The sequence below is a fragment of the Streptomyces sp. NPDC051207 genome (assembly GCF_040682395.1).
Classification (GTDB): Bacteria; Actinomycetota; Actinomycetes; order Streptomycetales; family Streptomycetaceae; genus Streptomyces.
In genome coordinates this window covers 57,672-115,342 of sequence record NZ_JBFBAX010000022.1, presented here as the reverse complement: position 1 = coordinate 115,342, position 57,671 = coordinate 57,672, and the positions used below count along the sequence as shown (strand labels likewise).

The 57,671-nt window shown below is 72.1% G+C and carries 38 protein-coding genes (2 of these 38 cut by a window edge); 19 read left to right on the top strand and 19 right to left on the bottom strand.

The genetic code is table 11. The features are described from left to right. Nucleotides 1–1,700: the 3' portion of an ATP-dependent Clp protease ATP-binding subunit gene (locus tag AB0M97_RS21660; protein ID WP_365962557.1), read on the top strand. It extends 835 nt beyond the left edge of the window; the window shows 1,700 of its 2,535 coding nt (coding positions 836–2,535); its start codon lies beyond the left edge, outside the window; the stop codon is at nt 1,698–1,700. A gap of 30 nt (nt 1,701–1,730) precedes the next feature. On the opposite strand, the gene ggt is transcribed toward AB0M97_RS21660, so the two are convergent. Further along, nucleotides 1,731–3,527, bottom strand: coding sequence for a gamma-glutamyltransferase (gene ggt / locus AB0M97_RS21655; protein ID WP_365962556.1), 1,797 nt, complete (start codon nt 3,525–3,527; stop codon nt 1,731–1,733). 128 nt (nt 3,528–3,655) lie between these two features. Between ggt and AB0M97_RS21650 the strand changes: the two genes are divergently transcribed. After that, nucleotides 3,656–4,411, top strand: coding sequence for a hypothetical protein (locus AB0M97_RS21650; RefSeq protein ID WP_365962555.1), 756 nt, complete (start codon nt 3,656–3,658; stop codon nt 4,409–4,411). Between the two features lie 569 nt (nt 4,412–4,980). Here AB0M97_RS21650 and AB0M97_RS21645 read toward each other — a convergent pair. Continuing rightward, complete coding sequence (locus AB0M97_RS21645) at nt 4,981–5,724, bottom strand: amino acid ABC transporter ATP-binding protein (RefSeq protein ID WP_365962554.1); 744 nt, start codon at nt 5,722–5,724, stop codon at nt 4,981–4,983. Between the two features lie 139 nt (nt 5,725–5,863). Then, the gene (locus AB0M97_RS21640) at nt 5,864–6,268 is read right to left on the bottom strand and encodes a DUF6278 family protein (protein WP_365962553.1); all 405 of its coding nucleotides are present in this window, start codon (nt 6,266–6,268) and stop codon (nt 5,864–5,866) included. Nucleotides 6,269–6,484: 216 nt separating this feature from the next. Here AB0M97_RS21640 and AB0M97_RS21635 point away from each other — a divergent pair, with 216 nt between their 5' ends. Then, complete coding sequence (locus AB0M97_RS21635) at nt 6,485–8,251, top strand: SGNH/GDSL hydrolase family protein (RefSeq protein WP_365962551.1); 1,767 nt, start codon at nt 6,485–6,487, stop codon at nt 8,249–8,251. 28 nt (nt 8,252–8,279) lie between these two features. Here the strand turns inward: AB0M97_RS21635 and AB0M97_RS21630 are convergent, their stop codons facing one another. From AB0M97_RS21630 to AB0M97_RS21610, 5 genes are all read right to left on the bottom strand, one after another. After that, nucleotides 8,280–9,068, bottom strand: coding sequence for an exodeoxyribonuclease III (locus AB0M97_RS21630; protein WP_365962550.1), 789 nt, complete (start codon nt 9,066–9,068; stop codon nt 8,280–8,282). Nucleotides 9,069–9,143: 75 nt separating this feature from the next. Continuing rightward, nucleotides 9,144–9,779 (bottom strand): MBL fold metallo-hydrolase, encoded by a 636-nt coding sequence (locus AB0M97_RS21625; RefSeq protein ID WP_365962549.1) that lies wholly within the window; start codon nt 9,777–9,779, stop codon nt 9,144–9,146. A 33-nt stretch (nt 9,780–9,812) separates the two neighbouring features. After that, nucleotides 9,813–11,108, bottom strand: a complete 1,296-nt coding sequence (pcaC, locus tag AB0M97_RS21620) for a 4-carboxymuconolactone decarboxylase (RefSeq protein ID WP_365962548.1) — start codon at nt 11,106–11,108, stop codon at nt 9,813–9,815. Between the two features lie 341 nt (nt 11,109–11,449). Next, nucleotides 11,450–11,710: a hypothetical protein gene (locus tag AB0M97_RS21615; protein WP_365962546.1), complete on the bottom strand. Its 261-nt coding sequence runs from the start codon at nt 11,708–11,710 to the stop codon at nt 11,450–11,452. A gap of 481 nt (nt 11,711–12,191) precedes the next feature. Next, nucleotides 12,192–12,404, bottom strand: coding sequence for a hypothetical protein (locus AB0M97_RS21610; protein ID WP_365962576.1), 213 nt, complete (start codon nt 12,402–12,404; stop codon nt 12,192–12,194). Between the two features lie 324 nt (nt 12,405–12,728). Here AB0M97_RS21610 and AB0M97_RS21605 point away from each other — a divergent pair, with 324 nt between their 5' ends. Beyond that, the gene (locus tag AB0M97_RS21605; RefSeq protein ID WP_365962575.1) at nt 12,729–13,661 is read left to right on the top strand and encodes a helicase-related protein; all 933 of its coding nucleotides are present in this window, start codon (nt 12,729–12,731) and stop codon (nt 13,659–13,661) included. 170 nt (nt 13,662–13,831) lie between these two features. After that, the gene (locus AB0M97_RS21600) at nt 13,832–14,398 is read left to right on the top strand and encodes an HIRAN domain-containing protein (RefSeq protein ID WP_365962545.1); all 567 of its coding nucleotides are present in this window, start codon (nt 13,832–13,834) and stop codon (nt 14,396–14,398) included. A gap of 1,123 nt (nt 14,399–15,521) precedes the next feature. On the opposite strand, the gene AB0M97_RS21595 is transcribed toward AB0M97_RS21600, so the two are convergent. The 4 genes from AB0M97_RS21595 to AB0M97_RS21580 form a co-directional block, all read right to left on the bottom strand. Then, complete coding sequence (locus tag AB0M97_RS21595; RefSeq protein ID WP_365962544.1) at nt 15,522–16,865, bottom strand: MFS transporter; 1,344 nt, start codon at nt 16,863–16,865, stop codon at nt 15,522–15,524. Nucleotides 16,866–17,011: 146 nt separating this feature from the next. Beyond that, nucleotides 17,012–17,815: an enoyl-CoA-hydratase DpgD gene (gene dpgD / locus AB0M97_RS21590; protein ID WP_365962542.1), complete on the bottom strand. Its 804-nt coding sequence runs from the start codon at nt 17,813–17,815 to the stop codon at nt 17,012–17,014. Nucleotides 17,816–18,064: 249 nt separating this feature from the next. Continuing rightward, on the bottom strand, nt 18,065–21,970 hold the full coding sequence (locus AB0M97_RS21585; RefSeq protein ID WP_365962541.1) for a beta-ketoacyl synthase N-terminal-like domain-containing protein: 3,906 nt from the start codon (nt 21,968–21,970) through the stop codon (nt 18,065–18,067). 1 nt (nt 21,971) lies between these two features. After that, on the bottom strand, nt 21,972–28,475 hold the full coding sequence (locus tag AB0M97_RS21580; RefSeq protein ID WP_365962540.1) for a beta-ketoacyl synthase N-terminal-like domain-containing protein: 6,504 nt from the start codon (nt 28,473–28,475) through the stop codon (nt 21,972–21,974). A 221-nt stretch (nt 28,476–28,696) separates the two neighbouring features. Between AB0M97_RS21580 and AB0M97_RS21575 the strand changes: the two genes are divergently transcribed. From AB0M97_RS21575 to AB0M97_RS21525, 11 genes are all read left to right on the top strand, one after another. Then, nucleotides 28,697–30,022: an NAD(P)/FAD-dependent oxidoreductase gene (locus tag AB0M97_RS21575; RefSeq protein WP_365962539.1), complete on the top strand. Its 1,326-nt coding sequence runs from the start codon at nt 28,697–28,699 to the stop codon at nt 30,020–30,022. Between the two features lie 36 nt (nt 30,023–30,058). Next, nucleotides 30,059–31,744, top strand: coding sequence for a tryptophan 7-halogenase (locus AB0M97_RS21570; RefSeq protein WP_365962538.1), 1,686 nt, complete (start codon nt 30,059–30,061; stop codon nt 31,742–31,744). Nucleotides 31,745–31,905: 161 nt separating this feature from the next. Beyond that, nucleotides 31,906–32,433, top strand: a complete 528-nt coding sequence (locus tag AB0M97_RS21565) for a flavin reductase family protein (protein WP_365962537.1) — start codon at nt 31,906–31,908, stop codon at nt 32,431–32,433. A gap of 27 nt (nt 32,434–32,460) precedes the next feature. After that, the gene (locus AB0M97_RS21560) at nt 32,461–33,120 is read left to right on the top strand and encodes an isochorismatase family protein (RefSeq protein WP_365962536.1); all 660 of its coding nucleotides are present in this window, start codon (nt 32,461–32,463) and stop codon (nt 33,118–33,120) included. A gap of 81 nt (nt 33,121–33,201) precedes the next feature. Beyond that, entirely contained in the window at nt 33,202–34,713 is a 1,512-nt protein-coding gene (locus AB0M97_RS21555) for an MFS transporter (RefSeq protein WP_365962535.1), read from the top strand. Nucleotides 34,714–34,922: 209 nt separating this feature from the next. Continuing rightward, nucleotides 34,923–37,709 carry an AAA family ATPase gene (locus tag AB0M97_RS21550; RefSeq protein WP_365962534.1) on the top strand — a complete coding sequence of 929 codons (2,787 nt, stop codon included), beginning with the start codon at nt 34,923–34,925 and terminating at the stop codon, nt 37,707–37,709. A 128-nt stretch (nt 37,710–37,837) separates the two neighbouring features. Continuing rightward, nucleotides 37,838–38,923, top strand: coding sequence for a 3,5-dihydroxyphenylacetyl-CoA synthase DpgA (gene dpgA, locus AB0M97_RS21545; protein WP_365962533.1), 1,086 nt, complete (start codon nt 37,838–37,840; stop codon nt 38,921–38,923). Between the two features lie 90 nt (nt 38,924–39,013). Beyond that, a complete protein-coding gene (dpgB, locus tag AB0M97_RS21540; protein ID WP_365962532.1) occupies nt 39,014–39,718 on the top strand; it encodes an enoyl-CoA-hydratase DpgB in 705 nt (234 codons plus the stop codon). A 26-nt stretch (nt 39,719–39,744) separates the two neighbouring features. Continuing rightward, the gene (dpgC, locus tag AB0M97_RS21535) at nt 39,745–41,112 is read left to right on the top strand and encodes a (3,5-dihydroxyphenyl)acetyl-CoA 1,2-dioxygenase DpgC (protein ID WP_365962531.1); all 1,368 of its coding nucleotides are present in this window, start codon (nt 39,745–39,747) and stop codon (nt 41,110–41,112) included. After that, entirely contained in the window at nt 41,109–42,845 is a 1,737-nt protein-coding gene (locus AB0M97_RS21530; RefSeq protein WP_365962530.1) for a thiamine pyrophosphate-binding protein, read from the top strand. The genes dpgC and AB0M97_RS21530 overlap by 4 nt, the downstream gene beginning before the upstream one ends. Before the next feature lie 49 nt (nt 42,846–42,894). Further along, nucleotides 42,895–44,349, top strand: a complete 1,455-nt coding sequence (locus AB0M97_RS21525) for an aldehyde dehydrogenase family protein (RefSeq protein WP_365962529.1) — start codon at nt 42,895–42,897, stop codon at nt 44,347–44,349. Nucleotides 44,350–44,410: 61 nt separating this feature from the next. Here AB0M97_RS21525 and AB0M97_RS21520 read toward each other — a convergent pair whose 3' ends face one another. The 4 genes from AB0M97_RS21520 to AB0M97_RS21505 form a co-directional block, all read right to left on the bottom strand. After that, entirely contained in the window at nt 44,411–45,652 is a 1,242-nt protein-coding gene (locus AB0M97_RS21520) for an AMP-binding protein (RefSeq protein WP_365962528.1), read from the bottom strand. A 36-nt stretch (nt 45,653–45,688) separates the two neighbouring features. Continuing rightward, nucleotides 45,689–46,951, bottom strand: coding sequence for a cation:proton antiporter (locus AB0M97_RS21515; protein ID WP_365962527.1), 1,263 nt, complete (start codon nt 46,949–46,951; stop codon nt 45,689–45,691). A 191-nt stretch (nt 46,952–47,142) separates the two neighbouring features. Beyond that, on the bottom strand, nt 47,143–49,089 hold the full coding sequence (locus AB0M97_RS21510; RefSeq protein WP_365962526.1) for a BTAD domain-containing putative transcriptional regulator: 1,947 nt from the start codon (nt 49,087–49,089) through the stop codon (nt 47,143–47,145). 57 nt (nt 49,090–49,146) lie between these two features. Then, entirely contained in the window at nt 49,147–50,514 is a 1,368-nt protein-coding gene (locus tag AB0M97_RS21505; RefSeq protein WP_365962525.1) for a salicylate synthase, read from the bottom strand. A 777-nt stretch (nt 50,515–51,291) separates the two neighbouring features. Here AB0M97_RS21505 and AB0M97_RS21500 point away from each other — a divergent pair. The 3 genes from AB0M97_RS21500 (at nt 51,292) to AB0M97_RS21490 (ending at nt 53,951) form a co-directional block, all read left to right on the top strand. Then, a complete protein-coding gene (locus tag AB0M97_RS21500) occupies nt 51,292–51,981 on the top strand; it encodes a TetR/AcrR family transcriptional regulator (protein WP_365962524.1) in 690 nt (229 codons plus the stop codon). Further along, nucleotides 51,978–53,153, top strand: coding sequence for a saccharopine dehydrogenase NADP-binding domain-containing protein (locus tag AB0M97_RS21495; RefSeq protein ID WP_365962523.1), 1,176 nt, complete (start codon nt 51,978–51,980; stop codon nt 53,151–53,153). Before AB0M97_RS21500 ends, AB0M97_RS21495 begins: the two co-directional genes overlap by 4 nt. A 111-nt stretch (nt 53,154–53,264) precedes the next feature. Continuing rightward, nucleotides 53,265–53,951, top strand: coding sequence for a TetR/AcrR family transcriptional regulator (locus tag AB0M97_RS21490; RefSeq protein ID WP_365962522.1), 687 nt, complete (start codon nt 53,265–53,267; stop codon nt 53,949–53,951). Between the two features lie 61 nt (nt 53,952–54,012). On the opposite strand, the gene AB0M97_RS21485 is transcribed toward AB0M97_RS21490, so the two are convergent. The 3 genes from AB0M97_RS21485 to AB0M97_RS21475 all read right to left on the bottom strand — a co-directional run. Then, nucleotides 54,013–55,611, bottom strand: coding sequence for an AMP-binding protein (locus AB0M97_RS21485; protein WP_365962521.1), 1,599 nt, complete (start codon nt 55,609–55,611; stop codon nt 54,013–54,015). A 62-nt stretch (nt 55,612–55,673) separates the two neighbouring features. Then, a complete protein-coding gene (locus AB0M97_RS21480) occupies nt 55,674–56,474 on the bottom strand; it encodes an alpha/beta fold hydrolase (RefSeq protein WP_365962520.1) in 801 nt (266 codons plus the stop codon). Next, nucleotides 56,471–57,671, bottom strand: partial view of an amino acid adenylation domain-containing protein gene (locus AB0M97_RS21475; RefSeq protein ID WP_365962519.1) — the 3' end only. The gene runs 3,323 nt beyond the window's last position; the window shows 1,201 of its 4,524 coding nt (coding positions 3,324–4,524); its start codon lies off the right edge, out of view; the stop codon is at nt 56,471–56,473. The genes AB0M97_RS21480 and AB0M97_RS21475 overlap by 4 nt, the downstream gene beginning before the upstream one ends.

Here is a 57,671-nt window from a genome sequence, read left to right as displayed (position 1 = left end):
GCACCCGCTACCGGGGCGACTTCGAGGAACGGCTGAACACCATCGTCGGCGAGATCAGCGAGCACTCCGACCGTTTGATCATCTTCATCGACGAGCTGCACACCGTCGTCGGCGCGGGCGGCGGCGGGGAGGGCGGCGGCTCGATGGACGCCGGCAACATCCTCAAGCCCGCCCTGGCCCGCGGCGAGCTGCACATCGTGGGGGCCACGACGCTGGAGGAGTACCGGCGCATCGAGAAGGACGCGGCGCTGGCCCGCCGCTTCCAGCCGATCCTGGTGCCCGAGCCGACCACGGCCGACGCGCTGGAGATCCTGCGCGGCCTCGCGGACCGCTACGAGGCCCACCACCAGGTCCGCTACACCGACGAGGCGCTGGTCGCGGCCGTGGAGCTGTCCGACCGCTATCTCACCGACCGGCGGCTGCCGGACAAGGCGATCGACCTGATCGACCAGGCCGGTGCCCGGGTGCGGCTGCGGGCCCGGACCAAGGGCACGGACGTACGGGCCATGGAGCGCGAGGTCGAGCAGCTGGTGCGGGACAAGGACCAGGCGGTCGCCGACGAGAGTTACGAGCAGGCCACGCAGTTGCGGGACCGGATCGTCGAGCTGAAGACGCGGATCGCCGAGCTGGCCGGCGGCGGCGAGGCCGACGAGGGCCTGAACCTGGTGGTGGACGCCGAGGCCGTCGCCGAGGTGGTGTCCCGGCAGACCGGCATCCCGGTGAGCAGCCTGACCGAGGAGGAGAAGGACCGCCTGCTCGGCCTGGAGCAGCATCTGCACGAGCGGGTCGTCGGGCAGGACGAGGCGGTCCGGGTCGTCGCGGACGCGGTGCTGCGCTCCCGCGCGGGCCTGGCCAGCCCCGACCGGCCCATCGGCAGCTTCCTGTTCCTCGGCCCGACCGGTGTCGGCAAGACGGAGCTGGCGCGGGCGCTCGCCCAGGCGCTGTTCGGCAGCGAGGACCGCATGGTCCGCCTCGACATGAGCGAGTACCAGGAGCGGCACACGGTGAGCCGGCTGGTCGGCGCCCCGCCCGGTTACGTCGGGCACGAGGAGGCCGGGCAGCTCACCGAGGTGGTGCGGCGCCACCCGTACTCGCTGCTCCTGCTGGACGAGGTGGAGAAGGCGCACCCGGACGTGTTCAACATCCTGCTCCAGGTGCTGGACGACGGCCGGCTGACCGACTCGCAGGGCCGGACCGTGGACTTCACCAACACGGTCATCGTGATGACGAGCAACCTCGGCTCCGAGGCGATCACCCGGCGCGGCGGCACCCTGGGCTTCGCGGCGGGCGGCGCCGAGGCGGACGAGGAGGCGCGGCGCGAGCACGTGCTGCGCCCGCTGCGGGAGCACTTCCGGCCCGAGTTCCTCAACCGCATCGACGAGATCGTGGTCTTCCGCCAGCTGACGGGCGAGCAGTTGCACACCATCACCGAGCTGCTGCTGGAGCGGACGCGCCGCATGCTGCACGCGCAGAGCATCACGGCCGAGTTCACGGACGCGGCCGTCGACTGGCTGGCCGAGCGGGGCTTCGCCCCCGAGTACGGGGCCCGGCCGCTGCGCCGCACGATCCAGCGCGAGGTCGACAACCACCTGTCCCGTCTGCTTCTCGACGGGAGCGTCTCGGAGGGCGACCGGCTCACCGTGGACGTGGCCGACGGCCGGCTGGACTTCCGTACGAACCGGCCGGCCGCGTCGGTGTGACGCGGCCGGCCGGCACGGTCCCCTGGGTGGTCAGCGCGCCGGGCGCACCACCATCGCGGAGCCGCCGCCGCGCCGGGTCTTCTCGGCCGCGGCCAGCCACCTGCCGTCGGGCAGGCGCTGCACGCCCGTGGCGGCGCCGATCTCGGGGTTGGCGCGGAAGGAGTGCCCGATCGCCTCCAGTCCGGTCCGCACGGCGGCGGGCAGGCCGGGTTCGAGTTCGGTCTGGGCCGCGTTGCGCTGGCTGGCGCGCGGGGCGGCGATCGCGTCGACCAGCGGCAGACCGCGGTCCAGGAACCCGGTGAGCGTCTGCAGCACGGTGGTGATGATGGTTGCGCCGCCGGGCGAGCCGAGCGCCACGACGGGCTTGCCGTGCCGGTCCAGCACGATCGTCGGCGAGATGGAGGAGCGCGGGCGCTTGCCGGGCCCGGGCAGGTTCGGGTCGTGGACGGCCGGGTTGGCCGGGGCGAAGGAGAAGTCGGTCAGCTCGTTGTTGAGGAGGAACCCGCGGCCGGGCACGGTGATGCCGCTGCCGCCGGTCTGCTCGATGGTGAGCGTGTAGGCGACGACGTTGCCCCATTTGTCGGCGGTCGTCAGGTGCGTGGTGCTGTCGCCCTCGTACGTCGTCGGGGCCGGCGTGCCGCCCGCGGCGCAGTCGGCGGGGTTGCGCGGGTCGCCCGGTGCGACGGGGCTGGTGAGCACCGCGTCGTCCTTGATGAGGCAGGCGCGCGAGTCGGCGTACCGCTGGGACAGCAGCTCCCTCGCCGGTACGTCCTCGAAGGCGGGATCGCCGACCCAGCGGCCCCGGTCCGCGAACGCGATGCGGCTGGCCTCGATGAAGCGGTGCAGGTACCGCACGTCGCTCGCGCGGGAGAGGTCGGTGTTCTCCAGGATGTTGAGGGCCTCGCCCACGGTGGTGCCGCCGGAGGAGGACGGCGCGATGGAGTGGACGCCGAGGCCGCGGTACGTGGTCCTGGTGGGTGCCTGGACCTTGGCGCGGTAGGCGGCGAGGTCCTCGGCGGTGAGGTCGCCGGGGCGGGCGTTCCAGCCGGACGCGGGGTCGACGGGCGGTTCGTTCACCGTGTCGACGACGTCCTCGCCGATGTCGCCGCGGTAGAGGGCGCCGACGCCCTCGCGGCCCAGTTCGGCGTAGGTGCGGGCCAGGTCGGGGTTGGTGAAGGTGGAGCCGACGGCGGGCAGTTCGCCGCCCGGCAGAAACAGCTCGGCGGTGTCGGGGAAGTGCCGGAAGCGGGTCTCGTTGGCGGCGGTCTGCGCGCGGAAGGTCGCGTCCACGGTGAAGCCCTCGCGGGCGATCCGCTCGGCCGGCCTCAGCACGCTGCCCAGCCGCTTGCTGCCCCACTTGTCGAGGGCCTTCTGCCAGGTGGCGGGCGTGCCCGGGGTGCCGACGGCGAGGCCGCTGCTGACGGCCTCGGCGAACGGGACCGGCCTGCCGTTCTCCAGGAACAGGTCGGGCCCGGCGGTCAGGGGCGCGGTCTCGCGGCCGTCGATGGTCCGCACGGTGCGGGACTTGGCGTCGTAGTGGACGAAGTAGCCGCCTCCGCCGATGCCGGCCGAGTAGGGCTCGGTGACGCCGAGCGCGGCGGCCGTGGCGACGGCGGCGTCGACGGCGTTGCCGCCCTTGCGGAGGATCTCGATGCCGGCGGCGGAGGCGTCCGGGTCGACGCTGGCGACCGCGCCGCCGTAGCCGACGGCCACCGGTGTCTTGGGGGGCGTCCGGGCGGCGGTGCCGGGCGGCGCCGCGGCCCCCACCGACACCACGGCGGCCGAGACCGCCAGGACCGTCAGTTTCCGAGCGACTGGGCGACGCATGCGCACCTCCGGGAAAAGGCAGTCCGGGCAGCCTAGTTCACCCACCGTCGCCCCGTCAGGGCCACCGGGCCCGTGGGGCGCCCCCGGGTCGAACACGGGTTTGCCGTCGCCCGCTACCATGCGCGCCCATGACGGACGACGTGCGCAACATCGTGCTGGGCGTGGTGGCCGCGGGCATCAGCGCCGCGCTGGGCTGGATCGCCCGTACGTACCTCTGGAGGCGGAAGCTGCGCCGCAAGCAGGCCTTCTTCGGGCTGCCGGAGAACTCCGAGTCGGTGCTCGTCGTCAACCGCGACCCCGCGTCCCCGGAACAGGCCGTGCACCGGATCGACGTGTTCGCGCTGCTGGAACTGTCCGCGCTGATCAAGGACTGCGGCGCGCACCTCCAGGTCCTCACGCAGGACACGGTCCATCAGGGCTTCGGGGAGCGCACCGAGTTCTGCCTGGGCGGCCCCGCCTCCAACCGGCGGATGATGGCCCACATGGCGGCGATGCTGCCCGGTGTGCGGGTCAACGTGGACCCCGAACCCGGCCCGGACCGGGGCGCCTTCCAGATCGGCGGCGAGCGCTACCGCATGGAGCCGGGCATCACCGAGTACGTGCTGCTGGCCCGGCTCACCGCCGGTGACCGACGTGAGACGCGGCCGGTGTTCCTGTTCTGCGGCCAGCGCGCGGTCACCAACCAGGCGGCGACCCGCTATCTGGCCCGCAACCACGAGCGGCTGGCCCGCACGTACGGCTCGGGCTCCTTCGTGCTGCTGCTGAAGGTGGTCAACTCGCAGGCGTACGGCCCGGACGTCGTGGAGCTCGTCGGGGACGTGACCCGTGCGGCGCAGTCACCGCTGCCCGCGACGGCGCGGCCGGGCTCGCACCGGGCGTCGTGAGCACGGCCGTTGTACGGGCTTCCTGAACAGGGTCGGGCGCCGGGCGTCCTGAGCGCGGTCGTCGCACCGGGCGTCCTGCCGTGACCGGGCCCGCCCGGCGGTGTTCGTGACCGAGGAGAGCGGCCCCCGTCGCGCAGGTGGGCGACGGGGTGCCGCTCGGCCTCGGCGAGCCGGTCGGCCCCGGTCGTCGACACGGCCGCCCCGCTCTGCCTCGAGCACTGCCCGTCCGGTGCGCAGCTGACCTTCTCCTCGCCGTGAACGCCCCGTGGTCCGGGTCGCGTCCACCGCGCGAGCAGTGATCTCCGGCTGCCGCCGGGCGGGCCTGGCTCATGTGAACTGCTGCCCCCTTCGGTCGAGGGGCCGTGAGGGTGTCCCTCACCCGGCAGCAGTGTCCCCGGTCCGGCCGCGGTGGTCCCGCGGCCTCGGTCGTCCCGCAGGCGGTGGACGGGACCGGTGGGACCGTCCCCGCTCCCGCCGCCGTCTCCGGGACGAAGGACCCATCGTAGACGAGGGGTGCCGGAGCGGTCCGGTCCCCCGGGGGAACATGGCGCGCGGCGTCCGCACGCCGGTCAGTGTGTGAGGATCTTGGAGAGGAAGTCCTTGGCGCGGTCGCTGCTCGGGTTGGTGAAGAACTCGTCCGGGCTGCGGTCCTCGACGATCCGGCCGTCGGCCATGAAGACGACGCGGTTGGCTGCGGACCGGGCGAAGCCCATCTCGTGGGTGACGACGACCATGGTCATGCCCTCGCGGGCGAGTTGCCGCATCACCTCCAGCACCTCGTTGATCATCTCGGGGTCGAGGGCCGAGGTCGGTTCGTCGAACAGCATCGCCTTGGGTTCCATGGCGAGCGCGCGGGCGATCGCCACGCGCTGCTGCTGCCCGCCGGACAGCTGTGCCGGGAACTTGTCCGCCTGGTCGGCGACTCCGACCCGGTCGAGGATCTCGCGGGAGCGCCGGTCGGCGTCCTCCTTCTTGCGCCCGCGGACCTTGACCTGCCCCAGGGACACGTTCTGCAGGACGGTCTTGTGGGCGAACAGGTTGAAGGACTGGAAGACCATGCCGACGTCGGCACGCAGCCGGGCCAGGGCCTTCCCCTCGTCGGGAAGCGGCTGCCCGTCGAGCAGGATCGTCCCGGACTCGACGGTCTCCAGCCGGTTGATGGCCCGGCACAGCGTCGACTTCCCCGACCCCGAGGGGCCGATGACCACGACCACTTCCCCTCTGCCGACGGTGAGGTCGATGTCCTGCAGGACATGCAGCTCTCCGAAGTGCTTGTTGACGTCACGCAGCTCGATCAGCGGATCGACGGCCATGCTCAGCCCTACTCACTCTCAGCTGTGTGGTGGTGGCCGCAACGTATCCAGGCAAGATCCACGTCGCGGTGCGACACGCACCGGTCGGCCATTAGCCGTATTTACGTCGCAGCTCTACGGTACGGCGGCGGCCGGGGGTTCACGTCTCCGCGACCTCGGCGTACAGCTGCGACAGCTCGGGGACGCCGCTGGCGGCCCACTCGTGCCCGTAGTCCACGACGTCGAACTCGCGGCCCGAGGCGAGCCGTACGACGGGCTGGCCGTCGGTGCGGATCTCCCAGGCGGCGCCCGGTACGGTGCGGACGATCACCGTGCCCAGGTACAGCCCGGCGTCGTTGCCGAGCCAGGACAGCACCTCCTCGTCGTCCCGCCAGCGCGGGACCAGTTGGTCGAGCGCCTCCAGCGAGGCGGCCGAGTCGTCGAGCCGGACGCTCTCCCGGGACGCCAGGGAGCGCAGCAGTTCACACTCGGCGAGGAGGTCGGCGATGCCCGCGGGGTCGGGGACCCCCGGCTTCGCGCGCCGGCCCAGGAAAGGGATGTTCATCCCTCCAGCGTGTCATTCGTACCGGCGAACGCACCACAGGCGCGCGGCGTCCGCTTTTCCGGCGCCCGGGTGGCGCGGGAGGCGGTTTCGGGCCTGCTTCGGCGACTTCGCGCATGGTGCGTTGACTGGTCACGGGGGTCTCTCTAGCTTCACGGTGCGGCGTGCGCCGCGTCGTGCTGTGCCGCACCGCGAGCGGCGGGAACGGGAGGAGCGGCCGTGCGCCGAGGTCTGTGGGGTTCCGCGGTCGTTCTCGGACTGCTGACGGTGCTCGGGCAGGGGACCGCCGCGCAGGCCGCCCCGCCGCAGGGATCCGTGCCGCTCCCGCTGGAGCAGCTGTTCGACAACGCGGCCGTCAGTGACGACGCCCGGCCGGGCGAGGCGGACTTCGACGGTTTGGGCGCCTCCCTGTCGGCGCGGGACCTCGCGGCGGCGGGCTGGACGCCCGGCCGCGCCCTCGATGTGCAGGGCGCCCGTCTGACCTGGCCGCGGCGGCAGCCGGGCGAGGCGGACAACGTGCGGGCCGCGGGGCAGGAGGTGCGGGTCGCGGGGCGCGGTGACGCGCTCGCGTTCCTCGTCGCGGGCACGGCCGGCGGCGAGGTGGGCGGCTCCGGCACGGTCTCCTACGCGGACGGCGGCCGTTCCGCCTACCGGCTGACCGCGCCCGACTGGCGCACCGGCCCGCTCGCCACGAAGGCGGTGGCCCTGCCGCACGTCAACACGCCGGACGGCCGACTCGCCGAGCGCGCCCGGCTGTACGTGGTGACGGTACCGCTCGATCCCGGTCGGCAGGTCACCTCGGTAGGGCTGCCCGACGCGCCCGCGCTGCATGTGTTCGCGCTGTCGGTACGGGCCGGCTCGGCGGGCTGGACGGGCAGTTGGGCGGCGTCGACGGGCGGTCGTCCGGCGGTGGGGCCGTGGACCGACCGGACGCTGCGGCTGGTGGTGCACACCTCGGCGGGCGGCCCCCGGGTGCGGGTGCGGTTCGACAACACCTTCGCCGGGGCGCCGGTGCGGATCGGCGGCGCGACGGTCGCGGTGCAGGCGAGCGGCGCCGCCCCGAGCCGGGCGCCGGTGCCGCTGGCCTTCCGGGGTTCGGCGGGCGTGGAGATCCCGGCCGGGGCGCAGGCGTACAGCGATCCCCTGGACTTCGTGGTGCCCGCCGACACGAATCTGCTGGTGAGCTTCCACCTGCCGGGGCCGGTGCCCGCGGCGCCGCTGCACCGGCTCGCGGCGCAGCGGTCGTATCTGAGCGCGCCGGGCGACCACACGGCCGACGCGTCGGCCGCGCCGTTCACATCGGTGCTGACCAGCTGGCCGCTGCTGACCGGTGTGGACGTGGGCGGCGGTCCGGGGTCGGTGGTCGCGCTGGGCGACTCGATCACCGACGGGGAACGGTCCACCACGGACGCCAACCGGCGCTGGCCGAACGTGCTCGCCACCCGGCTGCTCGGCCAGCACACCGTCCCCCGCTACGGCGTGCTCAACCAGGGCATCTCCGGCAACCGCGTCCTCAGCGACCGCTACCCCGGCGACGGGGTCTCCACCGACACGGCCGGGGTCAGCGCCCTGCACCGCCTGGACCGGGACGTGTTCGCGCAGACGTCGGCCCGTACGGTCGTCGTCTTCGAGGGCGTCAACGACCTGCGCTGGGGCGCGTCCGCGCAGGACGTCGTCGCGGGCCTGCGGCAGATCGCGGACCGGGCGCACGCGCGCGGGCTGCGGGTGCTGGCGGCGACGATCGCGCCGTGCGAGGGCGAGGCACGCTGCACCGCCGCCGTCGACGCCGAACGGGCCGCCGTGAACACCTGGATCAGGGACACCGGCGCGTACGACGGCGTGCTCGACTTCGACGCGGTGCTGCGGGACCCGGAGCACCCGGCGCGCATCCTCCCGGCGTACGACAGCGGGGACCATCTGCACCCGGGCGACGCGGGGCTCGCCGCGCTGGCCGGGTCGGTGGACCTGCGGCTGCTCGCGGGCTGACCGGCGCGCGGGTCACACGTCCTGCGGGTCACACGTCCTGTACGTCGAGGTCGACGACGACCGGCGCGTGGTCCGAGGCGCCCTTGCCCTTGCGCTCCTCACGGTCGACGTAGGCGTCCTTGACGGCCTTGGCGAACGGTTCGTTGCCGTACACCAGGTCGATGCGCATGCCGCGGTTCTTCGGGAAGCACAGCTGGCGGTAGTCCCAGTAGGTGAACGGGTGCTCGTACTTCAGGGGCCGCGGCACCACGTCGGACAGGCCGGCCTCGCGCAGCGAGGCCAGGGCGGCGCGCTCGGCCGGGGTGACGTGGGTGGCTCCCGCGAAGGCGGTCACGTCGTGGACGTCGTCGTCCGTCGGCGCCACGTTGTAGTCGCCGAGGACGGCGAACGGGCGGCTGCCGGCCGCGTCGCCCGCGACGGCGGCGCGCAGCGCCTCGAGCCACTGGAGCTTGTACGCGTAGTGCGGGTGGTCCACCTCGCGGCCGTTCGGCACGTAGACCGACCAGACGCGGACCGGGCCGCAGGTCGCGGAGAGGGCGCGGGGCTCCACCGAGCCGTCGAACCCGGGGTCGCCGGGCAGGCCCTTGACGACGTCCTCGATGCCGACGCGGGAGAGCACCGCCACGCCGTTCCACCGGCCGGTGGCGTGGACCGCCGCCTCGTAGCCCAGCTCGCGCAGCGGCTCGAAGGGGAACTGCTCCTCGGCGACCTTGGCCTCCTGGAGGCACAGCACGTCCGTGCCGCTGCTCTCCAGCCAGGCCAGGAGCCTCGGCAGGCGGGCGGTGATCGAGTTCACGTTCCAGGTCGCGATGCGCATGCCTCACAACCTACCGGGCGGGTCCGACATCCCCGCCCGGCCCCGTTTCCGGCACCGATGCGGGCCGGTATGCGCCTATACGTCCGTGGAGGTGCCCGGCGTGAGACGGGTGTGGTCCGCGCCGCCGAGGCTGCCCAGGTGCCGGTCGTAGATCGGGCGGGCCAGGTCGGTCAGGAGCGCGTCGTGGATGTCGTGGACGCGCCGCGGACGGACCTCGCGGACGTACTCGATGACCTCGGCGATCTTGTTCCAGGGGGCGTGGACGGGCGCGAGCAGGGTCTCCACCGGGTGTCCGGGGACGGTGAGTGCGTCGCCGGGGTGGAAGACCTTGCCGCCGTCGATCAGATAGCCGACGTTGGTGACGCGCGGCAGGTCGGGGTGGATCACCGCGTGCAGTTCGCCGTGCACCTGGACGTCGAATCCGGCGGCGGTGAAGGTGTCGCCGTGGCCGACGACGTGCACCCGGCCCGGGAACGCCGGGGAGATCTTGTCCGCGACGGCCCTGAGGGTCCAGATCTGCGCCGCCGGGTTGTCCTCCATGGCGGCGCGCAACCGGAACTCGTCGAAGTGGTCGGGGTGCTCGTGGGTGACGAGGACGGCGTCCGCGCCGAGCGCGGCGTCCTCCTCGCTGAATCCCCCGGGGTCCAGGACGAGCGTCTGCCCGTCCTTCTCGAGACGGATGCAGGCGTGCGACTTCTTCGTGAGCTTCATCGCCCCATCCTGTCGCGCCGCCACCGCGGACGCTCAGACCTGCGGGGTGGTCTCCTCGCGGATGACCTGCTGGGCCACCTTGAACGCACTGTTCGCGGCCGGTACGCCGCAGTACACCGCCGCCTGCAGCAGCACCTCCTTGATCTCGTCCGGGGTGAGGCCGTTGCGCAGGGCGGCCCTGACGTGGAAGGCCAGCTCCTCCAGGTGCCCGCCGGCGACCAGGGCGGTGAGGGTGACGCAGCTGCGCGAGCGCCGGTCCAGGCCCGGTCGGTCCCAGATCTCGCCCCAGGCGTAGCGGGTGATGAACTCCTGGAAGTCCCCGGAGAAGTCGTCGGCCTGCTGCAGCGCCCGGTCGACGTGCGCGTCGCCGAGCACCTCGCGGCGGACCTTGAGCCCGGCCTCGTACGGGTCCGTCCGGCCCTGCTGCGGCGGTGCGGCGGCCGGGGCGATCTCGGCGATCGGCGCCTGCTGCGGCGGCACCGCGGCCAGCACGGGCTTGACGGGCGCGGCCGGGATGGCGATCTGGCCGGTGCCGTGGTCGTAGGCGGGCTGCCAGGCGGTGGAGAAGTGCCGGACCAGCAGATCGGTGACGGCGGCGGGCTGCTCGACCGGCACCAGGTGGGAGGCGCCGGGCACGACGGCGAGCCGCGCGTCGGGGATGCCGGCGACCAGGGTGCGGGCCTCGGCGGGGCCGGTGACCTGGTCCTCCGAGCCGACGAGGACGAGCGTCGGCACGCCCACCCGGGCCAGCTCGGAGCGCACGTCGAACGAGGCGAGCGCCTCGCACGCGGCGATGTAGCACCCCGGGTCGGTGGTGCGGACCATCTGCACGGCCCACTCGGTGATCGCGGGCTGGGCAGCGGCGAACCCGCTGGTGAACCACCGGTCCGGGGAGGTGCGGGCGATCGGGTCGAGCCCGTTGGTCCGTACGATCACGCCGCGCCGGCGGAACTCGTCGGCCGTGCCGAAGCGGGGCGAGGCGGCGATCAGCGCGAGGGAGGCGAGCCGCTCGGGATGCCGCAGCGCCAGCTCTACGCCCACCGCGCCGCCGAACGCGCAGCCCGCGTAGCCGAACCGCGTGACGCCGAGCCCGTCGAGCGTGGCCAGCAGCCGGGCGGTGAGATCGGCGACGGAACCCGCCGGGTACGCGGGCGCACCGCCGTGCCCGGGCAGGTCGAACCGGAAGACCCGCCACTGCTTGGTCAGCTCGGGGACCTGGCGGTCCCACATGTGCCATGTGGTACCGAGGGACGGTCCCAAGATCAGGACAGGAGCGTCTTCTGGCCCGTCAAAGCGGTATTGCAGGGCGTTCGGGGGTGTCTCACTCACGCCCCAGACTCTCTCACGTATCACGGAATCCGACGCGGCCGGGGGAACCGGCGGCTTGATGCACCCGCGACTCGACGCGTCGAGCACCGCCGACAGCCTCGTCGATCGAGTCTGAGCCTCTCAGCGTGACGCGCGCCCCTGACGCAGCGTGGCCTGCTAGCCGCGCTCTTGCCCGGTCCTCACGTCGACGCGCTGCTTTCCTTCATCAGCACAGCTGCCAGCTGTCCGAGTTTGCAGCAAGCATATGGTGCCGTCCCGAAGGTCGAGACGACGCAGCGGGAAACCTTTCGAGCCCCTCCGGGCAGCACCTGATAACCACCCCTTGGGATACGCCGCCGAACTCAGGCGCGTCCCTCCGCCTCACCATGTAGGCCATCCCATGTGGTGGCGGCTTCGCGGAGGTCTTCCACGTCTGGCTTCACATACCACTTCTTCGTGGTCTTCACGTTCGTGTGCCCGGCCCACCGGGCGAAGATGTGATCCCGCACGCCGTTGTCGGCAAGGAAAGTGAGGCAGGAGGCACGAGCGTCGTAGAGACGTACTCTGCGCAGGCCAAGGACCTCCATGAGCCGGTACGCGCGCCTGCGGAGCTGCTTGATCATGAAAGCCTCCCCGGTCTCGTGCACCACAACGTACCCGGAGTCCGAGTAAGCCTCACCGAGGACGAGCTTCTCCTTGGCCTGGAGAGCCTTGAAGTCCTGAGGGCCATCAGTACTGGACCCGGCAAAGGAAGATCACGTTCTCCGGCCATGGACTTGGTGTCCTTTTCCACGACGCATCGATTCCCCATCATCGTCCGGGTATTGGCTATGGTGATCTTGGCATTGTCCAAGTCGACATCCTCCCACGAAGTCCGCAGACTTCAGCGGGACGCAGACCCATGAGGGACAGCAGAAGGGGAGCATAGAGCCGTTCCGTCCTGACGCCGTGAATGAACATCTGGACTTCCTGGACGTTCCACGGCTTCACCTCCTGCTTCTTCTTCCGGTCCTCCTTGCGCGCCCTACGCGGAATTGTGACGTGCTGGGCCACATTCATGGTCAGCAGCCGTCGCGTCACTGCCCGATTCAAGGCATCCTTACATCACGCGAGGCTCATTTCCACACTGGTCACTCCGAGCGGTGTGCCAGCTTCTCCGCCGCGTGCGCTTCCATACCTCAACGCCCAATGAATCCACTCTTCTACGTCTTCCTCCGTGAGCTCTTGAAGCCGAATGTGGCCCAACTTCCCACGAACCCGATCCAAGGTAATCCGATAGTTGTAGATCGTGGTTTCTTCTAGATCATCCGCTTTCATGGCCAGCCACCGATCTAGCCACTCATTGACAGTGATCTGCTTGGGAGGAACGAGCGTCCCTTCCTGGCGACGGTTGGTGATGCGCGCGTACTCAACCTTCGCTTCCTTGAGCGTGGCGAACGTACGAGTCAACTGCCTGCGCTCCCGCCGACCCTGAACGACCCGACCTCGCCCCGGTGACCACAGGTGCCCCTCCTTCTCAGTGTTCCCGGACCCAAACTCGGCACCGCAGACGGCTCCTTCAGCGCCGAGGTCGCCCGCCGGCGCCTGGAAGCCTCCGCGGAGATCGGCCGGCACATCGGCAACAGCCACGAGTTGGCCCTCATGGTCCTCGAGGGCTACGCCTACCACCACGCCGAGGTCCCCCAGGCCGTCCGCAACTGCCTCGAGCGGGCCTACCGCAACGGGGCGCTCCGGGTCTTGTGCGCGACCAGCACCCTGTCCCAGGGCATGAACCTGCCCACCAAGACCGTCCTCGTGCCCGACACCTGGCGCGGCCAGGGCGACCGGGTGAGCCTCCGCGACTTCTGGAACACTGCCGGGCGGGCCGGCCGCGCCGGCCAGGAGACCGAAGGCCACGTCGTGCTGATCGCCAAGGACTCCAGCGCCGCTCAGGAACTGCGCCGCCACTCTGGACCGGGACAGGATCGAACCGGTCGTCTCCACGCTCGGCTGGCTCTACTACGAGCTGGTCATCGCCCGTCTGGGCCACCGGCCCGGCGCCGGCGAGGATTTCACGGCGCTGGACCTGGCCGACCCCGCCGGCGGGAAACTGGCCGAGTGGGCCGAGGGACTGGACATTCAGCTCCTGGCCCTGCTCGCCGAGGAGGTCGTCGACACTCCCGACCAGCACCTCCTCGAGCAGGCTGCCCAGGCGCTCCTCGGCGACACGCTCGCCGGACACCAACTCGGGGCCCACGGTTGGTCCTTGGCCCCGCTGGCCCGTTTCTCCGCCCGCCGCGTCGCCGCCATCGCCCAGCGCCTGCCCGACCGGCCCGCACGCGCCGCGATCGTCCGCTCGGGCCTCAGCGTCCAGGGCGCCATCGACGCACTCGCCGCCGCCGAGCAGATCCAGACCGCCCTCGACGTACGACCGGAACTGCTCACCGCCGAGCACTGGTCCAGCCTGCAGCACCTCATCCTGACCCTCGCCGCGGACGTGCACGAAGTCCAGCGCGGCATCCGCCAGAAGAAGGTCGCCGCCCCCGCACTCGTACCGCTGGCTACGGACTGGATCGCCGGCCTCCCGGCAGTTGACCTTCACCAGAGGCACCACGGCAACCTGCTCACCCCCGACATCACCGCGACGACCAGCGCGATCGACAAGATCATCGTCCAGGATCTCGCCTGGGTCGTCTCCGCGCTGCTCCAGATCCTCAAACTCCGGCGCGGTGTCCCCGCCGGGCCACCTGGCCGCCCTCCCCGCCATGATCAAATACGGGGTCGGCGGCCCCGCCGCCTGCTACGCCTTCAGCATCGGCATCCACGACCGCGCCACCGCGACCACCCTCGCCGCCAACTGCCCCTACCCGGAGCCGACCTTCCGCCAGTTCCTCGACCGGCTCAGCCAGCTCACCACCGACGAGATCACCACGCTCACCGACCCCGACACCGCCCGCCTCCTCATCCGCAGCACCGAACGCCGCAGACCCCGAGCCACCCAGGCAGCGATCCTCAGCGGCACCGGGACCTTCACCTGTCCCCTGCGCGGCGTCCGCCACAGCGGCAACGAGGCCCACCTCGCGCAGCTGCCGGCCGGTACCCCCCTCGATCTCGTCCGCGCGCCCAGCAACGAGGACGACTCGAACGCCATCCAGGTCCAGCACCATGGCATCTTCCTCGGATGGATCGCCCGGGAGATCGCCCGTCCGCTCGCCCTCGCCCTCGACGAGAACCCCGCACCCCGCGTCTACGCAGGGCTCGCCACTGACGCCCGATCGATCGCAAGCAGATCGGAGCCGATCAGCTCCACGTGCACAACGCGGTCACCCTGACCATCACGCTCGCCCCTGGGTGATCGTCGCCGACCGTTCCCACATCGGCGCAGGGCCGTGGGTCACCACCCTGTTCGGGGCCGACCACCAGACGGTGAACTCTCACCAGCTCAGATGCCGACAGCCAACGGCAAGCAGACCCTCACCCGCGCACTCGGGGACAGGCCCCCAGCGCCCAGCGATCAAGCAGACGAAGAAACACGAGCGTGAAACAATTAAAGGTCCACTCGCACTGCTCAGAGGTCACCATGCCCCCCAGCTGGTCCCTTTTCGGGACAACTGGCCACCTGGGGCCAGCAGCTCCGCGCAGGGCGTCACGCACCCTCGGACACCTCATTGATATACGCACCCTGACAGGGCCTGACCTGCCCAACGGCGTGCCTGACCCCCCATCAGGACGGGCGTCATGAGCGTCATTTCAGCGTCAAGATATCGCCCGTAACGCCCACAGCGCACATAACACGCATCGAAAAGACGCAGGTCAGGAGCCTTTCACGGCGGTTCAAGGATCGCCACGCACTCCACATGGTGCGTCATAGGAAACACGTCACCCGTAGCCGGAGATAGCAGAGCCGCAGGTCGACTGCAGTCTCCGGCTGACCTCAACGACGACGCCGAGACGCGGAGCGTCAGACGAGCGTCGAGTACACGGCGACGCAGGAGGTCTTCCCCGCCGAAGCTGCCGCGGTTGCGGAGAGCGGCGAAACCGTCCGCCGGCATGCGCAGGAGGTTGATCGCCGCGCTATTGGGCGGACCGGACGTGCTGACCAGCCGCGGGCAGCCCGGTCCGAAGCGGCGCGGGCGAGGATGTCTGGGCAAGGGGCAGGCATGCGCCGTGCCTTGCCCGGCGTCGGCGCACGCCCCGTGTGACGTGAGCGAGCGTGTCCGTCACCGAGCGGGCGCAGTCCTGCGGCGAGAACGGTCGCCGACACTTCACGGTGTCACGACCACGCACACACAGAACACGCCGGTCCACAAGGGCTGCGGTGATCCTCGGCGGTTGCGGACTCCGAACCCCGCAGAGCCGACGAGCAGCGCGACGGCCTCGCGGAGAGGGTCAGGGGCAGACGGAGCGAACGGAGCGGTACGGAGGCGCTGGTCGAGATGCCATGGCTGTCCGGCGTTACGCCCCCTCGCCGAGACTTCCCCGGCCGCTCCGACCGTCTGAGGGTGCGACGGTGGCGCCGGTGGCCGCCGGACGGACCTCGTTGCGCAGGAGCAGCGCTGCCGTGCTGGTGAGCGCCAGGGGCACGCACAAGAGGAAGAGAATGTGCGAGATGCTCCATCCGGCGCCGATCATGACTCCGCCGAGCAGGCCGCTGGCGAGTGTGCCGATGCGGCCGACACCGCTCATCCATCCCATGCCCGTGGCGCGCAGGGTCGGCGGGTACGCCAGGGCCCCGACTGCCTGCAGCGCGCCCATGGAGCCGCCGAGGCACGCGCCGAGCACGAAGATCAGGACGAACATCCCGGCGAGGCCCGTGCCCACAGCCGCGGTGACGCAGACTGCGAGGGCGCTGAGGCCCGATGCCAGAGCGAGGAAATGGAAGCGGTCGTGCCGCCTGAGGCCGAAGGACGCCAGGAGCTGTCCACACAGGGTCCCGGCGCCGAACAGCCCGACGGCGACTCCGGTGCGGGCCGCCGTCAGCCCGGCTCGCTCCGCCATGAGCGGCAGGTAGTTGAGAAGGAGAAAGACCGCCCCCAACAGGACGAAGTAGCACAGCCAGATGAGGAGTGTGGTCGGCGCGAAGGAGCGGGACAGCAAGATAGCGCCGATCTTCCGCATCGGTTGCTTCTCGTCGTCCCGGGCACGGGTCAGATCGACGTGGGAGGTGTCCCGGCCCGGCGCCAGCAGGGCGAGGCTCTCCTGGATCTGCTCGGTCGGTCGTCCACGGGCGAGCAGGACGCTCACCGATTCCGGGACATAGGCCATGACGAGAGGGACGAGCAGGAGGGGGGCGAGGCCACAGAGCGCGAGCACCGCGGGCCAGCCGACGTCTGGCAGGACTGTCGATGCGAGGAGCCCCCCTGCGACCGTGCCCGCCGCGATGCCCGAGAAGGCGAGGGCCACCACAGGTGCGCGGCGCGCAGCCGGCGTCGAGTCGGCCACGATCGCCATGACGACCGGGGCCACACCGCCGAGTCCTGCGCACGCCACGACGCGCAGGACGGCGAAGATCTCGATGGTCGTGGCGAGCGACATCGCAGCCGTCGCCGTCCCGAAAACCACGATTCCGGCTGCGGCCATGCCCTTGCGCCCGTACCGGTCGGCCAGCGGTCCCGCCACCGCCCCGCCGACCGCCATGCTCAGCACGCCGGCGGTCACGGTGGTGGTCACCGCGCTCATCGGTGTGCCCCATTCGCGCATGAGGTGCGGGTAGACGAAGCTCGCGATGGTGATGTCGAGGCCTTCGGCGACCATGACCACGAGGCCCAGTAGCGCGACGAGTCGCTGCCGCAGTCCCATCGGAGTCGAGTCGATGAACTCCTGGACGCTCAGCTGCGGTGAAGGGGCCTGCCCAGAACCAGGCAGGGAGTCGAGGGACATGGGAGGGGACCTTTCGTTGGGCGGGCGGGACGCGCCGACGCTCGCGTCGCTCGACTCGGTTCCGGTCAGGTACCGGTCCACTTCGGGAGGCGCTTCTCGACAAAGGCACGCGGGCCTTCTACCGCGTCCCGGCTGCGCATCCGCCGCTCCTCCCACGCGTACCGAGTGGCGAACGCCCGGTCCAGCGGCAGGGCGGCTGAGACCGTTGCGGCTTCCTTGGCGGCGCGCAGGGACAGCGGTGCGCAGCTCAGTACGTCCTCCAGCCAGCGCTCCAGACAGTCGTCCAACCTGTCGGCCGGCACCACCTCGTTGACCAGGCCCAGTTCGTAGGCGCGAGCCGCAGTCATCCGTCGGCCGGTCAACAGGTGTCCCATCGCGATGCGGAAGGGCGCCTGCCGGGAAAGTCGGAACACCCCTCCGGCGCCCGCGATGAGTCCGAGCCTCGCCTCGGTCAGCCCGAACTCGGCGTGCTCCGCGGCGATCACGATGTCGCAGGCCAGGGCCAGCTCGAAACCACCGCCCAGGGCGTATCCGTTCACGCGGGCTATCAGCGGTTTGGACATCGAGAACCGCTCGGTCAGTCGGGGCCAGCCTGGTTGGTCGCGGCTGCCGAAAGTGGAGGTGGCAGTGCCCTCGTCAATCCGTTGGGCCAGTTCCTTGAGATCCTGGCCGACGGAGAAGGACCGCTCGCCGACGCCGGAGAGGACACCCACCCAGATGTCGTCGTCCGACTCGAAATCATCCCAGATCTCCGCCAGTTCGGCGTGCATGCGCAGACTCATGGCGTTCAGTACCTGCGGACGGTTCAAGGTGATGTGGGCAACTCGGTCGCCCTTGTCGTAGCGGACGCATTGCAGCGCGTCGAGCATCCGTCGTCCCTGTTCGTCGAGTGTGGATTGGCTTCTGGCGCAGACCGGTGGGCGTGGGATGGTGGCGTATGCGCAGGCCCAGGTGCGGCACGGCGCGATGCGGGACCCGCGCCGCCGGGACGGGGCGAAGTCGCTCCGGCGGCCACGCGGGCCGGGCGAGGTGTTCACACGGAGCCGACTGGTCGACGCCGACCGCGGGAAGCCGACCGGCACAGGGCCGCGCCCGGTTTCGCGGCCGTCCCCGCCGTGTCAGAGCAGTGACCGCGACCACCGCTCCACCGCTTCGGCGGTCGTCGCCGAATGTTCCTCCAGCATCGTGAAGTGGTCGCCGGTCACCTCGGCAGCCTCATGAGGGAGATGCCAGGAGGCGATCCGCACCCCGTCGCTCCCGTACGGTGTTGCGGCCTGCACCAACAGGGTGGGCGCGGCGATCGGTTCGGGCTTCCAGTCCCTGAAGAGTCGCCGGTAGGCTCCCATCGCGGTCAGCCGGTGGTCGTCGATCGACACGAGCCGGTTGTCGCGCTCCAGCATCCCGCCGACCATCAGCGCGTACCCGCGCGGGTCGTCCCCGCTCGCCGGGGTGTCCAGAAGCGCGACGCCGTGGGGAGTCCTGCCCCCGCGCTCCAGGGCGGCCGCCACCTCGTGGGCCAGCCAGCCGCCCGCGGAACGGCCGACGAGCAGCAACGGGGCCTCCCCCACCGTCTCGGTGATCGTCCGGGCGTGCAGCTCCGCCAGGACCTCCACCGAGTCCGGCAGCGGTTCGCCCGGGAGGAAACCCGGATGGACGAGGGCCGCCGCCCGCCACGCGTCGCTGAAGCCGTCCGCGAAGCGGACGTAGACGTGCGGGCCGGCGATCGCGCTGAAGGAGGGCAGGCACACTACGGTCGGGCGTGCCGACTTGCGGCCGAACCAGACCGGGGTGCGCCGGACGGCCGGGTCCGCGGGGTCGGTGAAGGTCCTCCGCATCCGTGCGGCGGTTTCGGCGAGAGCCACGGCATCGTCGATGCGCCCGGCGGCGGCCGCGTCCCGGAACAGCCCCGTCAGCAGGCCTGCGTCGCCGCCCTCGCCGGACCGGCCGTCATCAGCGGGCCGCCCGGAGGAGGCGTCCTCCAGTCGGGCGTCGACGAAGGCCGCGATCGAGGCCAGGTCCTCGCAGTCGAGGACGAGCGTGGCGGGCAGGCGGAGACCGAGCGTGCGGCTGAGCCGGTTGCGCAGTTCGATCGCGGTGAGCGAGTCGAAGCCCAGCTCGCGGCGGGTGCGGTCTGCGGGGAGCGGCGCACCCGTGTGACCGAGGGTCTGCGAGGCCTCGGTCCGTACGAGCTCGGTCACGGCGGCGAGCCGCTCGGCCCCGGTCAGACCGGCGAGGGGCCCGGCGACTCCGCCCGCTCCGTTCGCTCCGCCCGCTCCGCTCGCGGTGGCCTCGTCGCCCGGGTGGTCGAGGGAGGGGACCGCGTACGCGAGCGGCGCGCCGGGCGCGGTGGTCGGCAGGGGCTGGTCCTCGACCCAGTAGGGCCGGTACTGGAAGGGGTACGTGGGGAGGTCCACCAGTGTGCCGTGCCCGTCGGACAGCCGGCTCCAGTCGAGCGTGCCCCCGTCGACGTGCACCTGGGCCAGGGCGACGAGGAGCGATTCGGTCTCCGGGCGGTCGGCGCGCAGGGCCGCGGCGAAGACCTGGTCGTCGGCCTCGGGCACGATCCGCTGCGCCAGAGCGGTCAGGACACCGCCCGGGCCCACCTCCAGCCAGCGTACGGCGCCAGCTTCCCGGGCCCGCGCCACCGCGTCGGAGAAGCGTACCGGGCGGCGCACGTGCCGTATCCAGTACTCGGGGTCCACGACCTCGGCGGGCAGCCCGGCCAGCGCGGGTTCGTGGAGCTCCAGCCCTGCGACGACATCCCGGAACTCCTCCAGCATCGGGTCCATCAGCGGTGAGTGAAAGGCATGGCTGACCGTCAGCCAGTGGGTGCGCAGCCCTCGTTCGCGCCAGACGTCCACCAGCTTCCGGACCGCGGTCTCCTCGCCGGAGAGCACCACGGACGTCGGACCGTTGATCGCGGCCAGTGCCACCCGGTCCTCCAGGCCGGCCAGGGACGCCGCGGCCTCGGCCTCGGAGACCTCCACCGCCGCCATGGCGCCGCCCGGCGGCAGCGCCTGCATCAGACGGCCCCGCGCCTCCACCAGGCGGCAGGCGTCCTCGAGGGACATCACGCCCGCCGCATGGGCCGCGGCCACCTCGCCCACGGAGTGGCCCACCACGGCGTGGACCTCGACGCCTAGGCCGCGTATCAACCGGTACAGGGACACCTCGACCGCGAACAGGGCCACCTGTGCGTAGCGGGTCCGATCGAGAAGCCCGTCCCGCGCCTCCCCGAAGACGACATCCTTCAGGGGCAGCCCGGTGTGCTCCGCGACGGCGTCGAACGACTCCGCGAAGAGGGGGTGGGCCTCGTACAGTTCCCGTCCCATGCCGGGGCGTTGGCTGCCCTGACCGGAGAACAGCAGCGCGGTGCCGCCCGGCCGGGCGATGCCGCGGATCTCGCGGGTGCTGGCGCCGCCCCGCAGGAGTACCGCCCGGTGCCGGAAGACCGCGCGCCGGGCGAGCGTGAAGCTCACGTCCACCGGGTCGGCCTGCGTCTCCTCGGCGCACGTCCGCAGCCGCGTGATCTGGTCCCGCAGCGCTCCGGCGTCGCGCCCGGAGAGCGGCCAGGGCACCAGGGACGGTACGGCGTCCCGCGAGCCGTCGCGGGACGGGCCGGTGGCCCTGTCCTGCCCGGGTTCGGGCGGGGCCTCCAGGATCACATGGGCGTTCGTGCCGCTGATCCCGAACGAGGACACCGCCGCCCGGCGCGGCCGGCCCGTTTCGGGCCAGGCGCGCCGGCTCGTCAGTAGTTCCACCGCTCCCGTCGACCAGTCGACGTGCGGTGTCACCTCGTCCGCGTGCAGTGTCCTGGGCAGGACGCCGTGCCGCATCGCCTCGATCATCTTGATGACGCCGCCGACCCCGGCCGCGGCCTGCGTATGGCCTATGTTCGACTTCATGGACCCGAGGTAGAGGGGGCGGTCGGCGTCGCGTTCCCGGCCGTACGCGGCGAGGAGCGCCTGGGCCTCGATCGGGTCGCCGAGCCTCGTGCCGGTGCCGTGTCCCTCGACGACGTCAATGTCCCGCGCCGTGAGGCCCGCGTGGGCCAAGGCCTTGCGGATCACCCGCTGTTGGGACGGGCCGTTGGGGGCCGAGAGTCCGTTGGAGGCACCGTCCTGGTTCACCGCCGACCCGCGCAGGACCGCGAGCACCGGGTGGCCGTTGCGCCGGGCGTCCGACAGCCGCTCGACGAGCAGCATTCCCACGCCCTCGGCCCAGCCGGTGCCGTCGGCCCCGGCACCGAACGCCCGGCACCGACCGTCGGGCGACAGGCCCCGCTGCCGGCTGAAGGACAGGAAGGCGCGCGGTGTCGCCATGATCGTCACTCCGCCGGCCAGCGCGAAGTCGCACTCCCCGGAGCGCAGCGCGTGCGCCGCCTGGTGTAGGGCGACCAGTGACGACGAGCACGCCGTGTCCACCGTCACCGCCGGGCCCTCGAAGCCGAACGTGTACGAGATGCGGCCCGAGGCCACGCCCCCGGACAGGCCCGTGACGAGGTAGGGCTCCAGGGCGTCCGGCACCTGCCCGGTCGCGTAGTCGTGGTGGACGACACCGGTGAACACGCCCGTGTCGCTGCCGCGCAGCGAGGTCGGGTCGATCCCGGCGCGCTCGAACGCCTCCCAGGCGGTCTCCAGGAGCAGTCGCTGCTGGGGGTCCATCGCCTGCGCCTCGCGGGGCGCGATTCCGAAGAACTCCGCGTCGAACAGGGCGGCGTCGTGCAGGAATCCTCCCTCGCGGGCGTTGCACGTGCCGGGCCGGTCGGGATCCGGGTCGTAGATACCGTCGATGTCCCAGCCCCGGTTCGTGGGGAATCCGGAGATGGCGTCCCGCTCCTCCAGGACGAGCCGCCACAGGTCCTCGGGCGAACGCACGCCGCCGGGATAGCGGCAGGCCATGCCCACGACGGCGATCGGCTCGCGGCTCGCGGCCGTGGCACTGCGCAGTTGCCGACGGGTCTCGTGCAACTCGGCGGTGACCTTCTTGAGGTAGTCGACCAGCTTCTCCTCGGTGCCCGTCACGTCACGGTCCCTTCAGTTCGTTGTCGATGAGGTCGAAGAGCTGGTCGACCGTCGTGGCTTCGGCGATCCGGTCGCCGAGCGAGGTCTCGTCCGCGCTATCGGAGTACTCCGGCTCCGGCGAGTCGTCGGCGAGCCGCGCGGCTAAGGTGCGCAGCCGTTCGACGAGCCGGTCGCGCGCGGCGCCGTCGGGGCGGTCCCGTTCGACGGACGCCTCCAGCCTGGCCAGTTCACCGAAGACCGTTCCCTCCGGTGCCCCGGTCTCACCGTCTTCCCGGGCGAGGCCCGTGGCGTGGAGCGCGTTGAGCAAGTGGTGAGCGATGGCCGTCGACGTCGGGTGGTCGAAGGCCAGGGAGGCGGGCAGGTCGAGTCCGGTCCGCGCGCCGAGACGCTTGCTCAGGTCCATGGCGGAGACGGAGTCGAGTCCGAGGTCGGTCATGCTGCGGTGGGGCTCGACCTCGTGCGGGGAGTCGAAGCCGGCGACGCCTGCGACTTCCGTTCGGACGAGCTCGGTCAGCGTCCGTTCCCGCAGTTCCTCGGAGAGGCGCGCCAGGTCGGCGCGGAGCCGTTCCACGGCCGGGGGCTCGTCCGGCGGGGACGCGGGTGCCGGCATCGCTGCCTGCGCGGGAAGTCCGGCGTCCGCCGCCCCGGACGCGAGCCAGTACCGCCGGTGCTCGAAGGGGTAGACGGGCAGGTCGACCGGGTGCGCGGGGTATCCGGCGAAGAGCTCCGGCCAGTCGACGGGGACGCCGCGCGCATGGGCCAGGGCCACCGCTTCGAGGAGCGAGCGCACCTCGGACCGTCCGCGGCGCAGCCCTCCGCACAGGGCGAGTCCTGAGCCAGGCACGCAGTCGCCCGCCATGGTGGTGAGCTGCCGGTCGGGGCCGAGTTCGAGGAAGGCCGTGATCCCCTCGCCGGGCAGCGCGCGTGCGGCGTCCGCGAAGCGGACGGTCTCGCGGACGTGGCGGACCCAGTAGTCGGGGGAGCGGAGTTGGTCCGTCTCGGCGAGCTGACCGGTGAGGTCGGAGATCATCGGGAGGAGGGGCGGCCGGTAGGTGAGCTTCCGCGCCGTCGCTCTGAACTCCTCCAGCATGGGGTCCATGAGCGGCGAGTGGAAGGCGTGGCTGACCCGGAGTGCGGTCACCCGGCGCTTCCGCGTCCGGAACGCCTCGGCGACGGCCCGTACCGCCCCCTCGTCGCCGGACACCACGACCGAGCGCGGGCCGTTCACCGCGGCGACGGCCACGGTCTGGGCCGTGGTCGCGAGCACGGTACGGACCTCGTCCTCGGTCGCCTCGATCGCGACCATGGCGCCGCCGGCCGGCAGTGTGGCCATCAGGCGGCCACGGGCCGCGACGAGCGAGGCGGCGTCCTCCAGGGACAGCACCCCGGCCGCGTGTACGGCGGCCAGCGCGCCGACGGAGTGCCCCATGACGAGGTCGGGGACGATGCCCCAGGACTCGACCAACCGGAAGAGGGCGCTCTCCAGGGCGAACAACGCGGCCTGTGTGAAGTCGGTGCGGTCGAGGAGCGCGGCCTGCGGCGTGCCCTCGGGAGCCCACATGACGCCACGCAACGGATGGGATAGGTGCGGGTCGAGGGCGGCGCAGACCGCGTCGAGCGCCTGGGCGAAGACGGGGTAGGCGGCGTACAGCTCCTTTCCCATTCCGGGGCGTTGACTGCCCTGGCCGGTGAACCCGATGGCCAGTGACGGTTCCACGGACGCCTCGTCCGTGGCGACGCCCGTGTCCTGGCCGGCGGCGACGGCCGCCAGTCGGCGCTCCAGTTCCGCGGCCCCCTCCACGACGAACGCGGTGCGTCGCGGGAAGGCGGTACGAGTGGTGGCGAGGGCGGCCGCGAGGTCGGGGACGCAGAGCTGCCGGTCCGCGCGCACCCGGTCCAGCAGGAACTCGGCCCGGCGGCGCAGGGCCGGACCGGTGCGGGCCGACAGCACGACCGGCACGGCGTCGGGGAGTCCGGCCGGCGGGGCGGCGGGCAGGGGGTCGGGGGCCTGTTCCAGGATGAGGTGGGCGTTCGTGCCGCTGACGCCGAAGGAGGACACGGCGGCCCGGCGGGGATCCGTGGTCTCGGGCCAGGCGGTGTGCTCCTGGAGCAGGCGTACCGCCCCGGAGGCCCAGTCCACGGCGGGGGTGGGCCGGTCGACGTGCAGGGTGCGGGGCAGTTCGCCGTGCCGGATCGCCTGCACCATCTTGATGACGGCGCCGACCCCGGCCGCGGACTGGGCGTGGCCGATGTTGGACTTGACCGAGCCGAGCAGCAGCGGGCGTCGCGGGTCGCGGTCCTGGCCGTAGGTGGCGAGGAGCGCGTTGGCCTCGATGGGATCGCCGAGGACGGTTCCCGTGCCGTGCGCCTCGACGGCGTCGACGTCGGCGGGCGTGAGGCCCGCGTCGGCCAGGGCCCGGCGGATGACCTGCTGCTGGGCCGGTCCGCTGGGTGCGGTCAGGCCGTTGCTGGCACCGTCCTGGTTGACCGCGCTGCCCCGGATCACGGCGAGCACGGGGTGGCCGTTGCGGCGTGCGTCGGAGAGGCGTTCCAGGACGACGACGCCGACGCCCTCGGACCAGCCGGTGCCGTCGGCGCCCGCGGCGAAGGCCTTGCACCGGCCGTCGGAGGCGAGGCCGTGCTGGCGGCTGAACTCCACGAAGGTGCTGGGGGTCGCCATGACGGCGACGCCGCCGGCCAGGGCGAGCGAGCACTCGCCGCGGCGCAGGGCCTGCGCGGCGAGGTGGATGGCGACGAGCGAGGAGGAACAGGCGGTGTCGACCGTGAGGGCCGGGCCGTTGAGGCCCAGTGTGTAGGCGAGGCGCCCGGAGGCGACGCTGCCGGCGGTGCCGGTGCCGAGGAGTCGTTCCAGGTCCTCGGGGAGCGGGCCGGGGTTCTCGGCGTAGTCGTGGAACATCAGCCCGACGTACACGCCGGTGTCCGTCTGCCGCAGGGCGGTCGGGTCGATGCCGGCGCGTTCGATGGCCTCCCAGCCGACTTCCAGGAGCAGTCGCTGCTGAGGGTCCATGGCGAGGGCCTCGCGCGGGCTGATGCCGAAGAACGCGGCGTCGAAGTCCCCCGGCGCGTCGAGGAATCCGCCGGATCCGGTTGCTGAGGTGCCGGGCTCCGTGCCGTCGCCGCGCAGCAGCCGCTCCAGGTCCCAGCCGCGGTCGGTGGGGAACGCGCCGATGGCATCGCGGCCTTCGGCGACGAGCCGCCACAAGTCCTCCGGAGACGCGACGCCGCCGGGGTAGCGGCAGCTCATGCCCACGACGACGACGGGGTCGTGATCCTGGTCGGGGTCGTTGGCGGCCCGCATGGGGCACTGCTCGGTGGCGCCGTCCGGCCGGCGGCCGAACAGCGCGTGCTCCAGGGCTGCGGCCAGTGCCGCAGGTGTCGGGTGGTCGAAGGCGATCGTCACGGGCAGGCGCAGCCCGGTCCGCGCGGCCAGCCGGTCTCGCAGGGCGACGGCGGTGAGCGAGGTGAGCCCGAGGTGGGTGAAGGTGCGGCCGGTCTCGATGCGCCCTGGCTGGTCGAGTCCGAGCACCCGTGCCGCCTCGTCCCGTACGAGTTCGGTCAGCGCCCGCTCTCGGGCCCTGGGGGGCAGCCCGTCGAGCCGGCTCCGCAGCCCGTCGTCGGCGGCCGGGCCGGCACCGTCGGCGGGCGCGTGGAGCAGCTGGCGGAGCCGGGCGGCTCCGGTGGACCGCGCCGTCCACGGGTCGGTACGCATCACGACGGCCTGGCCGCCCGCCGTCGCCCGCCCGGCGTCGAAGGCGTCGGCCGCCTCCCGGGCGGTGAGCGCCGCGAGGCCCGGCGGTGTCGTGTCGGGGGCGTCCCCGTCGGCGGTGATCGGGCCGAAGGCCAGGAAGATGGCGTGGTGGGCGTCGTGGGTGAGCGCGGCGGCGTAGGCCGTGGCTTCCGCCGTGGCGGGGTCCGCGGGGTGGGTGCCGGGGTGGACGAGCGCGCCGCACAGGGTGAGGGTCGTGTGCCCGGTGTCGCGGGTCAGGGTGAGCAGCCGGCCCGCGGCCGTCGCGTCGGCGAGCGTGGCCACCGGGTGGACGATCAGGTCGAAAGGACGGTCCGGGCCGAGGGCGGCGAGCAGGGCGACGGCGCCCTCGGGCGTGTCCGGGAGTTCGCCGCGTACCGTCACCGTGGCGCCGAGCCGCGTCAGTTCGGCGGCCAGGGACTGGGCCGCGACCGGGTCGGCATCGGTGAGGGCGAGGTCACGAACCCCGTGGTTCAGTACGAGGTGGGCCGCGAGGACGTGTGCGAGGCGGGTGCCCGCACCGGTCACGAGGGCGGTGCCGCCCTGTCGCGGCGGCACCGCGGCGACCTCGGCCGTCGCCCGTACGCGGGCCAGCCGCGGCACGAGGACCTCCCCGGCGCGGACGGCGAACTCTGGCTCCCCCACGGGTGCGTCCAGGATCGTGCGCCAGGCGGCGACGAGCGTGTCCTCGGTCCGCTCCCCCGGCTCCAGGTCGACCAGAACTGTCCGGCCGGCCCCGGGGGCGAGGAGCCGGGCGCGCGCGGCCGCGGCGGCCGGGTCCACCCGCTCGCCGGGGCGGCCGGCCACGGCGCCCCGGGTGAGGACGACGGTCCGGGCCCCGGGCGGTCCGTCCGTCTCCGAGGCGGGCGGCGCGGCGAGCACGTCGGACAGCGCGCCCGTGTCCGCGGGGCCGACAGCCAGCAGGCAGCCGTCGAACGGCCCGGCAGCACGTGCCGCCGCCACGTCGGGGAAGGACTCGGTGACGCCGCCCGCCCGGCGCACAGCCTCGGTGAAAGCCGGGTCCCCGACTCCGATCACGGCCCAGCGCGCCGCCGGTCCGGCCGTCGCCTCCGCTGCCGACGACGCGTCGTCGGAGCCGGCCGGCGCCGCCTCGGGTTCCCACCGGACCCATCGCGTGCGCCACAGGTGGTCGTGGTGGCTGGTGCCGGCGCCCCGCAGTCGGGCGGGGAGGAGTGGCAGCCTGCGGCGGCTGACCTTGCCGGAGGCGGTGAGCGGCAGGGCTGCGGTCTCGTAGAGCTCCGCCGGAACCTTGAAGTAGCTGAGCCGGTCCCGGCAGGCCGCCAGCGCCTCGGTGGGCGACCAGCCCTCGGCGGCGGGCACCACGTAGGCGACGGGGACTTCGCCCAGTGCCTCGTCGGGGCGGCCCGTCACGGCCGCGTCCACGATGCCGGGGACGCTGCGCAGGACGTCCTCGATCTCGCCGGGCTGGATGTTCTCCCCGGCCCGGATGATGAGCTCCTTGACCCGGCCGGTGATCGTCAGGTGCCCCTCGGTGTCACGCCGGGCCAGGTCTCCGGTGCGGTACCAGCCGTCGCGCAGCGCGGCCGCGGTCTCCTCCGGCCGGTCGTGGTACCTCAGCATCAGGCTGGGGCTCTTGACGAGGACCTCGCCCTCGTCGCCGGCCCGCGCGTCGAGGCCGGTGCGCGGGTCGAGCAGGCGCAGTTCGGTGCCGGGCACCACGGTCCCGCAGGTGTCGGGCGGCCGCGGGGAGTCGGGGCGGCTCATGGTGATCGCACCGCAGGTCTCGGTGGAGCCGTAGCTGTTGACGAGCGGAGCGCCGAGCACCCGCTCGACAGCCGAGGCGAGCGCCGCGCCGGTCGCCGCGCCGGTGACCACGCAGACCCGCGGCTTCGGGACCGTCCGGCCGGTCTCCTCGGCCGCCTCCACCGCCTCGACCAGCTGGAAATACATGGACGGGACGCCCAGCAGCAGGGTGTACGGCTCGGCGCGCAGGGCCTCCAGCACGTCCTGGGCGCCGAAGCCGGGGAGGATGCGCGCGGTGGCGCCGGTGACGGTCACGCCCAGGACGCAGAGGATGTGCGCGAGGCTGTGGAAGAGCGGCAGCGGCCATAACAGCCGATCGTCGGGGTCCAGGCCGAGGACGCCCTGGTAGGAGTGGTGGACGGACCACAGACAGGCCCGCTGGTGGGAGACCACGCCCTTGGCCGCCTCGGTGGTGCCGGAGGTGTAGAGGATCCAGGCCGGCTCGTCGAGGCCGAGGTCGTCCCGCGGTCCCTGTGCCGGCTCCCTCTCGGCAAGCTCCTCGAAGGCGAGGGTGCCTGCCGCGGGGGTGCGGGCACCGGAGGCGTCGCCGTGGGCGAGAACGACGAGCATCCCCTCCCGCGTCGCCCTGATGCGCTCGACCTGCTCCAGGTGGGCGCCGTCGGTGATGACGAAGCGGGCCCCGCTGTCGTCCAGTTGATGCGCCAGTTCGGCGTCCGAGGACTGGGGGTTGACAGGTACGCCCACGGCCGCGGCGCGGGTGACCGCGAGATAGCTTTCGACGGTCGTGACGCTGTTGCCGAGAAGGATCGCGACCCGGTCGCCGCGCTCCACCCCGGCCCCGGCCAGGTGGCCGGCCAGCCGCCCGGTGCGCTCGGCGAGCCGCGCGTAGGTGACCTCGCGCTCCTCGTCGGCGAACGCGACCTGGTCCGGGCGGTCGAGCGCATGGCCGCGCAGCACTTCGGAAAGTGGCCGGATGTCTTCGACGTGCGTCACTCGTACGCTCCTGCCTGCTTGAGCTTGCTCATACCTCTGCCGTGACCGGCGAACTCGCCTTGGGCAACGCTAGAAAGTGTGGGTCGGCGAATACAACCCCTATTTCCTCCCCTGATCCAGCGCCTGTTTCGGATTCCACAAGGAGTCGTCCAGAAGCTGTGCAGAAGGCATTCAGTCCGCCTACCCGAACCTGGCTGAGTCCAGCCAACGCAGTGCTGCGGATGCCCGCCCGGCGGGACGTGGCACGTTTCGGATCGGGAAGGTCGCGCATGCCGTCCAGTCTCACTGGAATACCCACTGAATTCGATGTCATCGTTATCGGGGGCGGGCCGGCCGGTGCCACCACCGCCGGACTTCTCGCCAAGCGCGGACACCAGGTGCTGATTCTCGACCGCGAGCGTTTTCCGCGTTACCACGTCGGCGAATCGCTTATTCCGGTGGTGATGGCCCCCATGGAGGAAATGGGGCTCACCGAGCGGCTGGAGCAGCGCGGATTCGAGCGCAAGTACGGCGGGACGTTCGTCTGGGGAGACGAGCAGGCGGCCTGGGACTTCTCCTTCGTCGACGGCGGCGACTATCCGTTCGCGTACCACACCCGGCGCGCCGACCTGGACTCGGTGATCCTGGACCGGGCCCGGGAGTTGGGGGCGTACGTCGTCGAGGACGCCACGGTGAAGGAGCCCGTCGAGGAGGACGACCGGGTCACGGGCGTCCGCTTCACCGTGCGCGGCGGCAAGGAGACCTACGAGGTCAGGTCCGCCCTGGTGGTGGACGCTTCGGGCCAGGCGCGCGTCCTCACCCGCAAGTACTCGGAGATCCACTGGCATGACAAACTCCGCAACGTCGCCGTGTGGACGTACTTCGACAACTGCGAGCGGCTGCCCGGCGACCAGTACACCAACATCCTGATCGAGGGCATCGAGAACGGCTGGTTCTGGGGGATTCCGCTCGACAAGGGGACGGTCAGCGTCGGTTTCGTGACGCCGAGCACGGTCGCCGGCGAGAGCGACCAGGGCCTGGAGCGGCTCTTCCGCGACGAGGTCGAGAAGACCACGAAGCTCAAGCACATGCTGCGGGACGCGCGTCAGTCGGCCGGTTTCCGCAGCGCCCGGGACTGGTCGTACACGAACCAGACCGTCTACGGGAAGGGCTGGGCCGCCGTCGGTGACGCGGCCGCGTTCGTCGACCCGCTGATCTCGACCGGTGTCGCGCTGGCGACGACCGCGGGCAGCATCCTGTCCCGGGTCATCGACAAGGTCCTCCAGCACCCGGAAATCGAGGAGGTGGCGCTCAAGCGCTACGCCACCGCCTACCTGAGCTTCTTCAACGAGGTCCGTTCCTTCGTGGAGCGCTTCTACGACCGTTCGCTGAAGAAGGAGGACTACCACAAGCTGGCTCAGTCGATCATCGACCCGGAGCAAAAGAACACGCCGGCGAACGACTTCGTCACGCTCCTGGCCGGCCTGCGCGGCAAGCACCTCGCACTGGACATCACCGTCGACGACCTCGTCCCGGAGACCCAGCCCTCTGCCACCGCCGAGAACTGAGCCGACCGGCCGACCGTCAAAGGGAAGGAAGAACAGGTGCACGCCAAGAACTCCGCCTCCACGGCGACAGACCGGTACGACGTGGTGATCCTCGGCAGCGGCATGGCCGGGGGCATGCTGGGCGCGGTGCTCGCGCGCAACGGGGTGAAGACCCTCATCCTGGACGCGGGCACCCACCCGCGTTTCGCAGTGGGCGAGTCGACCATCCCGTACACCTCGGGCATGGCGCGGCTCATCGCGAAGCGTTACGACGTGCCCGAACTGAAGGCCTTGTCGAACTACAAGGGGACCATCGAGGAGATCTCCCCCAACTGCGGACAGAAGCAGAACTTCGGCTTCGTCTACCACCGCGAGGGGCAGCCGCAAAATCCGCAGGAGATCAACCAGCTGGTGGTCCCGATCGACCTGCGCACCGAGACCCACCTGTTCCGGCAGGACGTCGACGCGCACCTGTTCCACGTGGCGCTCACGTACGGCGCCGACGCGCGGCTGGCGACCCGGGTCACCGAAATCGACATCGACCCGGACGAGGGCGCGGTCCTGCGCACGGAGCACGGCGAGGAGTTCCGGGCCTCGTACGTGGTCGACGGCAGCGGGTTCCGCTCGCCGCTCGCGGAGAAGTTCGAGCTACGCGAGACGCCCACGCGGGCCCGGACCCACTCACGCTGCATCTTCACGCACATGATCGGGGTGAAGCCGTTCGACGACTCGCCCACCGCGCGGCAGCACGACCAGCCGAGCCCGTGGCACCACGGCACGCTGCACCACGTCTTCGACGGCGGCTGGCTCTGGGTGATCCCCTTCGACAACCATGCCGCGGCCCGCAACCCGCTGTGCAGCGTCGGCCTCACCCTGGACCCGCGAAAGTACCCGAAGGGCGACACGCCCCCTGAGCAGGAGTTCCAGGACTTCCTCGCGCGGTTCCCCGAGATCGCCTGGCAGTTCGAGGGGGCGAAGGCGGTCCGCCCGTGGGTCTCCACCGGTCGGCTCCAGTACTCGGCCAAGACGGTTGTCGGCGACCGCTACTGCCTGACGTCCCACGCCGCCGGGTTCATCGACGCGCTGTACTCGCGCGGCCTGGCGAACACCCTGGAGCTCGTCAACGCACTGGGCTGGCGGCTCATCACCGCCTCCCGCGACGGCGACTGGTCCAAGGAGCGGTTCGCCCACGTGGAGGCGCTCCACCAGGGGTTGTTCGATTTCCACGACGACCTGGTCTACAGCTCGTTCGTCGGCTTCGGTCACTACGAGCTGTGGAACGCCGTCAACCGGACCTGGATGCTCGGGACGATGAGCGGCAACATGATGGTCGAGGACGCCTACTACCGGTTCAGCGAGACCGGCGACGCCGACGTCTTCCTTGAGGCCGAGCGGTCCGGCAACCCGGGTTCCCCCCTCCCGATCAGCGAGACCTTCGTCCGCATGGGCAAGCTTACCCGTGAGCTGTGCGAGGCGGTCGAGGCCGGGACCGTCGAGCCGGGTGCCGCCGCCGCGCGCATCCACGAGTACATCCAGAAGGAAGTGGACTTCATCGCGCACGCCGACAGGTTCGGCCTGCCGGAGAACCGCTGCTTCAACATGACGCGGGAGCGGATGGACGCGGCCGAGGAGTGGTCGCGCACCCAGGCCCCGCCGGAGATCGGCAAACGCATGCTCAACGCCGCCCGGGGCATGGCGCTCGCCAAGGAGGCGGAGGCCGGGACCGGCTCCAGCGACTACTGATCCCGGTTGCCCGAACCCGGCCGCCGAGGCCGGATTTCCGGCCCGGCGCCTTCCCGCCGAACGACCTCGTGGACACGCCCCCTCCCCCTCCCCCCACGAGGCCGTCCGGCACTCCGGGTCTTCCCTGTCCGCATCCCTGTGACCGAGGCGAGTGAGGAACCATGTCGCACCAGCGGTACGAAGCCGATCTGCGCCGCCTGTTCGCCGGATTCCCCACGGGTGTCTCCGTCGTGACGGCGCAGGCCCCGGACGGCACCCCCTGGGGGATGACGTGCACATCACTGTGCAGCGTCGCCCTCGACCCGCCCATCCTGCTCGTCTGTCTGCGCGCCGGCAGTCCCACCCTCGGCGCCGTGCTGGACAGCGGGTCGCTGTCCGTGAACCTGCTCCACCAGCACGCCCGGTCCACCGCCGAGCTGTTCGGCTCGGGGGCCGCGGACCGGTTCGACCGGGTGCCGTGGGTACCGGCCCGGCACGGCGGCCCGCATCTGGTCGAGGCGGCGCACACGATCGCCGATTGCACGGTCACCGCCGATCAGGCCGTCGGTGACCACACGGTGGTGATGGCCCGCGCCACGCTGGTCACCTCGCTGCGCCGGCCGATACCCCTGCTGTACGGCATGCGCCGGTACGGGTCCTGGGCTGAGGACATGGAGAACGGCTTCCTGTCGTACGACTTCATCTCCTGACGACTGCGACGGAGGGAACGGCAGACCATGGACGTCCCTGTGATCCATCCGTATCCGATGCCCGGCCCGGACCTGGACATCGAGAACAGGGTCGACTGGACCGCGGACCCCGAGCGATCCGTCCTGCTGGTCCTCAATATGCAGGGCTTCTTCCTGCGGCCCTACGCCCGCAGCACGTCCCCGCTCGACGCTCTGCTGGCCAACTGCTCGGCCCTGCTGGCAACGTGCCGCGAGCTGAGCGTGCCGGTCGTCCACACCGTGCAACCCGGCACCCAGGCGCCGGGCGAGCGCGGCCTGCTCACGGACTTCTGGGGCAAGGGCCTCGACGACGTCCTGGAGGACGCAGCCATCGTGGGCGAGCTGGCTCCGGACGTCAGCGGCGCCGTGCTGTCCGCCTGGCGCTACAGCGCCTTCTTCGGCTCCGGCCTGGAGCGGCGGCTGCGGCAGCTGGGCCGCGACCAGCTCGTGATCTGCGGCGTGTACGCGCATCTGGGCTGTGTCACCACGGCGGTGGACGCGTTCAGCCACAACCTCGAGGTCTTCCTCGCGGCCGACGCGGTCGCGGACTTCAGCGCCCGCGAGCACCGGGCGGCACTCGCCTGGGCGGCTGGCTGCTGCGCGGCGGTGCGACCCACCGCGCAGCTCACGGCGGAGCTGCTGGGCGCCGCCCGTGCGTACGGAGCATGAGTTCCCGGCCCGCCCGGCGCCGCCCGTGCGGGGGCCTCCGTTCCGCTCGACAAGGCCACCCTGCAGGTCTACTATTTTTACATGTACAAAAACTCGGCACGAGAGGAACGGGCCGTAAGCCCCGGAGGGGTCCTGTGGACCGTCTCCGTAGCCCAACTCATGGTCTCGCTCGACGTCTCTGTGGTGAACGTCGCTCTGCCCTCGATGCGGACGGCGCTCGGCTTCGACGAGTCGGGGCTGTCCTGGGTGGTCAACGCCTACACACTCACCTTCGGCGGACTGCTGCTCCTGGGCGGACGGGCCGCCGACCGGTTCGGCCGCAGGCCGCTGCTCCTGATCGGTCTCGCGCTCTTCGGCATCACCTCACTCCTGGGCGGCCTCGCGCAGGATCCGGGCCAGCTGATCGCCGCGCGTGCCGTGCAGGGGGTGGGCGCGGCACTGGTCGCCCCAGCCGCGCTCGCGGTCCTGACGACGAGCTTCCCGGCCGGGCCGCAGCGCGGCAGAGCCCTCGGCGTGTACAGCGCCGTCACGGCCGGCGGTGCCGCCGTCGGCGTCGTGGTGGGCGGTCTGCTCACGGAATACCTCAACTGGCGCTGGGTCATGCTGGTGAACGTCCCGATGGCGCTGGTCGGCATGTGGCTCGCGCATCGTCACGTGGCGGCGGCCGGTGCGGGCGACACCGCCCGAAGGCTCGACGTGGTCGGTGCGATCCTGGCCACCCTGGGCACGTCGCTGCTGGTCTTCGCGCTCGTCAGGACCGAGACCGAGTCGTGGGGTTCGGCGAGCACGATCGGCAGTCTGGCCGTCGCGGCGGTCCTGCTGACCGGATTCTTCGTCTACGAGGGCACCGCCGCCAAGGAACCACTGCTGCGGCTGCGCGTGCTCACCAACCGGTCGGTGGCCGGCGCGAACCTCTACATGATGATGGTCTCCATCACGATCTTCACCTCCTTCTACTTCGTCTCCCTCTACCTCCAGCAGGTCCTCGGGTTCGGTGCGCTGAGCGCCGGCCTCGCATTCCTGCCGTTCTGCCTCGGTCTCGTCGTGGGGTCGCTGTACGCGGTGAAACTGCTCGCCCGGTTCTCGCCCCGGCAGCTGCTCATCGTCGGCGGGATCATCGGCGCCGCCGGGATGTACTGGTTCAGCCTGATCAGGCCCACCGGCACCTTCCAGGCCGACGTCCTCGGTCCGTCCCTGGTGACCAGCTTCGGCATCGGGCCGCTCCTCGTCCCGATCGCCAACGCGGCGACCGCGGGGGTCGCCCCGCACGAGGCCGGCATGGCGTCGGGCCTGCTCAACAGCGCGCGCCAGCTCGGCGGCAGCATCGGACTGGCCGCCATGAGCACGGTCGCGGCCGCCGCCACGTCGAACGCCCCCGGGTCGGTCTCCGCGGCCGCGCGGCTCACCGAGGGGTACGGCAGGGTGTTCGCGTCCAACAGCGGTCTGCTGGTCTTCGCCGTCCTCGTCGCCGTGATCCTCCTCCCCCGTATGAGTCCGAGCTCCCTACCGGGCCCGGCGGCCCGCAAGGACGCCGGGCCCGGGCCCCGCCCCGGTGGGCGGAGGGAGGAGGCGACTCCCGCGGAACGGGGCTGACGCCATCGACCTCACCCACCACCCGACCGGCCGCGCGGGGCAGCTTCCGCGCGGCCGGTCCGTCATGTGCACGGCCTCGCGCCCACTCCCCCACACCGTGCGCCTCCCGCACGCCGCGCACCGCGCCGGCCTCGGGGAGAGAACGTCCAGCACTCCTTCAGAGGGCTCCGCGCAGACTGGAGTCGTCACGGCCCGAGGAGGTGCACAGGATGGTGTTGGTCGAGCGGGAAACCCACCTCGCGCAGCTGTCCGACCTGTTGGAGAACTGTCTGCACGGAGCCGGCAGCGTCGCCGTCCTCCGGGGCCCGGTGGCCGTCGGCAAGACGGAACTGCTGCACACCTTCGCGGAGCGGGTGGCGGGTGTCCGGGTGCGCTTCCTCGGGGCCACCGCCTCGCCGACGGAACGGCACCTGCCCTTCGGCCTCCTCAGCCAGATCCTGCACGGCACCGACGCCGGGTACACCCAGCGGGCCGAAACCGTCATCGGCGGCGGGGTCCTTGCGGACGGCGCGGTCGGGCCCGAGGCCCTCGAGGGCGTCTCACGGATCTTTCTCGACATGAGCGCCGATGAGCCGCTGCTCATCGGGGTCGACGACGTCTGCCACGCGGACGCCGACTCGCTGCAGTGCTTGCTCTTCCTCGCCCGGCGGCTGCGCCGGTCGCGCATCATGCTGATCCTCGGCGACCAGGACCGCTCCGGCTCGCGGCAGGCGGATCTGCGCACCGAGCTGTCCCGCCATCCGTACTGCACGCAGATCCGGCTCGCCCCGCTCACGTGCGACGGCGTCGCGGCACTGCTCGCTCACGACCTCGACGCGCACGTGGCGCACAGTCTCGCCGCGGGCGCGTTCGCCGTCACCGGCGGCAACCCACTGCTCGTCAGGGCGCTGGCCGAAGACTGGGAGGCGTCCACCCGGTCGGCGCGGACGGAGCCGCCCACCGGTCTCGTGGTGGGCGACCGCTTCGCCGAACGAGTCGTGAGCTGTCTGCACCGCCTCGAACCGGACGCACTCGCCGTGGCCCGGGCCGTGGCCGTGGTCGGGGAGACGCACCGTACGGAGTTCATCGCCCGGCTCGCCGAGGTCGGCACGATCGAGGCCCGCGCGCTCGTCGAACTGCTCGACGAGTCGGGTCTGCTGCACCGGGGCCGCTACCGGCACCGGGCCGCCCAGGAAGCCGTCCTCAGGGACTTCGAAGCGCCCGGGCGCATCGCGTGGCACCGGCGCGCCGCCGCGATGCTGCACGCCGAGGGCGGCCGTTCCACCTCGATCGCCCACCAACTCATCGCCGCCGGGGAGACCCGCGAACCATGGGCCCCGGCCGTGCTCCGGGAGTCCGCCGCCAGCGCGACCGCCAGCGGCCAGGTCGACTTCGCCCTCGACTGCCTCGAACTTGCCCACTCCCTCGCCAGCGACGAGCAGCAGCGCGCCGTGAGTCGTGCGGTGCTCGCCGAGGCCGAGTGGCGTGTCGAACCCGCACGCGCCGTGCGCCACCTCGGCCCGCTCACAGACGCGGTGCGCCACGGCCTGTTGACGGGTCGTCAGTCCCTGGCCGTGCTCGAGTACCTCCTGTGGCACGGCCGGGTGGACGAGGCGAGCACGACGCTCGACCGGCTCGCCGCGACGGCGACCGGGCCGGAGGCCGCGGAGCTCGGTGCGGTGCGCGCCTGTCTGGAGCTCTGCTATCCCGCCCGGCACCGCCGCGCGGGCACCGGTGCCCCGGCCTCCGCACCCGTCGACCCTCGTGTCAGCGCCTCACTTGTCGGCACCGTGCTCACGGCCGTACGGGGCGATGTGGCGGTGTCGGGCGATCACCTGTGGCAGGGCCTGCGCACCGACGAGCCGCTGTCCAGGATCTCCTTGGGCCTGCTCGCGCTGGCCAGACCCGAGCGCCTGGCGACGGTGGCGCCGTGGTGCCTGCCGATGCTCGCGGACGCGGCGGGCCACGACGGCCCGGACTGGCAGGGCCTGTTCACGGCGGCGCGTGCCGACGCGGCGCTGCTCCAGGGTGACCTGCGGGCCGCGGGCGAGTTCGCGTCCGCGGCGCTGGACGAGAGCTCCAGGGCACACTGGGGTGTGCTGGCCGGTGCGCCACTCGCCTGTCTGCTCACCACCGCGGCGGAGACCGGGCGTCTGGAGGACGCCGCCGCGTATGTGAACATGCCGGTGCCGGCCGCGCTGCTCGAGACGCCGTTCGGCCTTCGGTACCTGCGGGCGCGGGGGCAGTACCACCTGGCGGTCGGCCGGCCCTACGCGGCGCTGAGCGACTTCAGGACCTGCGGCCGGCTCCTGCGTGACTGGCAGGCCGACGGCCCCCGGCAGGTGCCGTGGCGGATCGACGCCGCCCAGGCCCTGGTGCATCTCGACCGCCGGGACGAGGCGCGCACGCTCCTGGAGGAACAGCTCGACGGCCTGCCCGCCGACGACTTGCGTGCGCTCGGCCAGGCGCTGCGGCATCTGGCCGCGACACTGGAGCCGCACGAGCGGCCGCCGCTGCTCACCGACGCCGCGGAGGCGTCGCAGGCGGCGGGTGACCGGGTGGAGTTCGCCCACATCCTCGCCGACCTCGGCAGCGCCTACGCCGCCACCGGCGATTCACGGCGGGCCAGGCCGGCTCTGCGCCGCGCATGGCGGGCGGCCCAAGAGTGCCACGCGGAGCGCCTCGCCCAGTCCCTGCAGCCGGGTCTCACGCGTACGACGTCGGCCGGGGCCGCCTCCAGGGGCCCTCGCCTCGGCGGCGACCGCGCGGCGGACCTCAGCGCGGCCGAGCGGCGGGTCGGGGCGCTGGCCGCACAGGGCCGCAGCAACCGGCAGATAGCGCAGCGGCTGTGCATCACCGTGAGCACGGTCGAACAGCACCTGACGCAGGTCTACCGAAAGCTCCAGGTGCGGAATCGCACCGATCTGCCGGTATTCCTGGAGACGCCGGAAAACACGTCAGGGGCGGAACCCTTACTCGCCCAAGCCATTCCTGATTCAGCCCCCTATTCCCCCTAGCGGGCACGGTGACTGTCTTCACACAAGGAGGGGTATACGTAGCTCTGAATTGTTCAACTAGGCTCAATCCGTGGCTCTTTCACAGAGCATCGAAGGCCTTTCCACCGACATGAGCGAGGGGCACGAGAATGATCCTCAGTGAAGACACGGCCCCCTGGGCGGCAACGCGGAACGGCCCGGCCATTCTCGGCGTCGGAACCGCTACCCCGGATTCCTCCTATTCCCAGCAGGACCTCCTGGACATGTACGGGATCCAGGACAGGCGGATCCGTTCGGTCTTCCTCAACAGTGCGATAGACCGGCGTTTTCTGACCGTTCCGCCGCATGGTGACGACGGTCGGCCGCGGATGGAAACGCAGGGCGAACTGCTCGCCAAGCACAAGGCCCGGGGCATCGACATGGGCGCCCGTGCGCTGCAGTCCTGCCTGAAGCAGACCGGAGCCGCGGTCAGCGACATCGGCTACCTCGTCTGTGTGACCTCGACGGGTCTGCTGACGCCCGGCTTTAGTGCCCTGCTCATCCGGGAACTGGGCATTCCCACCGACTGCAGCCGTCTCGACATCGTCGGCATGGGCTGCAACGCCGGCCTCAACGCCCTCAACGCGACAACCGGCTGGGCCTCGGCCAACCCAGGGAAGATCGCCATGATGGTATGCATCGAGGTGTGCTCGGCCGCGTACGTCTTCGACGGCACGATGCGCACCTCCGTCGTCAACAGCCTCTTCGGTGACGGCTCCGCAGCGATTGCCGTCTCGCACGACCCGGAGAAGCCCGGTCCGCAGGTACTGAAGTACGCCAGCTGCATCGTTCCCGACGCCGTGGACGCCATGCGCTACGACTGGGACGACGAACAGGGCAAGTTCAGCTTCTACCTGGACCGCGACGTGCCCTACGTGGTGGGCGCGCACGCCGAGCGCGTCGTCTCGTCCCTGCTCAGCGGGACCGGACTGCGGCGCAGCCAGATCGCCCACTGGCTGGTGCACTCCGGGGGCAAGAAGGTCATCGACTCGGTGTCGGTCAACCTCGGTCTCACCCGGCACGACGTGCGGCACACGACCGACGTGCTGCGCGACTACGGCAACCTCTCCAGCGGCTCCTTCCTGTTCTCGTACGAGCAGCAGCTGCGGGAAGGTCTGACACGCCCCGGCGACTACGGCGTCCTCATGACGATGGGCCCCGGTTCGACACTCGAGACGGCGCTCGTCCGCTACTGAACGGCCCTGTGCCGCACCTCTCTCACGACCTTTCTGGATGTTTTTTGGCCTCTCTCGGCCTTTCACGACAACGACGATCAGGACTCAGACATGTCTTCCTCGGACCTCGCCCCGGCCCCGGCCCCCCACACCCTCGACATCGACAGCACGCGCCCGCTGTGCCCCCTGCTGGTCGCTGACGTCAACGCGCTGTGCGACCGCCTAGAAGACGCGGGGGCCACGACGAGCGCCGTGATCCGGCTGCACGGCACGGGCCCGGCGGAGAACTGGCCCGGCGACGTCGGCATCGACGTGGTGAGCCGCTGGGAGAAGGCCCTGCGGCGGCTCGAACAGGGCCGGTTCGCCAAGATCGTGACCGTCGAGGGCGTCTGCAGCGGCCCCGCCCTCGACGTGCTCCTCACCGCCGACCACCGGATCGGCACGCCCGGGCTGCGTATCGCCGTGCCGGTGACCCACGACGGCGTCTGGGCGGGCATGGCTCTGCACCGCCTCACCAACCAGCTCGGCGGCCTCCACGCCCGCCGGCTCGTCCTGTTCGGCGCGGAGCTCTCCGAGCAGCGGGCACTGGCCATCGGGCTGATCGACCAGACCGCCAAGAACCCGGCCGCCGTCGCCGCACGGCTGGCCGGGCGCTTCGTCCGGCTGGACCCCGCCGAGCTCGCGATCCGTCGGCAGCTCGTCAACGAGGCCGGTGTGACCTCCTTCGAGGAGGCGCTGGGCAAGCATCTCGCCGCCTGCGACCGGACGTTACGCCGGACCAGGGGCGAGTTCGCGGGCGCCCGGGGCAACGCGTGATGAGCGACACGGAAGGAGTGGGGAACATGACGGCGCGTCCCGTGGCGGGCCCGGCGCAGTGGTCCGCGCGGACACCGGTCCTCAGCGGCTCCCTTCTGGCCGACGCCAACGCCCTGATGACGTACACGGCCGAGGCCGAGAAGCTGCTCGCGGAACTCCCGGCCAAGGCCGGGCGGAATCCCGGCGAGCAGCAGCTCGCCGTCGAGGTCATCGACGACCAGCGGCGGGTGCGCAGAGCGTTCCTGGAACTGCACGCCGAGCGGGTCTACCAGGAGCTGACCGGGGGCCTGCGGGAGCAGCGCTCGCTGTCCGAGCTGGTGATGGGCGCGTCCGAGGCCTTTCCCGGCCTCACCCCGACCGAGGCACAGATGGCGGCGGAACGCGAGTGCGCGACGCAGGCCGACAAGGACGGACGGGAGATCGACCAGGGTATCTTTTTCCACTGGGTGCTGCGGTCGCCGCAGGCTGGCCCTCATCTGATGCGCGCCCTGCTGCGGCCCACCCAGCGCGCCCGCTCGCTGCTGGGCGAGTTCGACCGGACGGGGAGCCTCGACCTGGGCACCGTACGGCTGGAACGCGCCGACCGGGCGGCTCACATCACCCTCTGCAACGGCCGTTTCCTCAACGCCGAGGACAACCAGCTCGTGGACGACCTGGAGACGGCCGTCGACCTCGCCCTGCTCGACGACCGCGTCAAGGTGGGGGTGCTGCGGGGTGGGAAGATGACCCACCCGCGCTACCAGGGCCGCCGGGTCTTCTGCGCCGGGATCAACCTGGTCGACCTGCATCAGGGCCGGATCTCGTTCGTCGACTTCCTGCTCCGCCGCGAACTCGGCCATCTCCACAAGCTGATCCGCGGTGTCCGGGTCGACGACGCCTGGCCGCGGCCCATGGTGGAGAAGCCGTGGGTGGCCGCGGTCGACAGCTTCGCGATCGGCGGCGGCATGCAGATGCTGTTCGCCGTCGATCACGTCGTCGCCGCCGCCGACTCCTACTTCAGCCTTCCGGCGGCCCAGGAGGGCATCGTGCCGGGCATGGCCAACCTCCGGCTGACCGCGCTCGCGGGCGGGCGGCTGTCGCGGCAGGTCATCCTGTCCGGCCGCAAGCTCTGGGCGCGCGAGCCGGAGGCGGGGGCCGTCTGCGACGAGGTGGTCGACCCCAGGCTGATGGACGCGAGCATCGAGGCGGCGGTCTCCCGCCTGGCGAGCCCGGCCGTGGTCCCGAACCGGCACATGATCAATGTCGCCGAGGAGCCGGTGGATCACCTCCGCGCCTATGCCGCCGAGTTCGCGCTGGAACAGGCACTGCGGCTGTACAGCGCCGACGTCATCGACAAGGTGGACCGGTTCAGCGCCGGCACGTCCCCGGAACGGCGGACGGGAAGCGGCTCGTGAAGCCCGTCGACGCGATGCTGGAGGTGCTGCGGGACGAAGGCGTGACCCGGGTCTTCGGCAATCCGGGCACGACGGAACTCCCCTTCGTCGAGGCGGTCACGGCGGCCCCCGACCTCCAGTACGTCCTGGGGGTTCAGGAAGCCTCCGTGGTCGCGATGGCCGACGGGTATGCCCGGGCCACCGGCCGCCCCGCCTTCGTCAGCCTGCACATCGCCGCCGGGCTCGCCAACGGCATGGTCGGGCTCCTCAACGCCGGCCGGTCGCGTACGCCGCTGGTGGTGACCGCGGGACAGCAGGACCGCCGCCACCTGGCACAGGACCCCATGCTCTCCGGTGACCTGGTGGGGATCGCCCGGGCGGCGGTCAAGCACACCTTCGACGTCCAGCACGCCCATGACCTCACGGGCATGCTCCGCCGGGCCTTCGCGCTGGCCGACCAGCCGCCCGCCGGCCCGGTCTTCCTCTCGATCCCGATGGATCTACTGGAGGAGGAGACGCCAGTCGCCCCGCCCGCGCCGAGGTCCCGGCTCGGCGGCCTCGGCCCCGCCGCCGGATGGCCGGAGGCCGCCGAACGGCTCGCCGCCGCGAAGCGACCGGGGATCGTCGCCGGCGACGGGGTGGGACGCGACGGCGCCGTGGCCGAGCTGGTGGCACTCGCCGAGGCGACCGGGGCGGCCGTCTTCCACCAGCCGATGCACGACGGCGTGGACTTCCCCACCGTGCATCCGCTCTACGCGGGCATGCTCGACGCCCGATACTCGGCGATCCGGGCCGCTCTCGAAGGCCATGACGTGGTGCTCATCGCCGGCACCCGGGCGTTCATGGCGCACCATTACGAACCCGGTTCGCCGATTCCAGCCGGCACCGACGTCATCCAGCTCGACAGCGACCCGGGCGAACCGGGGCGGAACTTCCCCGTCGCGCTCGGTCTGGTCGGTGGGGTCCGGGCCACGCTCGCGGCGCTCGCCTCGCAGCTCGCCGGGAAGGTGCCGGAGGCACCGTCGCGCATCGAGGCGATCGGCCCTGTGCACGAGGCCGCCCGTGCGCGGGTGCGCGAGCGCGCGCTGGCGGGTTACGGCGACGCCCCGATGCACCCGCTGGCCGCCGCGCACGCCGTCGTCTCGGGGCTCCCGGCGGACTCCGTCGTGGTGGAGGAGGCGATCACCAGCGGGCTGCTGCTGCGCAGCGTCCTGCCGTTGGAGCGTCCCCGTTCCTATGTCCACACAGTGGGCGGCGGACTCGGCTCCGGCATCGGCGCGGCGATCGGCTCCCGGATGGGGGATCCCAGCCGCCCGGTGGTCGCCGTGCTCGGCGACGGCTGCACCCTGTTCGGGCTCCAGGGGCTGTGGAGCGCCGCTCACTACCGCGTCCCGGTTACCTTCGTGGTGATGAACAACGGCGAGTACCGCACCCTGAAGGAGACGGCCGCCCGGCGGCGACGGAGCCGGGCCGCCCGCCGCGGCAACGGCGGCCTGGAGCTCACACCGCCACGGCTCGATCTGACGCCCGCCACGAGCCTTCTGGGCCTCAGGAACGGAACACCGGGCGGTCCCGACGGCCTGGATCTCACACCGCCAAAACTCGACTTCACCCGCGTCGCCGAGTTCTTCGGCATCACGGCGGTACGGGCCCGCTCGACGGACCACCTCGCCGAGGCCGTGGCGCGCGCCGCCGCGGGAACGGAGCCCGTCCTCATCGACGCCCCCGTCACGAGCCACGCCGACAGCGCCTGACCGGCGCGCGGATGCGCGGGAGAACCCATCGGAACGTCAGGAGGAAACCATGACAAGCCTGATCGACACGGTCGGGCGGGCCGGGACGGTGTTCAGCAACGGCTGGCGGTCCGCGTCCTGCGATGCCGTCGTCGAGGTGGTCGAACCGGCGACCGGGAAGACACTCGCCCAGGTCGGTGTCGCCGACGCGGCGGACGTCGCGCGGGCCGCGGCCGGCGCGGCGCGGGCGCAGCGGGCGTGGGGCGCCCTGCCCGCCGCCGCCCGTGCGGCCGTCCTGCGGCGCGCGGCGGCCGTGCTGGAGGAACACCGTGCGGAGGTCGTCCAGTGGCTGGTCCGCGAGGGCGGTGCGGTACGGGGGAAGGCGGAGACCGAGATCGCGGACGCGGCGGAGGAACTACTGCAGGCGGCGGCGCTGCCAACCCAGCCGCACGGCCAGGTCCTGCCCTCCGGACCGGACCGGTCGAGCGTGGCCCGCCGGGTGCCGCTCGGCGTGGTCGGGGTGATCAGCCCGTGGAACGTACCGCTGCTGCTCGCCCTGCGTTCGGTGGCCCCGGCGCTCGCCCTGGGCAACGCCGTGATCCTCAAGCCGGATGTCCGTACGCCGGTCTCCGGCGGCCTTGTCGTGGCGCGTCTGTTCGAGGAGGCGGGGCTCCCGGAGGGTGCTCTACACGTGCTGCCGGGCGACGCGGTCGCGGGCGGGGCGCTGACGTCCGACCCGACGGTGGCGATGGTGTCGTTCACCGGCTCCACCGCGGTCGGCCGGGAGGTGGGAGCCGCGGCGGGGCGCGCCCTGAAGCGGGCCTCGCTGGAACTCGGCGGCAACAACGCACTGATCGTGCTCGACGACGCCGACCTGGAAACGGCCGCGGCGGCGGGCGCCTTCGCGTCCTTCTTCCACCAGGGCCAGATCTGCATGGCGGCGGGGCGGCACATCGTGCACGCGTCGGTCGCCGAGGAGTACGTACGCCGGCTGGTCGAGGAGGCCCGGCGGCTCACCGTCGGCGATCCGTGGACCGGCCCGGTCGACCTGGGCCCGGTGATCGACGCCCGTCAGCTGCGGCGCACCCACGCAATCGTCCGCGACAGCGTCGCGGGCGGCGCCGAAGTGCGGTGCGGAGGCGTCCCGGACGGGCCGTTCTACCCGCCCACCGTGCTCACCCGAGTCACCCGGGACATGCCCGCCTTCACCGAGGAGATCTTCGGCCCGGTGGCGCCGGTCGTCGTCGTCCGGGACGAGGGCGAGGCGGTGGCCGTCGCCAACGACACCGAGTACGGCCTGGTGGCGGCGGTTCGGACGGGTTCACTCGAGCGAGGGCTCCGGCTGGCCGACCGGCTGCGGACGGGAATGATCCACATCAACGACCAGACCGTCAACCACCAGGCGGTGGTGCCCTTCGGCGGCTTCGGCGCCTCGGGCAACGGCGCCCGGCACGGGGCGCAGTTCGGCTGGGACTCGTACACCCAGTGGCAGTGGATTACGGCCCGGATCGGCGAGCCGACCTGAACCACGACGAGGCCGCAGCCCGCCGGGCTGCGGCCTCGTCGTCTTCTTCGCTCGTGCGGTCCTAGCGAGTGTCCGCGCCGCTGAGGCCCGTGAGCACGACGCCCCCGTCCGGGTTCCGCCGTCCGGCGAAGCCGGAACGGAGGAGGACTCCTCCGCGGCCGGGGACGGAGCCGTCGCCGATGACGTCGAAGGGCAGGGTCCGCCCCCTGGCGCACACCTCCCCCGCCTGCCCGGTGCGGAGGTTCTCCCCCAGGGCGCCGCGCACGCTCAGCCGCACACCGGGGGCCGCCCCGATCACCGGGCTGCCGCCGGAGGGCGTGTCCTGTCCCGCCGGGTACGTGCTCACCGCCCACGGCAGCACGCTCCCGCCGGGCGCGAACTCGGCGCGCAGGGCCGTGGTGGGCAGGATGGCGACGTGCCGGGCCACCAGTTCGGGCGCGCACGGGGCGCCCACGAGGAGGACCAGCCAGGGCCGCGGCGGGCGGGGTTCCCGCGCCAGGCTGTCGAGTTTCCGCGCGTACTCCTCCGAGTCGTGCACCACGACGCCCCCGTCGAGGCCCGCGACGGGTCCGCCCGGCCGCGCGTGCAGGGTGCCGCCCGATCCGAAGGCCCACCACATCGCTGACAGGGTGGCCGGCCCGGTGGGATGTTCGGCGACGACGACCGTCTGGCCGGTGGGGCCGGTCTGCGCGGATCTGGCGGCCATCGCCAGGAGCCACGCCCGGTGGTCCACGAGGTGTCCCGAGTTCCACGCCCCGCCCTCCTCGGCCGCCAGCAGATAGGCGGGCTCGGCGGGTGCGGAGCGCGGCAGCGCCCGGTCGACGGGGTGCGCCCCGAGCCGCTTCCACAGCCCGGGGTCGTCCAGGACGAACCGCCGCCGGCAGCGGTCGTGCTCCCACGCCTCCTGGGTCGCGCGGCCGCACAGCACCGTGTCGGCGCCGCTGACGACGGCGATCCGGCGGGTCTGTCCGGCGGGCAGGTCGCGGGGCACGGGGACGCAGACCCCGCCCGCCTTCATGACCGCCAAGTGGGCCACGAGCGTCTGCCGGTGGTCGACGCAGTGCACGACGACCGGGTCCCCCAGCTGCACCTCGGCGCTCAGCAGCGCCGTGGCGAGCTGGGCGGAAAGGAGGTCGGCCTTGCCATACGAGAGGGTGTACGGCCCCTCGCGTACCGCGACGGCCCCCGGGTGGCGCCGGGCGGCCCGGGTGAAGAGTCCGTCGAGTGTCCGGTCCGACCCGGCCGGGTGGTCCTGACGGCGGGTGCCGGGGCGGACTGATTCCCGGAGTTCGGCCGAGAGCATGTCTGCGTCTCCTTCTGGTCCTTGTCACCGCTTCCGCTATGCGGCGGGGGTGACGGAGGGGGAGCGGTCGGGCGGCCCGGGCGTGGTCTCCGGCACGATCACGGGCTTCGCGTACGTCCGGGTCAGCACAGGACCGGTCATCGCCGTGGTCACCAGTGCCATGACGACCAGCAGGGAGTACAGCCCGCCGTCGAGCAGCCCGGCCTGCAGTCCGACGCCGAGGATGACCAACTCGGTGAGGCCGCGGGTGTTCATCAGCGCGGCGAGCGCCGTGGCGGCCCTGGCGGGCAGCCCTGTGCTCCGGGCACCCAGGTACGTCCCGCCGAACTTGCCGAGCACGGCGACCAGCAGAACGGCCGCCAGTTCGGCGGACTGCGCCCAGCCGAACCCCCTGAGGTCCACCTTGAGTCCGGCGACGACGAAGTAGACGGGGAGGAGCACGGAGGTCACGGTGCGGGTGCGCTGCATGAGGTCGGCGCGCAGCCGGTCCGCGCCTTCGCTCGGCATGATCAGGCCGAAGAGGAAGGCACCGAAGATGTAGTGCATGCCCATGGCCTCGGTCGCCGCGCCGCAGAGCAGGGCGCCGATCAGCACCAGCGCGTACCACCAGGACGCCGCGGGTCCACGGCCGTCGCCCGGGGGCATGCGGCGGCGCAGCCAGGGGCGTACGACCAGGACCAGCACCAGGACGAACGGGATCATGAGGGCCACCCGCCAGTGGGCGCCCCCGCCTCCGATCGCGGCCTGCACCCCGGCCAGGGCGGTCCAGGCGACGATGTCCACGAGGGCCGCGGAGGCCAGTGCGATGCCGCCGAGCGCAGTGGCGGCGAGCCGTCGGTCGGAGAGGATCCTCGCCAGTACGGGGAAGGCCGTCACGGACACGGCCAGGCCCATGAAGACGATGAACGCGCCCTTCTGGTCGGTCTCGTGGTTCCGCAGCAGGAGGTAGCCGAGTCCGGTGCCGAGGACGAACGGCACCACCGTCGATCCGAGGCTGACGACCGCGGCCATCCGCCCTCGGCCGCGCAGCGCCTGGCGTTCGATCTCCAGTCCCACTCCGAACATGAACAGGGTGACGCCGACGTCGGCCATCGCGCTCAGCAGCGGCCGTATCTCGTGCGGGAACAAGGCGTCGGAGACCGCCCCGTTGAGGAGGGTCGGTCCGAGGAGCACGCCGGCGAGGATCTCGCCCACCACGGGCGGTTGTCCGATCCGAGTGGCGAGGTGCCCGAGTCCCTGGGCCAGGACGAGGATGAACGCGAGGTCGAAGAGGAGTAATGCCACCTGATTACCGTCCATGGCGACCACTCTGCTCCAGCCGCCTACAGATGCTCTGAACGGTCTCTAACGCCCGGGGCGCCTCGCCAGGAACCGGGGCGCGGGTCCCCGGCACGCGTGTGCCCCGTGACCCGGAGGGCGTCACGGGGCACACGGATGCGGCGAGGCGCCGTGGCGCGCGTCGCGCGCCCTCCGGGACGGCGCGACAGCCCTCAGGCGACCGAGGCGGTCGCCTGCAGCAGACGTGCGACGGCGGCGCTGCGGTGGGTCAGCGGCTCCCGCTCGGCACACTCGGCCGCGTAGAGCCGCATCAGCTCGTGGAACCGGTACGCACCCCGGCCGGCCTCGACGAGCAGGTGGCGGCGCGCGAGCAGCCTCAGCGTGCCGGCCGCTTCCGGCTCGGTGGTGCCGGTCAGTTCGGCCGCGGCCGACACGGTGATCAACTCGTCGCTGAAGAGCCCGAGGAGCCGGAACGTTCGCGCCGCTTCGGCGGGCAGCGCCTGGTACGACGTCTCGAACAGGGCGTGCAGGCTGGTCGAGGCGTCACCTCTGGACGCCAGCCGGTCGAGCCGGCCGTGTTCCTCGGCGAAGTGCTCGACCAGTGCCGCCAGGGGCACGTCCGGGTTGGCGGCCAGCGTCTCGGCCATCATGCGCAGCGTCAGGGGCCGTCCGCCGGAGAGTCCCACCAGCCGCCTGGCCACGGCCTCCTGGCGTCGCAGCCGGTCTCCGCTGAGACAGCGGAGCAGTGCCAGGGCGTCCTGGGTGCCGAGCGGGTCGAGCCGCAGCAGATGCGCGCCGTCGCGGACGGCGAGGCCGCCCAGCCGCTGTCGGCCGGTGCTGAGCACGCAGGAGGAGCCGCCCGGGATCAGCGGCCGTAACTGGTCGGCGCTGAGCACGTCGTCGAGCATGACGAGGACGCGCTTGCCGTGCAGCAGACTCCGGTACAGCGTCGCGCGGCTCGCCGCGTCCGCTGGGATGCGGTCGTCGTCGACCCCTAGGCTGCGCAGCACTTGGAGCAGGGCCTCGGAGGCGCTCAGCGAACGGCCCTCCATGCTCGTACCGCGCAGGTCGACGTAGAGCTGCCCGTCCGGGAAGTGCTCCGACAGCCGGTGGGCCAGTTCAAGCGCGAAGGCGCTCTTGCCAACTCCTGCCGGGCCGTCAATGACGACGATGGGGGTGGAGGCCCCCCACCTGTCGTTCTCGGTGAGCAGCCGTGCCAGTTGCTCCAGCTCCCCGGTGCGGCCGACGAACCCCCTGGCCACCGGGGGGAGTTGGGCGGGCCTGGGCGTCTCGGTGAGCACCATACGAGTCGTGGCGGGCTCCGGGGCGGACGTCCGGCCGCCCGCGGCGAGAGCGGTGCCCGTGCGGGCGGCTCCGCTCGAGGTGACCGGGCCGCCGGTCAGGATCTGCTGGTGCAGCATGCGCAGTTCGGCGCTGGGATCGATGCCGAGCTCGTGCCGCAGCAGCCGCCGGGTCTCGGCGTAGACCTCCAGGGCGTGTGCCTGGCGTCCGCAGCGGTACAGCGCCGACATCAGCAGCCAGCGCAGTTTCTCGCGCAGCGGTTCCTCGGCCACGGCACCGAGCAGCACGGTGACCGCTTCGACGGGGCGGTCCGCCGCCAGCATGTCGGCGGACCATTCCTCCACGGCCGTGAGCCGGAGGTCCTGGAGCCTCGTTCGTTCCATCGCCGCGAACGGTCCTGGAACGCCGGAGTGCGCCTCCCCGTGCCACAGGGACAGTGCAGACTCGGCGCTGTCCAACGCCTCCTGGAGCCTGCCTTCCGCGCGTGCGCGCCGCGCCTGGGCGTGGCGGCGGGCGAAGAGCGTGGCGTCGACCGCTTCGGGATCGGTCTGCAGGGCGTAACCGCCGGCGGTCGAGATGAGCAGTTCACCGCTCTCCCGTCTGCTGCGCTCCGGCTCGAGGATCCGGCGGAGCCCCGCCACGTAGGTGTGGACGCCGTTGGCCGCCGTCTGCGGGATGTCTCCACCCCACACCGCGTCGATGATGTGATCCACACTCACGACGTCGTTCGCCCGGCCGGCGAGCAACGCGAACACGGCTCGCTGCTTGGGCGGTCCGAGGACGACTTCTCTTCCGTGCCGCCAGGCACGGACCGGTCCGAGCAGTTGTACTTTCAAGGGCTCCCCCGCTGTCGGCATTGCCCTGTCGCCTCCTGAGATCGTGGTCACGGTCACCGGACCGTTTCTGCCAGTGATTCAGACGTACAGACGCTTGTCGGGCGCGGCGTCCGGCGCCTGCGCCGCGCGCTCGGTCGCGGGCGCCACCAGACAGCTGGCCACACACCTCAGCTTCTCCCTGGTCTCTTCCAGCTCCCGCTCGGGTAAGGAGTGTTCGACGATGCCGGCGCCGGCCTGCAGCCAGATCTCGCCGTTCCTGCGGAAGACGCTGCGCAGGGCGAGCGCGGCGTCCATGGAGCCGTCCTGCGCCAGCGTCATCACCGTGCCCGCGTAGAGGCCACGTTCGCGCGGCTCGACGGCCGAGATGGCGTCGTAAGCGGGGTGCTTGGGCACGCCGGAGGCGGTGACGGCGGGGAAGACGGCGGCGAAGGCGTCCCAAGGGCTGGCCTGCTGCGGCATCCGGCCCACGACCCTGGAGGCAAGGTGCTGCACGGAGCCCCGCTCCTTGATCACCATGTACTCCTGGACGACCACCGTCTCCGGCTTGCAGGGTCCGGCGAGTTCGTCGACCGCGACCTTCACCGAGATGGCGTGCTCGTGCAGTTCCTTCGGGTCCGCGAGGAGGTTCTCACGCAGCCGCCGGTCCTCGTCGGCGTCGCCGGTCAGGGCCCTGGTGCCGGCCAGCGGCTGGCTGGAGACGGTGCCGTCGGGCTCGACCTCCACGACGGTCTCCGGGCTGAAGCCCAGGGCCTGCATGCCTCCCATGTTCAGCAGGTAGGACCGTGCGGGGGTGTTGGCGCGACGTCCGGCGAGGTAGCTCGCCGGGAGGTCGATGTCGGAGGTGACGGGGACGATGCGGGAGACCACGGCCTTCTGCAGTTCACCGGCGCGTATGCGCTCCACGACGGTGGTCACGGAGTCACGGTAGGCGTCAGCGCCGGCCTCGATGTCCACGCGGACCGGTCGGCCCCGGGTGTCCGCCACCGGCTCCAGGCCGGCCAGGGTCTTCTCGACGAGGGCCATCTCCTGCGGGTCCAGACCGCGCACGACGGCGTGGTTCGCGGACAGGCGGGCCTCCGTGCGCGGAACGACGAGATGGAGCAGAACGTCGTTGTCGACCGGACGGCCGGCGACGGCGTAGGCGAGCTCGAAGGCGCTCCAGCCGTACGCCCGCCAGTCGGCCAGGTCCAGGCCGTCGAGGAACTCGCGGACCTGGGCCAACGGGTCACCCCGCCAGGGACGTTCGACGGTGGTGCCGTCCTTCGTCCATCGCACGGTGTCCGGTTTCAGTATGACCTCGGCCGCTGTTCCGCCGGCCACCGACCAACCGTCTGCGGCTTCGTATACGACATAGGTGGAGAACAGGCCTGACGCGGCGAGACCGGTGGCCGCGACCAGCGGCTCGACACCCGTGCGCACGGTTTCTTCGTGGTACGAGAAAACCACGGTTCCTCCTCCTTGGAGTTAACGACCGAAATTGACCACTACAGAGGCGGAAAACATTCGACCGTTCCCCACAGGAGAATTCAGGAGAATATCAACTCCGTGTTACGGAGAGGCCAGCACAGGATCGCACCACATGCGGTGACCAGCCTCTCAGCGCAGACCCAAGGAACTTTGGGCATGCAAAAAAAACCTGTGAAGCCTTCCTCCAACAGGATGTCATCCCCCCGAAATACGCTTCCCCCGGGCGGCTGAATACCCCTGCGACTCCCGCGAAAACCCCAAGAGCGGCCGAACCGAGGTGGACTCTACCTAGCTGCTTCTGCTTTCATCAACAGCATTTCGTCTCACCATCGAGACTTTACCTCGATTTGACCCAGTAAGCCTTTCCCATCATCTGGATCCGGCTGAATTCGAACCCCTTCAGAACAACCGATGTGAGGCGGCCCGGCGCTTTTGCACGGGGGAGTGGCCGGGCCGCCCGGACTCCGCCTGCCGCGCCACGCGTGGCAGCACGCGACAGAGTCGTCTCATCGAGGCGCCGGCCCCCCCACCGCACCGGCCGGCGTCACCACGGGCCGACCCCGCTCCCGGTTCCGTCTCGGCTCCCTCATTGGATCCCCCAGGGTTTTTGTACTTGTAAGTCGTACGCGTACAATAACTGTAGCCCGGCCTCTCGTCGTTGTCACCCCCGCCCCAAGAGCCCAGCACAGCGCAGCGATCCTTCGGCGGTCGGAGCGCGGAACGGGCAGCTCCACGACTCGGATGGGAGAAGCAGGGATGAAGCCCCGGAACGGACGTAGAGGCGGCGCGCGCCAGTCCGCACCCCTCTCGCAGGAGACGATCGTCAGGGCCGCGCTGCACATCCTCGACAGCGAGGGACCCCAGCGGCTGTCGATGCGACGGCTCGCCAAGGAGCTGTCCATCACGCCGATGGCCCTCTACCACCATGTGCGCGACCGGCACGAGCTGCTGCTCCTGCTGGTTGCCTCCCGGTCCCAGGGCCGTGACCGGCCGGTCCTGCCCGAGGACCCGCGCGAGAGACTTCTCGCGGCCGCCCAACTGCTCCACGACGTCCTCGCCCAGTACCCCTTCCTGAACGAGATCCTGGCCTCTCCCGATCTCTTGGCCGTGTCCGCGCTGTGGGTCATGGAGGCGCTCCTCGACGCGGCCGTCCAATGCGGTCTCACCCTGGAAGAGGCGGCCCAGGCACATCTAGCCATCTGGCACTTCACGGTCGGCGTCCTCCTGATCCGCACGGCCAGCCGCCGGCACCACGCCGAACTGACCCGCCCCACTCAGCGCGAACAGGTCTTCGCCACCCTGTCGCCCGACGCCTTCCCTCGTCTCACCTCGCTCGCCGACCGCTGGCCCTCGCTCACCGCGCGGGACACCCACCGAGTGGCCCTGGAGGACATCGTCGAGGGACTGCTCGGCGGGCGTCCGACAGACCCCGGAGAACACGCATGAGCATCGACACGGCACCCCTGATCGGGATCCTCGGCGCGTACGGGCGCGTCGGCGCAGCCGCGGCCCGCTTCCTCGCCGCCGAAGGCGGCTACCGGCTGCGGATCGGCGGGCGCTCCGCCGACCGGGCCTGGCGGTTCACCCGGACGCTCGGCGACCGCGCGGAGGCCGCGGTGGTCGACGCCCGCGACAGCCAGAGCCTGATGCACTTCACCCGCGGCTGTGCCGCCATACTCGACTGCTCCGGAACCGCGTTCTCCCTCCGCGGCCGGGTCCGCGCCGCGGTCCTCGCGGCCGGCGTCCACTACGTGGGCATGACGGACGACGGCGGCTCGCGCACTCCAACGGGGCCTTGCTCGGCCGTACTCTTCACGGGTCTTTCGGGCACCCTGGCCGGCTGGGTGCCGCGCTGGCTGGCCGACGGGCTCGACTCCGCGACCCGCTTCAGTGGCTGGTGGGGCGGCCTCGGTGCCATCCCGTCCCATACGGCGGTCTCCTGTCTGCTCGCCAAACGCCGGGCGGTCGACCTCCCCGGCGACGAGCATCCTCAGGACCGGGGTACGTGCGACGGCGAAGGCCCGCGGGACGAGGTAGCCCTTCCCGTGCCACAGGCGTTCGCGTCGCCGACGGCACCGCCGGCCCAGGCCGTCGCCGTCCGCCGGGTGCTCCCCGAGGAACTCCGGCAACAGGCCTACCTCCTGAGACTCGAGGAGGCCAGCTGGCACGAGGTGCTGAAGGGCCCCGGTGTGCCCGCCTTCCTGGACCGGTTCGCCCTGCGCGGTCCGGCGGCCGGCGACGGCGGGGCGCTCATGGCCGCCGCCCGGGAACTGGCCAAGGCGAGTCTGCGGGATGCCGCCGGGAGCTCCCCGTACCAGGTCCTGTACGGCACACTTGAGGGACTGGCAGCCGACGGCACCCCCGTACGCAGGAATGCGCTCCTGCACTGCACCGACGTGACAGGACTGGTGGGGGTGATCGCCTCGATCACGGTGCACGAGGTCACGAGGGGCCGGGTTCCGTCCGGTGTCCACGTCATGGCGGCTACGCTGCCCCCCGGGGACACCGCCGACTGGATCTTGCGTCACCTGCCGCGGGCGACGGCGCGGACGACGGAGGTCCCGACCGGCGAGCCGGGCACGACGACGGCGCCGCCGGCCGCCCGGCGCCCCGGATGAGGCCGCCGGCCGACGGCATGGCCGGGCGTCCGCGTATGCGGGCCGGGCCGCCACCGGCCCACGACCGACGCCCCGTTCCGCCCCCGGCACGAGCAACAGGAAGACACAGGGATGACGTCTCAGACCCGACGCACCGGCCGGACCGGCCGTCCGCCCCGCCTGTCCCAGGAGGCCATCCTCACGGCGGCCCAGCGCCTCCTGGACGAGGAGGGGCCGGAGAACCTGTCGATGCGCCGGCTGGCGCAGGAGCTTTCGAGCACGGCGATGGCGCTCTACCACTACGTGCGTGACAAGGACGAGTTGCTGCTCCTGCTGCTCGAACGTCACGCCCAGCGGTTCCCGCGCCTCCCACTGCCCGCCGAGCCGCGTGAACGGCTGATCGCGGCGAGCCAGGCGCTGCACGACATCCTCGCCGAGTGCCCGTGGATCGTGGAGGTCCTCGCCTCCGACGACCTGATGGCCGTGTCCGCGCTGTGGATCGTGGAGAACATGATCGACGCCGGGATCCAGTGCGGACTCAGCCCGGAGGAGGCCGTCTACGCCTACCGCGTCATCTGGTACTACACGGCGGGCGAGCTCACCATCCGGGTGAACCGTGAGCGGCACCACGCGGGGCTGGAGCGGCCGCCGCACCGGGACAAGGCGTTCGCCGCCCTGACGCCGGAGGAGTTCCCCCGGCTCGCCTCGCTCGCCGACCGGTGGGACGAGATCACCACCCGGGACACCCACCGCGAGGGTCTGGTGGCCATCGTCGACGGACTGCTGTCGCGGGCGGGTGGGGCCCGGAGGGCGACATGACCGCGGGCCCGGATCACCGGCGTGCCATAGCCGGTGCTCCGGGCCGACGGCCGCGGTTCTCTCAGGTCTCCAGGCGCGCGCGGAGGGCCCGCTTGTCGACCTTGCCGACGCCAGTCATCGGCAGCCGCTCCAGGACCACCAGCTGGTCGGGCACCTTGTAGGCGGCGACTCCTCGGCCCTTGAACGCGGCCTGCACGTCCCGCAGGGCCGGCGGGTGCGCGCTGTCCTTGGGGACGACGCAGGCGCAGGTCCGCTCCCCCATCAGGGGGTCGGGCAGGGCGAGCACGGCGGCTCCCAGCAGCGGGAAGGCGGCGAGCAGATGCTCCTCCACCTCCAGCGTCGGTACCTTCTCCCCGCCCCGGTTCACGACGTCGTTGATCCTGCCGACGACCTCGAAGTTGCCCTCCGCGGTGCGGCGCACCAGGTCGCCCGTGCGGTAGAAGCCCTCCTCGGTGAACCGGGTGAGGTTGCGTTCCCCCGCGCGGTAGTAGCCGCGCAGGGTGTAGGGCCCGCGGGTGAACAGCTCGCCCGTCTCCCCCGGTCCGGCCTCGGTCCCGTCCTCCCGGATCACCCGCACCTCGTCGGCCGGGGACAGCGGTCGCCCCTGCGTGTGGACGATCACGTCCTCGGCATCGTCGAGCCGTGTGTAGTTGAGCAGTCCCTCTGCCATCCCGTACACCTGCTGGAGGGTGCAGCCGAGGGCTTTCGGCACCTGCCGGGCCGTCTCCGGGGCGAGCCGGGCGCCGCCCACCTGGACGACCCGCAGGGAGGACAGGTCGTGGTCCGTCCACTCGGTCGCGTCGAGCCACAGCGGCACCAGCGGGGGTACCAGCGAGGTGATCGTCACACCGGCCCGTTCGATGAGCGGGAAGCACACGTCCGCGGTGGGAGCCGGGGCGAGCACGGCCGTTCCTCCGGCGCGGAGCGTGCCCAGGACGCCGGGGCAGCCGAGCGCGAAGTTGTGCTCCACGGGCAGCGCCGCGAGATAGACGCTGTCCGGCCCGACTCCGCACAGCCGCGCTGTCTCCCGCAGTTGGTACGCGTAGTCCGCGTGCGTCCGCGGTATCAGCTTCGGCGGTCCGGAGGTGCCGCCGGACAGGAGGAACAGGGCGACGTCCTCGGGGTCCGGCGCGGGCAGGGCGACGGGATCGGCGTCGAGGGAGGACAGAGCGGTGTACGGGCCCGGGTCACCGGCCACGAATACGTGCCGGAGGCTCTCCGTGCGGTCGAGCACCTCCCGGGCGACGAGCCGGAAGTCGCAGTCGAGGGCGCGTTCCGGGCAGACGTAGGCGGCGGCCCCGGACGTGGCCACGAGGTGGGTGATCTCGGTCGAGCGGTGTGCGGGCAGGGCGTACACCGGCAGGACGCCGGTCCGGAAGAGCGCCAGGCTCAGCACCACGAGGTCCACGTCGTTGGGGAGTTGCACGACGACCCGGTCGCCGGGCGCCAGGCCCGCGCGCAGCAGGCCGGCGGCCATGCGGTCGGCCGCCCGGTCGAGTTCCTCGTGGGTCACGCTGCCGGCCGCCGTCACCAGCGCGGTCCCAAACCGCCGCTCCGGTGCGGGCGCGGTCCAGGTACCGAGGATGTCCGTGTTCCAGTACCCCTGCTCCCTGTACGTGCGGACCGCCGATTCAGGCCAAGGCTCGCAGCCCTCCAGCATGGGGATCCTCTCTCTGTCCGTTGACGGAAATGGTGTGCGGCTGCCGTCGTCCGACGGTGCGTTCACGGTGTGGACGGCCAGGCGGTGGCGGTCTCGGGCAGCGCTGCCCGTACCGCCTCGAAGACGCGCGGAAGCACGGTCGCGCGCCGGGTCTCCAGATAGAAGTGGCCGCCCGTGAAGACCTCCACCTCGCAGGGCCCGGCGGTGACCTCGCCCCAGGCGGCGGCCTCCTCCGCGGTGACCTCCGGGTCGTCATCGGCGTACAGCACGGTCACCGGGATGCCCAGCACCTGACCGGGCGACGGCCTGTAGGTCTCGATGACCCGGTAGTCGCTGCGGATGGCGGGCAGCAGGGCCTCCAGGAGCGCGTCGTTGTCCATGACGTCCCGGGCGGTCCCGCCGAGCCTTCTCAGGTCCGCGAGGAGTTCGGCGTCGGTGGCGCGGTGGAGATCGCCGCCCCGGGTCCGCTGCGGGGCGGGTTGGCCGGAGACGACGAGCGCCGCCGGCGGGCGGCCGGTCAGGGCGAGCCTGCGCGCGGCCTCGTAGGCCACGGACGCGCCCATGCTGTGCCCGAAGAACACGCAGGAGGCGAGCTCGTCGCCGGTGAACCCCTTGGTCAGTCCAGGGACGAGGTCGTCCAGAAGGCTTTCCATGTCGGTGGCGGCCCGCTCGTCGAAGCGGTCGCCGCGGCCGGGGTACTGCACCGCGCGCACCTCGACGTCCCAGGGGGCGTCGAGGGACCAGCCGCGGTAGCCACCCGCGGCGCCGCCGGCGTGGGGGAAGCAGACGAGCCGGGAGCGCGCGTGCGCGCGCCGGGAGAAGAGCCGTGGCGCGGAGGACGCACGGTGGTCCGCCGGGATCACAGCTCGCCCTCCTCGAACTCCTCGGACGGGCCGCCCGCCGCCCCCATGGGACCGTCGTTGCCCGGGTCCTGGTCCAGGCCGCGCCGGGCCCTCAGCTCGCTCACCAGCGCGGCCATTCCCGCCACGGTCGGGGCCCGCAGGATGTCGCGCATCGGCAGTTCCACGCCCAGCCGGCCGCGGATGGCGGCCACCAGACGGGTCGCCGTCACGCTGTCCCCGCCGAGGGCGAAGAAGCCCGCGCCACGCGCGGTGACGGGCGTGCCGAGGACGCGTGCCCAGAGTTCCGCCACGGCTTCCTCCACGGGACCCCGCGGGGGGTCCTCGACGCCCCCGGCCGGGACTGTGGCGTGCCTGAGGGCCTGCTCCACCCGCTGTCGGTCCACCTTGCCGTTGGCGCTCAACGGCAGTTCGGCGAGGCCGACGAGGGAGCCGGGGATCATGTGGGCCGGGAGCCGGTCGGCGAGCCAGGAACGTAGCGTCGACGGGTCGGCGACACGGTCGGCGTCGTCCGCGTCCGGGCGCCGAGCGGTGATCAGCGCCACGCCGTCGGGCTCGCGCCTGGACAGCTCGCCACGGGTGAACCCGGCTCGTTCCAGGGCTCGCAGCCACCGGGGCACGTCGGCGGCCGGGGACGGGGTGGGCACCGTCGGGACCGCCAGGGGGGAGGCCGTCTCCCTCGCGACGAGGAACACCCGGCTGCCGGGTCTGCCCAGCAGGGCCAGCACCCGCGCGGCGGCGTCCGGATCCGGCTCCCGGCCCAGGGCGTCGTTCACCACGAGGACGTCGAAGGCGGCGAGTCTCGACTCGGGTACGGCGAAGGCGTCCTGCCGGGCGGTCCGTACCTGGTGCCCGGAACCGGCGAGCCGGGCCTCGGCGGCGGCGGTCCGGGCCTCCCGCTCGTCGAGCAGTACGTAGTCGACCGTGCCGGGCTTCAGCCGCTCCAGCAGTGCAGCCGCGTTCCGGCCGCCCGCGCCCGCCCACTCGGCGACGTCGAGCGTCCGGGCGCCGTCGTTGTACAAGGCCTCCATGTCCTGTGCCACGGCGTCCAGGCAGGCGCCGACACCGGGCAGTCGGAGCGCGAGCCCGTCGGGGGACAGGACGGGGTCGTCGGCCAGGGCGTCGGTGTCCGCCGTGCCGGCGAGCACCGCGGTCAGCAGGGGCATCGCCCCGGCCCAGCCGTCCACGACCTGCTGGAGA

Coding starts and splice junctions, on each gene's coding strand:
- ggt (WP_365962556.1), bottom strand. CDS start 3,527: ATGCGTCGCCCAGTCGCTCGGAAACTGACGGTCCTGGCGGTCTCGGCC.
- AB0M97_RS21650 (WP_365962555.1), top strand. CDS start 3,656: ATGACGGACGACGTGCGCAACATCGTGCTGGGCGTGGTGGCCGCGGGC.
- AB0M97_RS21645 (WP_365962554.1), bottom strand. CDS start 5,724: ATGGCCGTCGATCCGCTGATCGAGCTGCGTGACGTCAACAAGCACTTC.
- AB0M97_RS21640 (WP_365962553.1), bottom strand. CDS start 6,268: ATGAACATCCCTTTCCTGGGCCGGCGCGCGAAGCCGGGGGTCCCCGAC.
- AB0M97_RS21630 (WP_365962550.1), bottom strand. CDS start 9,068: ATGCGCATCGCGACCTGGAACGTGAACTCGATCACCGCCCGCCTGCCG.
- AB0M97_RS21625 (WP_365962549.1), bottom strand. CDS start 9,779: ATGAAGCTCACGAAGAAGTCGCACGCCTGCATCCGTCTCGAGAAGGAC.
- AB0M97_RS21615 (WP_365962546.1), bottom strand. CDS start 11,710: ATGATCAAGCAGCTCCGCAGGCGCGCGTACCGGCTCATGGAGGTCCTT.
- AB0M97_RS21610 (WP_365962576.1), bottom strand. CDS start 12,404: ATGAAAGCGGATGATCTAGAAGAAACCACGATCTACAACTATCGGATT.
- AB0M97_RS21605 (WP_365962575.1), top strand. CDS start 12,729: ATGGTCCTCGAGGGCTACGCCTACCACCACGCCGAGGTCCCCCAGGCC.
- AB0M97_RS21600 (WP_365962545.1), top strand. CDS start 13,832: ATGATCAAATACGGGGTCGGCGGCCCCGCCGCCTGCTACGCCTTCAGC.
- AB0M97_RS21595 (WP_365962544.1), bottom strand. CDS start 16,865: ATGGGACTGCGGCAGCGACTCGTCGCGCTACTGGGCCTCGTGGTCATG.
- dpgD (WP_365962542.1), bottom strand. CDS start 17,815: ATGCTCGACGCGCTGCAATGCGTCCGCTACGACAAGGGCGACCGAGTT.
- AB0M97_RS21575 (WP_365962539.1), top strand. CDS start 28,697: ATGCCCGCCCGGCGGGACGTGGCACGTTTCGGATCGGGAAGGTCGCGC.
- AB0M97_RS21565 (WP_365962537.1), top strand. CDS start 31,906: ATGTCGCACCAGCGGTACGAAGCCGATCTGCGCCGCCTGTTCGCCGGA.
- AB0M97_RS21560 (WP_365962536.1), top strand. CDS start 32,461: ATGGACGTCCCTGTGATCCATCCGTATCCGATGCCCGGCCCGGACCTG.
- AB0M97_RS21555 (WP_365962535.1), top strand. CDS start 33,202: ATGTACAAAAACTCGGCACGAGAGGAACGGGCCGTAAGCCCCGGAGGG.
- AB0M97_RS21550 (WP_365962534.1), top strand. CDS start 34,923: ATGGTGTTGGTCGAGCGGGAAACCCACCTCGCGCAGCTGTCCGACCTG.
- dpgA (WP_365962533.1), top strand. CDS start 37,838: ATGATCCTCAGTGAAGACACGGCCCCCTGGGCGGCAACGCGGAACGGC.
- dpgB (WP_365962532.1), top strand. CDS start 39,014: ATGTCTTCCTCGGACCTCGCCCCGGCCCCGGCCCCCCACACCCTCGAC.
- dpgC (WP_365962531.1), top strand. CDS start 39,745: ATGACGGCGCGTCCCGTGGCGGGCCCGGCGCAGTGGTCCGCGCGGACA.
- AB0M97_RS21525 (WP_365962529.1), top strand. CDS start 42,895: ATGACAAGCCTGATCGACACGGTCGGGCGGGCCGGGACGGTGTTCAGC.
- AB0M97_RS21520 (WP_365962528.1), bottom strand. CDS start 45,652: ATGCTCTCGGCCGAACTCCGGGAATCAGTCCGCCCCGGCACCCGCCGT.
- AB0M97_RS21515 (WP_365962527.1), bottom strand. CDS start 46,951: ATGGACGGTAATCAGGTGGCATTACTCCTCTTCGACCTCGCGTTCATC.
- AB0M97_RS21510 (WP_365962526.1), bottom strand. CDS start 49,089: ATGCCGACAGCGGGGGAGCCCTTGAAAGTACAACTGCTCGGACCGGTC.
- AB0M97_RS21500 (WP_365962524.1), top strand. CDS start 51,292: ATGAAGCCCCGGAACGGACGTAGAGGCGGCGCGCGCCAGTCCGCACCC.
- AB0M97_RS21495 (WP_365962523.1), top strand. CDS start 51,978: ATGAGCATCGACACGGCACCCCTGATCGGGATCCTCGGCGCGTACGGG.
- AB0M97_RS21490 (WP_365962522.1), top strand. CDS start 53,265: ATGACGTCTCAGACCCGACGCACCGGCCGGACCGGCCGTCCGCCCCGC.
- AB0M97_RS21485 (WP_365962521.1), bottom strand. CDS start 55,611: ATGCTGGAGGGCTGCGAGCCTTGGCCTGAATCGGCGGTCCGCACGTAC.